At 65.9% G+C, this 56,682-nt stretch carries 48 protein-coding genes (2 of these 48 running past the window's edge); 33 read left to right on the top strand and 15 right to left on the bottom strand.

Going from position 1 to position 56,682, the window contains the following annotated elements; all coding sequences use genetic code 11:
* A protein-coding gene (gene polA, locus OH686_RS11945) for a DNA polymerase I (protein WP_289532812.1) crosses the window boundary here: on the top strand, window positions 1-1,330 show its end. 1,442 nt of this gene lie to the left of the window's left edge; only the last 1,330 of its 2,772 coding nucleotides appear in the window; its start codon lies beyond the left edge, outside the window; its stop codon occupies window positions 1,328-1,330.
* 313 nt (window positions 1,331-1,643) lie between these two features.
* Here the strand turns inward: polA and yihA are convergent, their stop codons facing one another.
* The gene (gene yihA, locus OH686_RS11940) at window positions 1,644-2,294 is read right to left on the bottom strand and encodes a ribosome biogenesis GTP-binding protein YihA/YsxC (RefSeq protein WP_289532810.1); all 651 of its coding nucleotides are present in this window, start codon (window positions 2,292-2,294) and stop codon (window positions 1,644-1,646) included.
* Between the two features lie 202 nt (window positions 2,295-2,496).
* Between yihA and OH686_RS11935 the strand changes: the two genes are divergently transcribed.
* The 5 genes from OH686_RS11935 (at window position 2,497) to OH686_RS11915 (ending at window position 7,213) form a co-directional block, all read left to right on the top strand.
* A complete protein-coding gene (locus OH686_RS11935; protein ID WP_289532808.1) occupies window positions 2,497-2,790 on the top strand; it encodes a c-type cytochrome in 294 nt (97 codons plus the stop codon).
* Between the two features lie 44 nt (window positions 2,791-2,834).
* The gene (locus OH686_RS11930) at window positions 2,835-3,485 is read left to right on the top strand and encodes a c-type cytochrome (protein ID WP_289532806.1); all 651 of its coding nucleotides are present in this window, start codon (window positions 2,835-2,837) and stop codon (window positions 3,483-3,485) included.
* Between the two features lie 289 nt (window positions 3,486-3,774).
* The gene (locus tag OH686_RS11925) at window positions 3,775-4,404 is read left to right on the top strand and encodes a thiol:disulfide interchange protein DsbA/DsbL (RefSeq protein ID WP_137973840.1); all 630 of its coding nucleotides are present in this window, start codon (window positions 3,775-3,777) and stop codon (window positions 4,402-4,404) included.
* 10 nt (window positions 4,405-4,414) lie between these two features.
* Window positions 4,415-5,260 carry an endonuclease/exonuclease/phosphatase family protein gene (locus OH686_RS11920; RefSeq protein ID WP_289532803.1) on the top strand — a complete coding sequence of 282 codons (846 nt, stop codon included), beginning with the start codon at window positions 4,415-4,417 and terminating at the stop codon, window positions 5,258-5,260.
* 24 nt (window positions 5,261-5,284) lie between these two features.
* Entirely contained in the window at window positions 5,285-7,213 is a 1,929-nt protein-coding gene (locus OH686_RS11915) for a GGDEF domain-containing protein (RefSeq protein ID WP_289532801.1), read from the top strand.
* A 23-nt stretch (window positions 7,214-7,236) separates the two neighbouring features.
* On the opposite strand, the gene OH686_RS11910 is transcribed toward OH686_RS11915, so the two are convergent.
* Window positions 7,237-8,658 carry a DASH family cryptochrome gene (locus tag OH686_RS11910; RefSeq protein WP_289532799.1) on the bottom strand — a complete coding sequence of 474 codons (1,422 nt, stop codon included), beginning with the start codon at window positions 8,656-8,658 and terminating at the stop codon, window positions 7,237-7,239.
* 188 nt (window positions 8,659-8,846) lie between these two features.
* Here OH686_RS11910 and OH686_RS11905 point away from each other — a divergent pair, with 188 nt between their 5' ends.
* The 3 genes from OH686_RS11905 to OH686_RS11895 all read left to right on the top strand — a co-directional run bounded on the left by OH686_RS11905 (window position 8,847) and on the right by OH686_RS11895 (window position 11,930).
* A complete protein-coding gene (locus tag OH686_RS11905) occupies window positions 8,847-9,440 on the top strand; it encodes a MarC family protein (protein ID WP_289532797.1) in 594 nt (197 codons plus the stop codon).
* Window positions 9,441-9,476: 36 nt separating this feature from the next.
* The gene (locus tag OH686_RS11900; RefSeq protein WP_289532796.1) at window positions 9,477-10,250 is read left to right on the top strand and encodes an N-acetylmuramoyl-L-alanine amidase; all 774 of its coding nucleotides are present in this window, start codon (window positions 9,477-9,479) and stop codon (window positions 10,248-10,250) included.
* 105 nt (window positions 10,251-10,355) lie between these two features.
* Window positions 10,356-11,930, top strand: coding sequence for an EAL domain-containing protein (locus tag OH686_RS11895; protein WP_289532795.1), 1,575 nt, complete (start codon window positions 10,356-10,358; stop codon window positions 11,928-11,930).
* Here OH686_RS11895 and OH686_RS11890 read toward each other — a convergent pair.
* From OH686_RS11890 to algB, 4 genes are all read right to left on the bottom strand, one after another.
* Window positions 11,927-12,337, bottom strand: a complete 411-nt coding sequence (locus tag OH686_RS11890; RefSeq protein WP_289532794.1) for a DUF1330 domain-containing protein — start codon at window positions 12,335-12,337, stop codon at window positions 11,927-11,929. The two genes, OH686_RS11895 and OH686_RS11890, sit on opposite strands and share 4 nt — an antisense overlap.
* 86 nt (window positions 12,338-12,423) lie before the next feature.
* Window positions 12,424-13,080, bottom strand: a complete 657-nt coding sequence (locus OH686_RS11885; protein WP_289532793.1) for a DUF3313 domain-containing protein — start codon at window positions 13,078-13,080, stop codon at window positions 12,424-12,426.
* 122 nt (window positions 13,081-13,202) lie between these two features.
* On the bottom strand, window positions 13,203-14,966 hold the full coding sequence (locus OH686_RS11880; RefSeq protein WP_137973831.1) for an ATP-binding protein: 1,764 nt from the start codon (window positions 14,964-14,966) through the stop codon (window positions 13,203-13,205).
* Window positions 14,963-16,309 (bottom strand): sigma-54-dependent response regulator transcription factor AlgB, encoded by a 1,347-nt coding sequence (algB, locus tag OH686_RS11875; RefSeq protein ID WP_289532791.1) that lies wholly within the window; start codon window positions 16,307-16,309, stop codon window positions 14,963-14,965. The genes OH686_RS11880 and algB overlap by 4 nt, the downstream gene beginning before the upstream one ends.
* Window positions 16,310-16,546: 237 nt before the next feature.
* Here algB and OH686_RS11870 point away from each other — a divergent pair, with 237 nt between their 5' ends.
* From OH686_RS11870 to OH686_RS11855, 4 genes are all read left to right on the top strand, one after another.
* On the top strand, window positions 16,547-16,978 hold the full coding sequence (locus OH686_RS11870) for a PA2169 family four-helix-bundle protein (protein WP_289532790.1): 432 nt from the start codon (window positions 16,547-16,549) through the stop codon (window positions 16,976-16,978).
* Window positions 16,979-16,998: 20 nt separating this feature from the next.
* Complete coding sequence (locus OH686_RS11865) at window positions 16,999-17,208, top strand: hypothetical protein (protein WP_137973828.1); 210 nt, start codon at window positions 16,999-17,001, stop codon at window positions 17,206-17,208.
* Window positions 17,209-17,299: 91 nt separating this feature from the next.
* Window positions 17,300-17,464 (top strand): DUF1328 domain-containing protein, encoded by a 165-nt coding sequence (locus OH686_RS11860; RefSeq protein ID WP_137973827.1) that lies wholly within the window; start codon window positions 17,300-17,302, stop codon window positions 17,462-17,464.
* A 127-nt stretch (window positions 17,465-17,591) separates the two neighbouring features.
* Window positions 17,592-18,818 carry a spore maturation protein gene (locus OH686_RS11855; protein WP_137973826.1) on the top strand — a complete coding sequence of 409 codons (1,227 nt, stop codon included), beginning with the start codon at window positions 17,592-17,594 and terminating at the stop codon, window positions 18,816-18,818.
* Window positions 18,819-18,952: 134 nt separating this feature from the next.
* Here the strand turns inward: OH686_RS11855 and norR are convergent, their stop codons facing one another.
* A complete protein-coding gene (gene norR / locus OH686_RS11850) occupies window positions 18,953-20,518 on the bottom strand; it encodes a nitric oxide reductase transcriptional regulator NorR (protein WP_289532789.1) in 1,566 nt (521 codons plus the stop codon).
* Between the two features lie 142 nt (window positions 20,519-20,660).
* Between norR and hmpA the strand changes: the two genes are divergently transcribed.
* Window positions 20,661-21,842, top strand: coding sequence for an NO-inducible flavohemoprotein (gene hmpA / locus OH686_RS11845; RefSeq protein WP_289532788.1), 1,182 nt, complete (start codon window positions 20,661-20,663; stop codon window positions 21,840-21,842).
* A gap of 107 nt (window positions 21,843-21,949) precedes the next feature.
* Window positions 21,950-23,566 (top strand): methyl-accepting chemotaxis protein, encoded by a 1,617-nt coding sequence (locus OH686_RS11840; protein WP_289532787.1) that lies wholly within the window; start codon window positions 21,950-21,952, stop codon window positions 23,564-23,566.
* A 4-nt stretch (window positions 23,567-23,570) separates the two neighbouring features.
* On the opposite strand, the gene OH686_RS11835 is transcribed toward OH686_RS11840, so the two are convergent.
* Window positions 23,571-24,176 (bottom strand): hypothetical protein, encoded by a 606-nt coding sequence (locus tag OH686_RS11835; RefSeq protein WP_289532786.1) that lies wholly within the window; start codon window positions 24,174-24,176, stop codon window positions 23,571-23,573.
* A gap of 62 nt (window positions 24,177-24,238) precedes the next feature.
* The gene (locus OH686_RS11830; protein ID WP_289532785.1) at window positions 24,239-25,243 is read right to left on the bottom strand and encodes a DUF5924 family protein; all 1,005 of its coding nucleotides are present in this window, start codon (window positions 25,241-25,243) and stop codon (window positions 24,239-24,241) included.
* 127 nt (window positions 25,244-25,370) lie between these two features.
* On the opposite strand from OH686_RS11830, the gene OH686_RS11825 reads away from it, so the two are divergent.
* Window positions 25,371-26,093, top strand: a complete 723-nt coding sequence (locus OH686_RS11825; protein WP_289532784.1) for a substrate-binding periplasmic protein — start codon at window positions 25,371-25,373, stop codon at window positions 26,091-26,093.
* Window positions 26,094-26,104: 11 nt separating this feature from the next.
* Here the strand turns inward: OH686_RS11825 and OH686_RS11820 are convergent, their stop codons facing one another.
* Both OH686_RS11820 and OH686_RS11815 read right to left on the bottom strand, forming a co-directional pair.
* On the bottom strand, window positions 26,105-27,787 hold the full coding sequence (locus OH686_RS11820) for a Na/Pi cotransporter family protein (protein WP_289532783.1): 1,683 nt from the start codon (window positions 27,785-27,787) through the stop codon (window positions 26,105-26,107).
* Between the two features lie 175 nt (window positions 27,788-27,962).
* Window positions 27,963-28,700, bottom strand: coding sequence for a Bax inhibitor-1/YccA family protein (locus tag OH686_RS11815; protein WP_137973818.1), 738 nt, complete (start codon window positions 28,698-28,700; stop codon window positions 27,963-27,965).
* 108 nt (window positions 28,701-28,808) lie between these two features.
* Between OH686_RS11815 and recC the strand changes: the two genes are divergently transcribed.
* From recC to OH686_RS11795, 4 genes are all read left to right on the top strand, one after another.
* Window positions 28,809-32,069 (top strand): exodeoxyribonuclease V subunit gamma, encoded by a 3,261-nt coding sequence (gene recC / locus OH686_RS11810; RefSeq protein WP_289532782.1) that lies wholly within the window; start codon window positions 28,809-28,811, stop codon window positions 32,067-32,069.
* Window positions 32,066-35,734 (top strand): UvrD-helicase domain-containing protein, encoded by a 3,669-nt coding sequence (locus OH686_RS11805; RefSeq protein ID WP_289532781.1) that lies wholly within the window; start codon window positions 32,066-32,068, stop codon window positions 35,732-35,734. The genes recC and OH686_RS11805 overlap by 4 nt, the downstream gene beginning before the upstream one ends.
* A 136-nt stretch (window positions 35,735-35,870) precedes the next feature.
* A complete protein-coding gene (recD, locus tag OH686_RS11800; protein ID WP_289532779.1) occupies window positions 35,871-37,703 on the top strand; it encodes an exodeoxyribonuclease V subunit alpha in 1,833 nt (610 codons plus the stop codon).
* Window positions 37,704-37,711: 8 nt separating this feature from the next.
* The gene (locus tag OH686_RS11795) at window positions 37,712-38,161 is read left to right on the top strand and encodes a hypothetical protein (RefSeq protein WP_289532778.1); all 450 of its coding nucleotides are present in this window, start codon (window positions 37,712-37,714) and stop codon (window positions 38,159-38,161) included.
* 54 nt (window positions 38,162-38,215) lie between these two features.
* Here the strand turns inward: OH686_RS11795 and OH686_RS11790 are convergent, their stop codons facing one another.
* Together OH686_RS11790 and OH686_RS11785 are read right to left on the bottom strand one after the other, a co-directional pair.
* Window positions 38,216-38,974 carry a TerC family protein gene (locus OH686_RS11790; RefSeq protein WP_289532776.1) on the bottom strand — a complete coding sequence of 253 codons (759 nt, stop codon included), beginning with the start codon at window positions 38,972-38,974 and terminating at the stop codon, window positions 38,216-38,218.
* Between the two features lie 82 nt (window positions 38,975-39,056).
* A complete protein-coding gene (locus OH686_RS11785) occupies window positions 39,057-40,361 on the bottom strand; it encodes a CitMHS family transporter (RefSeq protein WP_289532774.1) in 1,305 nt (434 codons plus the stop codon).
* A gap of 195 nt (window positions 40,362-40,556) precedes the next feature.
* Between OH686_RS11785 and OH686_RS11780 the strand changes: the two genes are divergently transcribed.
* Window positions 40,557-40,958, top strand: coding sequence for a GFA family protein (locus OH686_RS11780; RefSeq protein WP_289532772.1), 402 nt, complete (start codon window positions 40,557-40,559; stop codon window positions 40,956-40,958).
* An 8-nt stretch (window positions 40,959-40,966) separates the two neighbouring features.
* Here OH686_RS11780 and OH686_RS11775 read toward each other — a convergent pair whose 3' ends face one another.
* Both OH686_RS11775 and OH686_RS11770 read right to left on the bottom strand, forming a co-directional pair.
* Window positions 40,967-42,928: a DUF7844 domain-containing protein gene (locus OH686_RS11775; RefSeq protein ID WP_289538938.1), complete on the bottom strand. Its 1,962-nt coding sequence runs from the start codon at window positions 42,926-42,928 to the stop codon at window positions 40,967-40,969.
* Complete coding sequence (locus OH686_RS11770) at window positions 42,928-43,248, bottom strand: DUF2388 domain-containing protein (protein ID WP_289532771.1); 321 nt, start codon at window positions 43,246-43,248, stop codon at window positions 42,928-42,930. The genes OH686_RS11775 and OH686_RS11770 overlap by 1 nt, the downstream gene beginning before the upstream one ends.
* A gap of 327 nt (window positions 43,249-43,575) precedes the next feature.
* Between OH686_RS11770 and OH686_RS11765 the strand changes: the two genes are divergently transcribed.
* The 12 genes in view from OH686_RS11765 to OH686_RS11710 are tightly spaced (at most 26 nt apart) and all read left to right on the top strand, a layout consistent with a single transcriptional unit that may run on beyond the window.
* Window positions 43,576-44,967 carry a glycosyltransferase gene (locus OH686_RS11765; RefSeq protein ID WP_289532770.1) on the top strand — a complete coding sequence of 464 codons (1,392 nt, stop codon included), beginning with the start codon at window positions 43,576-43,578 and terminating at the stop codon, window positions 44,965-44,967.
* A complete protein-coding gene (locus OH686_RS11760; protein WP_289532768.1) occupies window positions 44,964-46,445 on the top strand; it encodes a glycosyltransferase in 1,482 nt (493 codons plus the stop codon). The genes OH686_RS11765 and OH686_RS11760 overlap by 4 nt, the downstream gene beginning before the upstream one ends.
* A 5-nt stretch (window positions 46,446-46,450) precedes the next feature.
* Window positions 46,451-47,620, top strand: a complete 1,170-nt coding sequence (locus tag OH686_RS11755; RefSeq protein ID WP_502942809.1) for an acyltransferase family protein — start codon at window positions 46,451-46,453, stop codon at window positions 47,618-47,620.
* Between the two features lie 2 nt (window positions 47,621-47,622).
* Complete coding sequence (locus OH686_RS11750; RefSeq protein ID WP_289532764.1) at window positions 47,623-48,432, top strand: class I SAM-dependent methyltransferase; 810 nt, start codon at window positions 47,623-47,625, stop codon at window positions 48,430-48,432.
* A gap of 10 nt (window positions 48,433-48,442) precedes the next feature.
* A complete protein-coding gene (locus OH686_RS11745; RefSeq protein ID WP_289532763.1) occupies window positions 48,443-49,624 on the top strand; it encodes an acyltransferase family protein in 1,182 nt (393 codons plus the stop codon).
* Window positions 49,625-49,650: 26 nt separating this feature from the next.
* The gene (locus tag OH686_RS11740; RefSeq protein WP_289532761.1) at window positions 49,651-52,005 is read left to right on the top strand and encodes a YfhO family protein; all 2,355 of its coding nucleotides are present in this window, start codon (window positions 49,651-49,653) and stop codon (window positions 52,003-52,005) included.
* Window positions 51,998-52,363: an EamA family transporter gene (locus tag OH686_RS11735; RefSeq protein WP_289532760.1), complete on the top strand. Its 366-nt coding sequence runs from the start codon at window positions 51,998-52,000 to the stop codon at window positions 52,361-52,363. The genes OH686_RS11740 and OH686_RS11735 overlap by 8 nt, the downstream gene beginning before the upstream one ends.
* Window positions 52,363-53,637: a hypothetical protein gene (locus OH686_RS11730; RefSeq protein ID WP_289532758.1), complete on the top strand. Its 1,275-nt coding sequence runs from the start codon at window positions 52,363-52,365 to the stop codon at window positions 53,635-53,637. Before OH686_RS11735 ends, OH686_RS11730 begins: the two co-directional genes overlap by 1 nt.
* Before the next feature lie 10 nt (window positions 53,638-53,647).
* Window positions 53,648-54,619: a glycosyltransferase family 2 protein gene (locus OH686_RS11725; RefSeq protein WP_289532757.1), complete on the top strand. Its 972-nt coding sequence runs from the start codon at window positions 53,648-53,650 to the stop codon at window positions 54,617-54,619.
* Window positions 54,616-55,548 (top strand): GDP-mannose 4,6-dehydratase, encoded by a 933-nt coding sequence (locus tag OH686_RS11720; RefSeq protein WP_289532756.1) that lies wholly within the window; start codon window positions 54,616-54,618, stop codon window positions 55,546-55,548. Before OH686_RS11725 ends, OH686_RS11720 begins: the two co-directional genes overlap by 4 nt.
* Entirely contained in the window at window positions 55,545-56,516 is a 972-nt protein-coding gene (gmd, locus tag OH686_RS11715; protein WP_289532754.1) for a GDP-mannose 4,6-dehydratase, read from the top strand. The genes OH686_RS11720 and gmd overlap by 4 nt, the downstream gene beginning before the upstream one ends.
* Window positions 56,517-56,521: 5 nt before the next feature.
* Window positions 56,522-56,682 carry the start of a mannose-1-phosphate guanylyltransferase/mannose-6-phosphate isomerase gene (locus OH686_RS11710; RefSeq protein WP_289532752.1) on the top strand. It continues 1,282 nt past the right edge of the window, so the window shows 161 of its 1,443 coding nt (coding positions 1-161); it begins with the start codon at window positions 56,522-56,524; its stop codon lies off the right edge, out of view.

Here is a 56,682-nt window from a genome sequence, read left to right as displayed (position 1 = left end):
CCAGATCGCCATCGAGCAGGCCGGCCCCTACGCGGCCGAGGATGCTGATGTGACCCTGCGTCTGCATCAGACCCTGTGGGCCAAGCTGTCGGCGACGCCGGCGCTGGTCAAGGTGCTCAAGGAGATCGAGATGCCGCTGGTGCCGGTGCTGGCGCGCATCGAGCGCAACGGCGCGCTGGTCGACGCCAAGCTGCTCGGTCAGCAGAGCCTGGAGCTGGGCGAGAAGATGATCGGCCTGGAGCGCGAGGCCTATGCCATCGCCGAGCAGGAGTTCAACCTCGGTTCGCCCAAGCAGCTCGGCGCCATCCTCTATGAAAAGCTCGGCCTGCCGGTGCTGAGCAAGACCGCTACCGGCCAGCCGTCCACCGCCGAGAATGTGCTGGCCGAGCTGGCCGAGCAGGACTACGAGCTGCCCAAGGTGATCATGCAGTACCGCTCGCTGAGCAAGCTGAAGAGCACCTACACCGACCGCCTGCCGGAGCAGATCAACCCGCGCACCGGGCGCATCCACACCAGCTACCACCAGGCGGTGGCGGCCACCGGGCGGCTGTCGTCGACCGACCCGAACCTGCAGAACATCCCGATCCGCACCGCTGAGGGCCGGCGCATCCGCCAGGCCTTCGTGGCGCCCAAGGGCTACAAGCTGATGTCGGCGGACTACTCGCAGATCGAGCTGCGCATCATGGCCCACCTGGCCAAGGACGAGGGCCTGCTGGATGCCTTCCGCCACGACCGCGACGTGCACCGCGCCACCGCCGCCGAAGTGTTCGGGGTCGAGCTGGAGCAGGTGACCAACGACCAGCGGCGCAGCGCCAAGGCGATCAACTTCGGCCTGATCTACGGCATGAGCGCCTTCGGCCTGGCCAAGCAGATCGGCGTCGACCGCAAGCAGTCCCAGGCCTATATCGACCGCTACTTCGCCCGCTATCCCGGGGTGCTGGCCTACATGGAGCGCACCCGTGAGCAGGCCACCCAGCAGGGCTATGTCGAGACCCTGTTCGGCCGCCGTCTGTACCTGCCGGATATCCACGCGAAGAACCCGGCGCTGCGCAAGGGCGCTGAACGCACCGCGATCAACGCGCCGATGCAGGGCACGGCGGCGGACATCATGAAGCGCGCGATGGTCGCCGTGGACCAGTGGCTGCCGCAGTCCGGGCTGGATGCGAAAGTCATCCTGCAGGTTCACGACGAACTGGTGCTGGAGGTGCGCGAGGATCAGGTGGAGGCGCTCAGGGCGGGTCTGCTGCCGCTGATGAGCGGTGCCGCGGCGCTGGATGTGCCGCTGGTGGTCGAGGCCGGGGTGGGCGACAACTGGGACGAGGCGCATTGATCGGCTGCGGCATAAGGTCGCACGTCTTATGCCGCTTTTCGAATTTATCACCGCATGCTTATGGCAATGCGATTTAAGAAAAACTGAACTAACCGCCAGATTGGCCAGTCAGAGATCACGAATGGCATGCGTGCCTTTCGATGCTCCTAGCTGTGTTTTAGTGTTGGCAGATCTCTGAACCCCGCCCTAGCGGTTCAGAATTGAACCCCGGTCTTCTCCCTCCCCATACGAAGCCCGGGGTTTTTTTTGCCCGCGATTTTCTGCGTGTCGGCCACGTCAGTCGACGCAAGCGGCGGCAAAGGTTGCCTGCGACTCAAGCCTGTTCGCCGGCCTCTTCCTCGTCCTCGATCAGCCCCAGCCACTGGGCCAGCACCAGCTGTGCCTCCTCCACGCCCATGCGCTTGGGAGCCGAGAACAGCTGGATGCTGGCGACGTCGTCGCCCCACTCCTTGCGGATCTCCTGACGCACCTTGAGCAGGGCATTCTTGGCGGCGCCGAAGGTCAGCTTGTCGGCCTTGGTCAGCAGGATATGCAGCGGCATGCCGCTGGCCTTGGACCAGTCCAGCATCATGCAGTCGAACTCGGTCAGCGGGTGGCGGATGTCCATCATCAGCACCAGCCCGCACAGGCTCTCGCGGCTGCCCAGGTAGGCTTCCAGGTGCTTCTGCCAGTGCTGCTTGAGCGGGATCGGCACCTTGGCGTAGCCGTAGCCGGGCAGGTCGACCAGGCGGCGCTCATCGTCCAGGCGGAAGAAGTTGAGCAACTGGGTGCGCCCCGGTGTCTTCGAGGTGCGCGCCAGGCTGGCGTGGGTCAGGGTGTTCAGCGCGCTCGACTTGCCGGCATTGGAGCGGCCGGCGAAGGCCACTTCCAGGCCCTGGTCGTCCGGGCACTGGTCGACCTTGGCGGCGCTGATGAGGAAGGTTGCCTGCTGGCACAGGCCGAGAATGGGATTCTTGGATGACATGGGGAGTCCGTATGGGCGGGGAGCCGGAGCGCTCGGCGACGGCCCGGGAGGCCCCGGGGCGCGGCATGCTGTCGCTTCCGTTTCAGCGACGCCAGTATATAATGCCGCAGATTTTGTGTGCGCTTTGTCCTTCCGCCGGGAACGAGACAGAACACGCTGCGCGACTAGACGCAGGCCGTTCCCTCCCTGATGAGGTTAGGCTATGAATAAAGTGCTGATCGTCGGCGCGGCGTTGCTGTGGTTGTCGGGTGCCGCGAATGCGGCGCAGGATCCCGAAGCGGTTTATGCCAAGGCCTGTGCGGCCTGCCACAATGGTCAACTGCCGATGGCGCCCAAACGAGGCGACAAGGCAGCTTGGGAACCACGCGTGGCCAAGGGTATGGACGCGCTGGTGCTGAGCGTCACCAACGGTTTGAATGCCATGCCACCCCGTGGCCTGTGCATGGATTGCAGTGCCGAGGACTACCAGGCCGTCATCAAGTTGATGAGCGAGTAGTCCCGTAAGAACCTAATTACCTCTAGCCGTTATTGGATTAGCTGATGAACAAAGTACTCGTGAGTCTCCTGTTGAGCCTGGGTGTCTCCGTGGCCGCGCAAGCCGCCGACGCTGGCAAGATCGTCGGCGATGCCGAAGCCGGCAAGGCCAAGACGGCTGTCTGTGGCGCCTGCCACGGTGCCGACGGCAACAGCGCCGCGCCGAACTTCCCCAAGCTGGCCGGTCAGGGCGAGCGTTACCTGCTGAAGCAGCTGCACGACATCAAGGCCGGCTCCTCGCCGACTGCCGAGCCGGGCGTTGGCCGTAAGGTGCTGGAGATGACCGGTCTGCTGGACAACCTCAGCGAGCAGGATCTGGCCGACATCGCAGCCTATTTCGCTTCCCAGCAGATGAGCGTCGGCGCCGCCGATCCCAAGCTGGTCGAACGTGGCGAGGCTCTGTTCCGCGGCGGCAAGATCGCCGAGGGCATGCCGGCCTGCACCGGTTGCCACTCGCCGAACGGCGCCGGCCTGGCGGCTGCCAGCTTCCCCAAACTGGGCGGCCAGCATGCGACTTACGTGGCCAAGCAGCTGACCGACTTCCGCGAAGGCAACCGCACCAACGACGGCGACGCGATGATCATGCGCGCCATCGCCGCCAAGCTGAGCAACAAGGACATCGAAGCGGTATCCAGCTACATCCAGGGCCTGCACTAAGAACCCGATTACGATCTGCTGCGCGTCGGAAAGACTGCGTTGAAAGCGGCTTCGGAATGCTCATTTACGACATGTAAACTCCGCTTCCTCAGCCGCTTCCGCCTTGTCTTTCTCTAGCCCGCGAGATCGTAAACGAGTTCTGTGCAGCGCTGACAAGCGGAAACAAAAGGGTGGCCACGGCCACCCTTTTTCGTTGGTGCTGCCGCTACAATGCCGGAACCCGCCGCTGCGCCGCCGGTCGAACCGAGCCGCGTCCGCCTGCGCGGTTCCCATCGTCAAGGAGTTCTGCATGCGTAACCTGATTCTCAGCGCCGCCTTCGCCAGCCTCAGCCTGCTGGGCCTGGGCGCCCAGGCCGAGAGCATCGAAGCCGGCCGCCAGTACGCCGAGCTGAGCAGCCCGGTACCGGTTTCCCAGCCGGGCAAGATCGAGGTGGTCGAGCTGTTCTGGTACGGCTGCCCGCACTGCTACCAGTTCGAGCCGACCCTCAACCCCTGGGTCGAGAAGCTGCCGGAAGACGTCAACTTCGTGCGCATCCCCGCCCTGTTCGGTGGCCTGTGGGACGCACACGGCCAGATGTTCATCACCCTCCAGTCCATGGGTGTGGAACAGAAGGTTCACCATGCGATCTTCGAGAAACTGCATGGCAATCCCAAGCAGCTGCAAACTCCGGAAGAGATGGCCGAGTTTCTCGCCAGCCAGGGCGTGGACAAAGACAAGTTCATCAGCACCTTCAACTCATTCGCCGTCAAAGGCTTGATGGGCAAGGCCAAGCAGCTGGCGAAGTCCTACCAGATCACCGGCGTGCCGGTGCTGATCGTCAACGGCAAGTACCGTTTCGACGTGGGCTCCTCCGGTGGTCCGAAAGAGACCCTGGGCGTCGCCGACTTCCTGATCCAGAAAGAGCGTTCCGCCAACTGAGTACCTAACCATGCTGCGCCGCTGGAGTTCCGGGCGTTCCGCGGGCCTGCGCCAGACGCAGGTCAACGGTCTTTGCGCGGACTCCGGCAGCCACTGTGGCGATGGCCGCCTGCGCCTGCTCAGCTTCAACATCCAGGTCGGCATCAGCACCGAGCGTTACCATCACTACCTGACCCGTGGCTGGCAGCATCTGCTGCCGCACCCTGGCAGGGCCGGCAATCTGCAACGGATCGGCGCGCTGCTCGGCGACTATGACCTGGTCGCCCTGCAGGAAGTGGATGGCGGCAGCCTGCGCTCGGGCTACGTCAACCAGGTCGAGCGCCTGGCCGAGCTAGGCGCCTTCCCCTACTGGTACCAACAGCTCAATCGCAACCTCGGCCGCCTGGCCCAGCACAGCAATGGCGTGCTCAGCCGGCTGCGTCCCGACCAGCTGGAGGATCACCCGCTACCCGGCCCGCCGGGGCGCGGCGCCGTGCTGCTGAAGTTCGGCGAGGGCGCGGATGCGCTGGTGGTGATCAACATGCACCTGGCCCTGGGGCCGCGTACCCGCACCCGCCAGCTGGCCTACGTGCGCGAGCTGATCGACGGCGCTCGCCACGTGGTGCTGATGGGCGACATGAACACCCACGCCATCGATCTGCTGCAGCACTCGCCGCTGCGCGACCTGGGCCTGGTCGCCCCGCAGATCGACGCGACCTTTCCCAGCTGGCGTCCGCAGCGCTGTCTGGATCATATTCTGCTGAGTCCGGAGCTGGTGCTGGAGCGGGTCGCCGTGCTCAGTCAGCCGATCTCCGATCATTTGCCGGTGGCGGTGGATATCCGCCTGCCGACCGGCCTCAACCTGCCTATGCTGTAGTGGCTTTGCCACTGGATCGCCACCATGACCGATGATGCCCAGCGCTGGAAAGCCAAGTACCTGGAGAGCCTGGAGCAGCAGGAGCTGCAGGAGCAGCGCTGGAACGAGCGTCTCGACCTGCTGCGCCGCGGCCTGGTGCGCAGCTCCCTGGCGGCCGAGGGCAGCGACAAGGCGGTGGACCAGTGCATGCAGGAGCTGCGTGACCTGATCCGCAGCGAGCAGATGGACAACGGCCTCTCGGCCCTGATCCCGCGCCTGGAGAAGGCGGTACTGGACTCCGAGCACCGCCGCCAGCAACGGGTCGAGCAGAACGTCGCCGGCATCACCGGGCTGACCCAGCAGCTGCTGGCGCTCGATCCGCCGCGCGAGGTGCGCAAGGCACTCAAGCAGTTCTCCAAGCGCATCGAGGAGCGCGCCAGCCAGTCTCGCGAACTGCCGGCGTTGCTGGCCGAACTGAGCAGCCTGCAGGGCAAGACCCTGAGCGTGCTGGGCAGCGATCAGGTGGCGCGCCCCGGCCTGCTGCAACGCCTGTTCGGCGGCCGCGACGAGGCGCGCGGTGATGCGCCGACCGAGCAGCCCAAGACACAACCCGCCAGCGAGCAGGACTTCGAACTCGAGGACGATGAGCCACCCGCGCAAGCCACCCCGGCGCCGGCTCAGGCGGCGCCCGTTGTCGAACCGGCTCCGATGGCCCCCGCAGCGCCACAGCCGGCAGCCTCTGCCAACCCCGTTGTCGTTGAGCAGACCATCGAGCGGGCCGAGCCCGGCCAGCCGCAGCCAGCCGCCGCTCCATCGGCAACCCGCGCCGCGCCTTCGGCTGCCAGCCTGGACAGCCTGCCGCTGGACGCACGCATCATCACCGGCGACGGCGACCCCGCCTTCGCCCTGCCCGAGCGTCCGGAGCCGGGCTACAGCGCCGTGGCGCCACATATCGCCGACAGCCTGCTGGGCCTGCTCGACGAGCTGGAGCTGCCGGAGCACCACCAGCCCCAGGGCGAGGCCCTGCGCGAGCGCATGCGTGGCGGCTTGAACTGGTACGAGCTGGTGCCGCTGCTGGACGACCTGGCGGTGCTGGTGCTGGCCGTCACCGACAGTGGTCAGCGCGAGTTCGCCGGCTATCTCAAGCAGCTCAACGAGCGCCTGGCCGCCTTCCTCGGCACCCTCACCGAGGCCCACGAGGGCTACAGCGAGTCGGTGGAGAGCGCGCGCAACTTCAACCAGGAACTGCGCGACCAGGTCAGCGGCTTGCAGGCCAGCGTGCAGGAGGCGGTCGACCTGCCCAGCCTCAAGCGCGCCCTGGAACAGCGCCTGGACGGCCTGCTCAGCACGGTGGGCGATCACCAGCGCCAGCGCGAGGGGCGCGAGGAAGAAGTAGCGCAGCGCCTGCGCGCATTGTCCCAGCGGGTCGCCGAGATGGAGCAGGAGGCCCAGGGTTTCCGCGATCACCTCGAGGAGCAGCGACAGAAGGCCCTGACCGATCCGCTCACCGGCCTGGCCAACCGCGCCGGCTGGGCCGAGCGCCTGGAGCTGGAGGTGGCGCGCTGGCGCCGCTACGGCGGCGAGCTGCTACTGGCGGTGCTCGACATCGACCACTTCAAGCGCATCAACGATGGCTATGGTCACCTGGCCGGCGACAAGGTGCTGAAGATCATCGCCGGCGAGCTGCTCAAGCGCCTGCGCAAGACCGATTTCCTCGCCCGCTTCGGCGGCGAGGAGTTCGTCCTGCTGGTGCCGAGCACGCCGCTGGAGGGCGGCCAGCAGCTGCTGGAAACCCTACGCGGTGCCATCGAGTCCTGCCCGTTCCACTTCCGTGGCGAGCCGGTGACCATCACCTTATCGGGCGGTCTGACCGCCTTCCTGCCCGGCGAGAGCAGCGAGACCGCCTTCGGCCGCGCCGACCAGGCGCTGTACAAGGCCAAGCGCCAGGGACGCAACCGCGTCGAGCTGGGCTAGCCCAGGCCCTCGGTGATCGGGCGCTAGGCCGCGCTCGGCAGATAAGGTTTCCAGTCCTCCGGAATACGCTCCAGGCGCGGATAGCCCATGGCATCCAGCTGCAGATGCGGCAGCAGGAACGGCGTGTGCCGCAGGTGCTGCGGCACGTCGCGCAGCTCCGGCAGCCACAGGCTGACGTAAGCGGCGCTGGGGTCGTACTGGCGGGCCTGGCGCAGGGCGTTGGCCAGGTGCTGGCGATGCGGGTCGCTGGCGACGCCGGCCAGGTAGGCCCAGTTGCCCCAGTTGCTGGCCGGGTCGTAGTCGAGCAGATGTTCCTCGAACCAGGCGGCGCCGTGCCGCCAGTCCTGCTGCAAGTTGCCGACCAGGTAGCTGGCGACTATCTGCCGGCCGCGGTTGGACATGAAGCCGGTGGCGGCCAGCTCGCGCATGTTGGCGTCCACCAGGGGCATGCCGGTGCGCCCCTGGCACCACTGTTCGAAGCGCTCATCCAGCTGCTGTGGCGCGCGTGCCGTGGCCTTCAGCCCGTCGGCGCGGAACAGCGCCTCGCCGTGGCGCACCAGGGTCCAGCGGAAGAACTCGCGCCAGAGCATTTCCTGCCACAGGGCGCGGGTCGAGTCGTTCTGCCCGTACTGCGACTCGTGACGGCGCAGCTCGGCCACAACCCGCCGCGGCGAGAGTGCGCCGTTGGCCAGCCAGGGCGAGAGTTTGGACGAGTACTCGCTGCCGATCATGCCGTTGCGTGTCTCGCGATAGCTGCGCACGCCCTGGGTCAGCCACAGGTAGTCGCGCAGGCGTGCCTGGGCCGCCGGCTCGCCGCCGGAGAAGGGGAAGGCGCTGTTGGGTACGCTGAGCGGCTCGCCGAGGCCGAGCTGAGACAGGCTGGGCAAGGCGGCGAAATAGGCGCTGGCGTTGTCCGGCAGGGGCGGCAGGCGCATTGCCGCCGGGCGCGGCTGGAAGACCGGCAGGCGCTGCTCGATGCGCTCGCGGAACTGGCTGAACACCTGCGGCAGTTCGCTGGGCGCACAGGGCAGGTCGGCGGCGTGCAGCAAATTATTGCCCGGCAGTTCGCGCAGCTGTGCCGGGCCGAGTGCCTGGCACAGGGCTTCGAGCTGGGCGCGCGACTGCGGCGCGATCTCCTCCAGGGTCAGTACCTCGTCGAGGTCGAGCTGCTCGGCCAGGCGCGGGATCAGCTGCTCGGCCTGGCCCTGCAGCACCAGCAGGCCAGAGCCACGCTGGCGCAGCTCGCCGTCCAGGGCGGCCAGGCTCTCCATCAGGAAGCGCGCGCGGTGCACGCCGAGGCGGCGGCAGCCGAGCGGGCCGGGTTGCAGCAGGTCGGGGTCGAACACGTACAGCGGCAGTACCCGGTCGGCGTCCATGGCGGCCTGCAGGGCCGGGTGGTCGTCGAGGCGCAGATCCTGCTTGAACCAGAGCAGCACGCGGTGCATGGCGTCATCCTCGAGGAGGCATGAATTGACGATACGACTGCTATGACCGCCGCGCATGGCCGTTTGTCCCCGCACCGCTTCCTCGTGTCCGAAGTGTCGAGCGATTGTGACGGACTTCGCATTTGCCGGCCGCGCAGACGAGCGTGACGGCGGCGGATAAACTGTGAGCATTCCACGAGGAGCGCTACATGGACATTTTCGGCATCGCCGTGCTGATCTTTCTGGTCACCGATCCGTTCGGCAATATCGCCATCTACCTGGCCGCCCTGAAGAACGTCGCGCCCGAGCGGCGCATGCGCGTGGCCCTGCGCGAGCTGCTGCTGGCCCTGGCGCTGCTGATGGTGTTCCTCACCTTCGGCGACAAGATCCTCAGCGGCCTGGGCCTGTCGCGCGAGGCCACCGCCATCGCCGGCGGCATCATCCTGTTCGTCATCGCCATGCGCCTGATCTTCCCGCGTCCCGAGGGCGTGCTGGGCGACCTGCCGGACGGCGAACCGCTGCTGGTGCCGCTGGCCACGCCGGCGGTGGCCGGGCCCTCGGCCCTGGCCGTGCTGATGACCCTGCGCAGCACCTACGAGGGGCCGCTGTGGGAGCTGTATCTGGCCGTCGGCCTGGCCTGGCTGGCTACCGCCAGCATCCTGCTGCAGGCCTCCTGGCTGCAGAAGTTCCTCGGCCCTCGCGGCCTCACTGCGGTGGAGCGCCTGACCGGCATGCTGCTGATCATGCTGAGTGTCGACATGTTGCTGGACAACCTGCAGAGCGTTCTGCACATCGCCCCCTGAGGTACACTGCCGCCCCGACCTGCCGTGCCGATCCCGATGAGACTCGCCGCCCTCGCCCTGTTCGCCCTGCTCCTCGCCGGCTGCGCCAGCGGCCCGCAGATTGACGACAGCCTGCGCGCCCAGGGCCAGAGCAGCCGCGTGCAGTACATCGTGCTGCACTACACCTCCACCGACCTGGTGCGCTCGCTGGCGCTGCTGACCCGGGGCGAAGTCAGTGCCCACTACCTGATCGACGATGGCGCCGCCAAGGTCTATCGCCTGGTCGACGAGGACCGCCGCGCCTGGCACGCCGGCGACAGCGAATGGCAGGGTCGCACCTGGCTCAACGCCAGCACCATCGGTATCGAGCTGGTCAACCAGGGCTACTACGAGGGGCCGGCCGGGCGCTACTGGCAGCCCTATGGCGAGGCGCAGATCCAGGCGCTGATCGCCCTGATCAAGGACCTGGTCAAGCGCCACGACCTGCCGATCGACAGCATCATCGGCCACAGCGACATCGCCCCCCAGCGCAAGGTCGACCCCGGCCCGCTGTTCCCCTGGAAGCGCCTGGCCGATGCCGGTCTGATCCGTTGGCCGGAGGCCCCCGCCGTGGCCCGCGAACAGGCGCGCTTCGCCGCCGCGCCGCCGGACATCCTCTGGTTCCAGCAGCAGTTGCACCAGCTCGGCTACCCGGTGCCGCGCACCGGCCTGCTCGATACGGCCACGCGCAACGTGCTGATCGCCTTCCAGATGAAGTACCGCCCGGCCCGTTATGACGGCGAGGCGGACGCCGAGAGCGCGGCGATCCTGCAGGTGCTCAACCAGCGCTGAGGTTTGCGCACACCGTCTGTCGCGTGCGCTGCGTGCACGCCAGCGAAGCCGCATCAGGCGCAGCCGCTGCGCTATACCTGAAGGGTTCCCTACGGAGCCCAACCCATGTCCCTCAGCCTGCGCCGCCTGCTCTTCCGCCCCTGGCCGGCGGCGCTATTGGCTACCTGCCTCGGCGTCCTGCTGTTCGGCCTGGCCGGCCTGTGGCTGGCCAACAACCAGGCCCAGCGCGCCGAGGCCGAGCGCCTGCAGGTGCAGGGCCAGCGCTTTCTGCAGCGCATCGAGCAGATCTTCGGCCAGCTCGGCGCGGCCCTCGACGAACTGGAGCAGCAACCCCTGCGCGGCTGCGACCTGGCCATGGTGGAGACCCTGCGCCGCGTGGTGTTCCAGCACCGCTTCGTCTACGAGGCGGCCTTTATCGGCGGCGACCAGCGCTGCTCCTCCTCGCCGCGGCGCAGCTCGCTGGGGCCGGAGCGGGCGCCGGACCTGGAGGGCGAGCGCCAGCGCTACTGGCTGAACACCACCACCCAGCCGGATGACGACCTGGCCGCGCTGGTGGTCGGGCGCGGCTACTTCCGCCTGTCCACCTCGCGCGGGCACCTGGCCGACATGGTCGAGCTGCCGGCCGGTGGCAGCCTGATGATAGTGCCGCGCGATGGCGCCAAGGCCCTGCCGATCCTCGGCCCGGCGCAGCCCTGGCCACCGGCCGCGCAATGGCCGCAGGACCAGGACCTGCAGCTGACCCCGGGCCAACTGATTTACCGCATGCCGACCAACAGCCCGGACTTCGACCTGGTGCTGTTCGCCGACCGCAGCCTCCTTCAGCAGCGTCTGCGTGAGGGGCTGTTCGGCTGGTTGCCGGTGGCCCTGCTGCTGGCCCTGCTCGCGGGCCTGAGTACCTATCACCTGGTCAGCTACCGGCAGTCCCTCGGTGGTTCGCTGACCTCTGCCCTGCGCCGCCGTGCCCTGCGCGTGCGCTACCAGCCGATCTTCGATCTGGAGAGCCGCCGCTGCGTCGGTGCCGAGGCCTTGGTGCGCTGGCGCCGGGCCGACGGCAAGCTGCTCGGCCCCGACCACTTCATCCCTATGGCCGAGAGCAGCGGGCAGATCCGCGAGATCACCGACTACATGCTGGAGCAGGTGCTGGTGCAACTCGGCGACCTGCTGCGCCAGCAGCCGGGGCTGTATATCTCGATCAACCTGGCCGCCTGCGACATCGCCGAGCCGCGCATCAGCGTGCTGGCCGCCCGCCTGCTGCTGCAGCACCGGGTCGCGGCGGGGCAGATCGCCTTCGAGGTCACCGAGTCGGGCCTGGCCGATATCCAGGCGGCCAAGGGCGTGCTGGCGCAATTGCGCGAGAGCGGCCACCGGGTGCTGATCGACGACTTCGGCACCGGCTATTCCAGCCTGGCCTACCTGCAGGAGCTGCCGGCCGACGTGCTGAAGATCGACAAGTCGTTCGTCGACGCTCTCGGCCATGACGCGGCCAGCAGTGGGGTGGCGCCGCACATCATTCAGATGGCCGCTGCGCTGCAGTTGAAGGTGGTGGCCGAAGGCATCGAGCACGAGGCTCAGGCGGTGTTCCTCGCCGCCCAGGGCGCCCAGTGCGGGCAGGGCTGGCTGTTCGCCAAGCCGCTGACCGCGCGCCAGTTCCGCCGCTTGCTGGAACGTCAGGCCGGCTAGGTCGGCGGCGCCAGGCAGCCGATCAGCCGCGAGTCAGCCAGGGCCGCCGTGCGGTGCACGGTGGCGGCCTGGTACTCGGCATCGGCGAGCATGCCGAGAAAGGCCTGGGGTGAGGGATAGCGCACCAGCAACACCTCGTCCCACTGCTCGCCGGCCGGCGCGATCAGCGCCGCCTTGGCCTGGGCCAGCAGCTGCACGTTGCCGCCCACGCTGCGCACTTTGGCCAGCGCCGTGCGGCTGTAGCGCGCATAGGCCTCGCGGCCGCTGCAGGGGGTGTGAAGGCTATCCGCCGGGTAGGTGGCCTCGGCGTGGTAACGCAGCAGGTTGAGCATCAGGATCGGCTGGTCCGCGGGCATGTCGGCGGCGAAGGCGGCCAGTTGCTCGCGGCTGGGGTTGATGCTGGACATGGCGATCTCCGCAAATGACTGCGGCCAGCCTGGAGGGGCTGGCCGCAGTGGTCAATCGTCATCCACGGGCCGCATGGCCCGCCATATCAGGGACGGAAGGCGCGGGCGTCGCGAGCCCAGACGTCCAGGGCCGGCTTGAGGTCGTCCAGGGTCAGCTGGGTGCTTCTGTTTTCCAGCTGCAGGCCGTGGCCCTTGCGCACTACCCGGACCATCGGCTGGCTGGTGCGGGCGTCGAGCGCCTCCAGCTCGACATAGATATCGGTGTTGCGGTCGCGGGTGCCGGCGGCGGTGCTGGCGGCCGCGGCGACCAGGGCGATCGGGATCACCTCGTAGAACTTCAGGCCTTCGGCCGAGGTGCTCACCCCGGTGATGGCGCTGCGCAGCACCAGGGTGTCGGTGTTGGGCGCGTCGACCACGGTCATGCGGCTGGACAGCTCGCGGCGCATGGACTGCTGCAGATAGCCGGTGATCTGGTCGAGCGTGGCCTGGCTGACTTCGTCGCTGGGCTTGGGCTCGGGATGGAACACCGGCTTCTCGATGTACACCGAGCGGTAGTTGCCGGCGTTGTAATCCGGCGACACCCAGCGCAGCACCGGCGCGCCGCTGGCCGAGGTGGCCGGTTGCAGCTGCGAATAGTCGGAAAGGAAACCGGAATACTGGGAAGGCTGGGTGGTATTGCTGGCGCAACCGGCAAGCAGCAGACCGGCGACCAGGCCGAGGGACAGCAGGCTGGAACGATGCATCCTTGGCACTCCTAAGCGGGACGGTTTGGCAAAAATCCTAGTAGGGATTTGTGACCTTCGCCTGACGGCTTAGAACATATTTGTAGGCTGGCGCGCCGCCTCCCTGGGCGCGCGACGGGCCGCTAGTACGGCAACGCCATGTAGAAGCGCGCACCCTGCCCAGGCTGCGACTTCACCCCGATGCGCCCGCCGTGCAGCTGCACGATTTCCTGGCACAGGGCCAGGCCCAGCCCGGCACCGCCCTTGCGCCGGCCGACCTGGACGAAGGGCTCGAAGATGCGCGCCTGCTGGCTCTGCGGAATCCCCTCGCCGTCATCCTCGACACTGATGAACAGGCGATCGCCCTGGCAGCGCGCCTGCAGCACGATCAGCCCGCCCGGATGGCAATGGCGCAGGGCGTTGCCGATCAGGTTGTCCAGCACCCGGTCCAGCTGCATGCAGTCCAGCTGCAGCTGCGGCAGGTCCTCGGCCGGCTCCACGCGCAGCTCCACCTGCTGTTCCTCGGCCTTGTGGGCGAAGCGTCGCGCGGCCTTCTCCAGCAGCTCGGCGGGATTGCAGGGCTGCAGTTCGAGCTTCTGCAGGCCGCTCTGGTAGCGGGAGAAATTCAGCAGGTCGTCGATCAGCCGCAGCAGGCGGTGCATCTCCTCGCCCACCGTGTGCAGCAGGTCTTCCTCGCGACTGTCGGGCTGGAAATGCAGGCGCTCGCGCAGCAGTTCGAAGGCCATGTGCATGCCGGTGACCGGGGTGCGCAGCTCGTGGGAGGCACGCAGGACGAACTCGCTGCGCACCCGTTCGAACGCGCGCAGACGGGTCACGTCGTGCAGCACCATCACCGCGGCGATGATCGCCCCGCTGTCGTCGCTGACCGGCGTCAGGCTGTAGCTGAACAGGCGCTCGCCGATCTGCAGGTCCTCGCCGTGGCGCGACGGGTGGTGGCCTTCCAGGGCCTGCTCCAGCTGCGCCTGCAATGCCGGTTGCGGTAGCAGCTGGCTGAGGTGCTGGCCCAGGGGCAGTTCCTCCCAGCCGAGCTGGTTCTGCGCCACCGGGTTGCCGTGTTCCAGATGGCCCTCGCGGTCGAGGATCAGCAGGCCGTCATCGATGCCGTCGAGCACCGCCTGTAGGCGCCGTTGCCCGGCCAGTAGGGCGGCCACGTTGCTGGCGCGGAACTGGCTCAGCGCCTCGGCCATGAAGCCGAAGCGGCGGGTCAGCGAGGCCAGCTCGACCTCGCGGGTGATCGGCAGGGTGACCTGGAAGTTGCCCAGGCCGATCTGGTCGGCCGCCTCGGTCAGGGCCTCGATCGGCCGGCCGAAGCGTCGGGCGATGCTGTGGGCGGTGATGAAACCGATCAGCAGCAGGGCCACGCCGATCAGGCCGAGCAGCGCGGTGATCATCCAGGCGTGCTGGCGCGACTCTTCCTGGGTCAGCTCCACCGCCTCCACATAGCGGGCCTGGGTCGCCATCAGGCGGCTGCGCACGGCCTCCAGCACCAAGAGGAAACTATCGTCGGCGAACAGGCGGTTGCGCACTTCCTGGGGGTCGTGCAGGCGCTTCTCGAAGTTCGCGTAGGTGCGCTCGATCTCCTGCAGGGCCTGCCGGTCGGCGTCGTCCAGGGCGCTTTCCCCGGCGTTGGTCAGGGCCTGGCGGAAGCGTCTGGAGGAGTCCTCCAGCGCCTGCCGATCGAGCTTGTCGCGCAGGATCAGGACCAACTGGGCTCCCAGTTCCTGGCGCAGGACCAGACCGGCTTCGAGCATCTGCAGGTTGCGGTCCATCGACTCGCTCTGCGCGCGCGCCAGCATCAGCACGCTGAGCATGCCCAGCAGCAGCCCGAGCAGGGCCAGGGTGATCAGCGCGCTGATGCTGAGGAACAGCTGGTTGCGCAGCTTCATAGGCCGTATTGCTTGCGCTTGCGGTACAGGGTGGAGACGTCGATGCCGAGGGTGGTGGCGGCCTGTTCCAGGGTCGGGCTATTGCCCAGCACGGCGGCGATATGGGCCTTCTCCAGGGCCTCCAGGGTCATATCCGAGCCGACCCGCGCCACGCCGCCATCGTCGCGGGTATCCAGACCCAGGTGGCTGGGCTCCACCCACTCGCCGGGACAGATGATGCTGGCGCGCTCGATCACGTTGCGCAGCTCGCGTACGTTGCCTGGCCAGTTGTAGCGGCGCAGGGCGTTCAGCGAGGCCTCGCTGAAGCCGCGGGCCGGGCGCGCGTAATCCTTGACGAAGCGGGCGAGGAAGCCCTCGGCCAGGGCCAGGGTGTCCTCGGCACGCTCGCGCAGGGGCGGCAGGGTCAGGGTGATGACGTTGAGGCGGTACAGCAGGTCCTCGCGGAAGGTGCCGGCGCGGACCATCTCGGCCAGGTCCAGGTTGGTGGCGGCGAGAATGCGCACATCGGCCTGGCGCGTCACCGGGTCGCCGACCCGCTCGTATTCCTTGTCCTGGATGAAGCGCAGCAGCTTGGATTGCAGCGGCAGCGGGAAGTCGCCGATCTCGTCGAGGAACAGGGTGCCGCCATCGGCCTGGTTGACCCGCCCCAGGGTGCTCTCGCTGGCGCCGGTGAAGGCGCCGCGGCTGTGGCCGAACAGCTCGCTCTCCATCAGCTCGGCGGTCAGCGACGGGCAGTTGATGGTGACGAAGGGTTTCTTCGCGCGGCGGCTGTGGCTGTGGATCAGGCGCGCCACTTCGCCCTTGCCGGTGCCGGATTCGCCGAGGATTAGTACGTTGGCGTCGGTGTCGGCCACCTGCCGAGCGGTCTCCAGCACGGCCTTCAGCGCCGGGCTGTGCGAGTCCAGCTGGCCCTGGTTGCGCCGCGCCTCGCCTTCCAGCGCCTCCAGGCGTGCCGCCAGCTGGCGCACCTCCAGCTGCTGGCTGGCGGCCAGGCGCAGCTGGTCGGGGCTGCAGGGCTTGACCAGGTAATCGGCGGCGCCGGCCTGCATGGCGTCTACCGCCACGTCCACCTCGGAATGGGCGGTGACCACCACCACGCGCATCCACGGCACCTGGATGCGCATGCGCTCCAGCACTTCCAGGCCGTTGTCCTCGCCCAGGCGCAGGTCGAGGAAGCACAGGTCGAAGACCTGGCGCTGCAACAGGGCGTCTGCCTGAGTCGCACTGCCGGCGGTGGCGACCTGGTAGCCCTCGTCCTCCAGGCAGTAGCGAAACGTGCGCAGGATGGCCGCTTCGTCATCCACCAGCAGGATGCGGCCGCTGTTCTGTCCAGTTGTTTGCATGAGGTTCTCCAAGGCGGTAGCTCAGCTTAGGCCAGGAAAAGTCGTGCAAGTTGCACGGCCGTGACAAGGCTTAGTTGCAGATTGCAAGGTGAAGGCTCTCTCGTTTCATATGTAAGTTATTGAAATTCAAGGAAAATACACCTGAAAAAAGACTGGCACGGGGCTTGCGATATCAGCCGCAGGAGCGCTCGGCGAATCCCGGTTTCGTGAGCCGACGCGCAGAAGGGAGAGAGTTCCATGTCCAGCGAGACGGCCCACCTCAACGAGCTGATTGAGATCACTCGGGATGGCGAACAGTTCTACCGGCATGCGGCGCACGAGGTTCATGAGCCTAGCCTGCGCAGCCTGTTCGGCGAACTGGCCAGGGCCAAGCAGCAGCTGGTCGAGGCGTTGGCCCTGGCCACCGCCGCGCAGGACGAGGAACCGGCTCGTGGTGGAACCCTGCTCGGTGCGCTGCAACGTGTGTACGTCGACACCCGCGCCAGGTTCTCCCGCAACGAAGACGCCATTTACGTGGCCCAGTTGGCCGACGCCGAGGACCGCCTTCTGCGGGCCTTTGCCGAGGCCCGCGCAGAAGCCACGCCGCCATTGCAACAGCTGTTGGATCGTGAACTGCCCCAGATACGCGCCTGTCATGCGCGGATGCAGGAATTGAAGAGCTCTCTGTGAGCTCATCAGGAGGAACCAGGATGAATGTTCTCCGCTCGCCATCGCTTCGCAACAAGTTCGATCTGCTCGCCCGCGCCGCCATCTTGTTCGCCCTCGGCGTCGCCACCGGCCAGGCCGGCCAGGCACAGACCCCGGCCGCCGTGCCGCAAATACGCCAGGTGGCCGCGGACCTGCCCACCGTACGGCACTCCGAATTGCAGCTGAACCAGCGACAGCGCTGGGTGTTCTGAAGATTAACGGCCATGCCGCGGACCATTGTGGTCGCAGCACCGCCGCTTACGATCCGTGCCTTGCGGCGGGGTCCCACCAAGGAGAAACATTATGCTTAGTTGGTCCATCACCTTCCTGATCGTCGCCATCATCGCGGGCGTACTGGGCTTTGGCGGAATCGCTGGTACCGCAGCGGGAATCGCCAAGATTCTGTTCCTGGTCTTCCTGGTGATGTTCATCCTGTCCTTCATCCTCGGCCGCCGACCGCGTCCTTGACCTGACCGCGAGCGCCGGGCGGCCGTACCGCCCGGCGCAGGCGTGTGTCTGTAACAAAGCCCGGCAGGCGCTGGCCTGACGGGGGGGCGGGCGCGCTATCATCCCTGCACCTGTGGGGAGATGAAGCATGCTCAACGGCCTGTGGCTGGGTTTTTTCGTGGTGGCCGCGTTGGCCGCCCTGGTGCGCTGGATCGGCGGGGACGCCACGGTGTGGGCCTCCATGGTGGAAAGCCTGTTCACCATGGCCAAGACCTCTGTCGATGTGATGATCCTGCTGTTCGGCACGCTCACGCTGTGGCTGGGCTTCCTGCGCATCGCCGAGAAGGCCGGGCTGGTCGAGGTGTTGGCCCGCCTGCTCGGCCCGCTGTTCGCCCGGCTGATGCCGGATGTGCCGCGCGGCCACCACTCGCTCGGTCTGGTCACCCTCAGCTTCACCGCCAATGGCCTGGGCCTGGATAACGCCGCCACGCCCATCGGCCTGCGCGCGATGAAGGCGCTGCAGGAGCTCAACCCCAATCCCACCTCGGCGACCAATGCCCAGGTGCTGTTCATGGTGATGAACGCCTCGTCGTTCGTCCTGCTGCCGGTGTCGATCTTCATGTACCGCGCGCAACAGGGCGCCGAAGACCCGGCCCTGGTGTTCCTGCCGATCCTCCTGGCCAACGCCGTGTCCACCCTCAGCGCCCTGCTGGCGGTGGGCGTGATGCAGCGCCTGCGCCTGTGGGACCCGGTGCTGCTGGCCTGGTTCGGTGGCGCTGCGCTGCTGATCGGCGGCTTTATGGCCGTGCTGGCCGGGCTCTCCGCCACGGCGCTGACCGCGCTGTCCTCGTTGCTCGGCAACCTCACCCTGTTCGGCCTGATCCTGTGCTTCCTGCTGCTCGGCGCGCTGAAGCGGGTGCCGGTGTACGAGAGTTTCGTCGAGGGTGCCAAGGAAGGCTTCGAGGTGGCCAAGAACCTGCTGCCGTACCTGGTCGCCATGCTCTGCGCGGTGGGTGTGCTGCGCGCCTCGGGCGCGCTGGACGTGCTGCTCGACGGCATCCGCTGGTGCGTCGAGGGCCTGGGCTGGGACAGCCGCTTCGTCGAGGCGCTGCCCACCGGCCTGGTCAAGCCGTTCTCCGGCAGCGCGGCGCGGGCCATGCTGATCGAGACCATGCAGACCCAGGGCGTCGACAGCTTCCCGGCGCTGATCGCGGCGACCATGCAGGGCAGCACCGAGACCACCTTCTATGTGCTGGCCGTGTACTTCGGCTCGGTGGGCATCCAGCGCGCCCGCCACGCGGTGGGCTGCGCCCTGTTCGCCGACCTGGTCGGAGTGATCGCCTCGATCCTGATCTGCTACTGGTTCTTCGGCTGAGCGGACCTCGTTTGGGGTGCTGCCCGCGGCGAGCGCTACGCCGCCCGGCCCGCCTTATTCGAGCACCGAGTGGCCAACCGGCGTAGGGTGGCCTCGCCCGCGCAGCGGGCAGCCCACCTTCACACTCCGAACTCCTATTTGAGCCCCAGCCGCGTCGCCAGCCGATGCAGATTGGCGCGATCCACGCCCAGCTCGCGGGCGGCGGCGGCCCAGTTATCCTGCTGCCGCCGCAGGGCCGCCTGGATCAGCTGGCGCTGGTAGGCGTCCACCGCCAGGCGCAGATCGCCCACCGGCTCCTGCCCCGCCCCCTCGCCTGTCTGAACGGCCACCGCCGCCACGGCCGGCGCCTGCGCCAGCGGCGCCAGATCCAGGTCGCAGGCCTCCAGCGTGAGGATGCGCGGGCGTTCCACCTGGCGCGCCAGGGCCTTGAGCGCGGCGCGGCCGAGCAGGTGCTCCAGCTCGCGCACGTTGCCCGGCCAGGCATGTCCGAGCAGCGCCGCCTGGGCCTCGGCGGCCAGGCGCAGGCCGCGCAGGCGCAGGCGGGCGCGGTTCTGTTCGAGGAAGTGGCCGGCCAGCAGCAGCACGTCGCGGCCGCGCTCGCGCAGCGGCGGCACCTGCAGCGGGTAGACGCTGAGGCGGTGATAGAGGTCGGCGCGGAAGCGCCCGGCGCGCACTTCCTCGGCCAGGTCGCGGTTGGTGGCGGCGAGGATGCGCACGTCCACCCGGTGCTCGCGGTCCGAGCCCAGGCGCTGCAGCTGGCCGCTCTGCAGCACGCGCAGCAGCTTGGCCTGCACCGGCAGCGGCAGCTCGCCGACCTCGTCGAGGAACAGGGTGCCGCCATCGGCCAGCTCGAACTTGCCGCTACGCTCGCCGCTGGCGCCGGTGAAGGCGCCGCGCACGTGGCCGAACAGTTCGCTCTCCACCAGCTGCTCGGGCAGCGCCGCGCAGTTGATGCTGATTAGCGGCTTGCCGGCGCGCGGCGAGCGACCGTGGATGGCCTGGGCCACCAGCTCCTTGCCGACACCGGTCTCGCCCTCGATCAGCACCGTCAGGTCGCTGCTGGCCACCGTGTCGATCTCCGCCTGCAGGCGCTTGTGCGCGGCGCTCTGGCCGATCAGCTCGGCATGCACGGCCTGGCCGGCCACCTCGCGGAAACGCGCGGCCAGCTGGCGCTCGGCCTCGGCACGCTGGGTCAGGCTGAGCAGGCGGTCGTTGGCCTTCACCGAGGCGGCGGCCAGGCGGGCGAAGGCCTCCAGATTGTCCAGATCGCTCTGGGCGAAGCTGCCGGGCTCCATGCTGTCCAGGGTGATCAGGCCCCAGGGGCGGTCGTCGATGAACAGCGGGCAGCCCAGGCAGTCGTGCACTTCCAGATGGCCGACGTGTTCCTCGACCAGGCCGTCGTAGGGATCGGGCAGGTCGCTGTCGGCGGCGAAGCGGGTCGGCCGGCGATCGCCCAGCAGCACCTCGAAGCGCGGGTGCTCGGCCAAGGTGAAGCGACGGCCCAGGGTGTCGGCGCTGAGGCCGTCCACCGCCAGCGGAATCAGCTGCTCGCCATCCAGGCGCAGCAGCGCGGTGGCGTCGCAGGGGATCAGCGCGCGCAGGGCGCTGAGCAGGCGCCGGTAGCGCTCGTCCTCGGCCAGTTCGCGGCTGAGGTCGTCGATCAGCGGTAGCAGCGCCTGCAGCAACGGATGCGTGGTCATCATGACTCCATGATGTCGATATGACACGTTGTCCTATCGACTATGAATAACATAAATATATGATTTATAAGAGTAAATAATCTGGCATAAATCCTGATATTCCTCTGGCAGAAAAACCCTGCGTGCAAGAGGAATACCCCTTATGTTGTCCAACGAACACATCACCCTCGTCAAGGCCACCGTGCCCCTGCTGGAAAGTGGCGGCGAGGCACTGACCACCCATTTCTACCGCATGATGCTCGGCGAGTACCCGCAGGTGCGCCCCCTGTTCAACCAGGCGCACCAGGCCAGCGGCGACCAGCCGCGGGCCCTGGCCAACGGCGTGCTGATGTACGCCAAGCACATCGACCGCCTGCAGGCCCTCGGCCCGCTGGTGGGGCAGATCGTGCAGAAGCACGTGTCGCTGCAGATCCTCCCCGAGCACTATCCGATCGTCGGCAGCTGCCTGCTGCGCGCCATTCGCGAAGTGCTCGGCGCCGAAATCGCTACGGATGAAGTGATCGCCGCCTGGGCCGCCGCCTACGGCCAGCTGGCCGACCTGCTGATCGGCGCCGAGGAGGAGGTTTACTCCGCCAGCGAGCGCGCCCCGGGCGGCTGGCGTGGTGGCCGCGCCTTCCGCGTGGCGCGCAAGGTGCGCGAGAGCGAGGAGATCACTTCCTTCCACCTGCAGCCGGTCGACGGCGGCGCCATCCTCGACTTCATTCCCGGCCAGTACATCGGCCTGCGCCTGACGCTGGAGGGCGAGGAGGTGCGCCGCAATTACTCGCTGTCCGCCGTGCCGAACGGCCGCGAGTACCGCATCAGCGTTAAGCGCGAGCCGGGCGGCCGGGTGTCCAACCACCTGCACGACCGGGTCGGCGAAGGCGACGAGCTGGAGCTGTTCATCCCGGCCGGCGAGTTCACCCTCACCCCTTCGAGCAAGCCGCTGGTGCTGATCAGCGCCGGGGTCGGTATCACCCCGCTGATGACCATGCTGGAGGCGGCGGTGCACAGCGGCCGGCCGATCCGCTTCATCCACTGCGCGCGGCATGCCGGCGTGCAGGCCTTCGCCGCGCGGGTGGACGAGCTGGCGGCGGCGCATCCGCAGCTGCAGCGCTTCTACTGCTTCGAGGAGGCGCGCCCGGACGACGGCGCCGATGCCCATGGCCGCCTTTCCTTGGAGCGCCTGCAGGCCTGGTTGCCGGCGGAGCGCGACCTGGATGTCTATTTCCTCGGGCCCAAGCCGTTCATGGCCGCGCTCAAGCGCAACCTGCGCGAGCTGGGGGTGCCGGAGGCGCAGACCCGCTACGAGTTCTTCGGTCCGGCGTCCGCGCTGGAGGCGTGAGACCAGCGGCCGGCGCCATGCATCGCTGATGCATGCGCCGGCCTGCAATGCTGGCAAAACGCAGCTATGGTTCTGGTAGGCATTGCGCCTGTAGTAGGTGACCTACCATGAAGAACTGGACCATACGGACAAGGTTGTTCGTCCTCATCGTCCTGATGATGGCGGGCAGCTTGGCTATCGGCACCGCCGGCCTCACCGGCCTGCGTGGCGTGCTCGACGGCCTCAACAGCGTTTACCTGGATCGTGTGGTGCCGTTGCGCGACCTCAAGGTGATCGCCGATCTCTACGCGGTGAACATAGTCGACGCCAGTCACAAGGCGCGCAACGGCGGCATCCCCGCCGCCGAGGCGGCCAGCCAGGTGGAGCTGGCGGAAGGCAAGATCCAGCAGATCTGGAAAACCTACCTGGCGACTCACCTGATCGACGACGAGAAGCGTCTGATCGAGCAGATCCAACCCCTGATGCAGCAAGCCCATGAGCCGATACAACGGCTCAAGGCGATCCTGCGGGCCAACGACGGCGAGGCCCTGGCGGCCTTCACCGCCCAGGAGCTGTATCCGCACATCGACCCGCTGTCGGAACAGTTCGGCAAGCTGATCGAGGTGCAGCTGCAGGAGTCTGAGCGTCAGTACGAGCGGGGCCTGGCGCTGTACCAGCGCAACTTCAACCTGGTCGCCGGGCTGCTGGCGCTGCTGCTGATCGGCGGCGGCATTCAGGCCTGGACGATGAGCCGCGGCATCAACCTACGTCTCACCGAGCTGCGCGAAGTGGTGGCGCGCAACGCCGCCGGTGATCTCAGCCAGCCGGTGCAGTGCAGCGGCGGCGACGAGATCACCGAGGTGCAGACCTCGTTCAAGCTGATGCAGGAGAACCTGCGCGACACCCTGCAGGGCATCCAGGGCGCCGCCACCCAGCTGGCCTCGGCGGCCGAGCAGCTGCACGCGGTCACCGAGCAGTCGGCCCAGGGCATCAACCGGCAGAACGACGAGATCCAGATGGCCGCCACCGCTGTCACCGAGATGTCGGCGGCGGTGGACGAGGTGGCGCGCAACGCCAACCACACCTCGGATTCCTCCCGCGAGGCGCAGGAGACCGCCGAGGCCGGGCGGCGCCAGGTCAGTACCACGCGCAGCACCATCGAGCAGCTCAGTGATCGCTTGCAGATCACCTCGGGCACCATCGCCCGCCTGGCCGACGAGGCCATCGCCATCGGCCGGGTGCTGGAGGTGATCCGCACCATCGCCGAGCAGACCAACCTGCTGGCCCTCAACGCCGCCATCGAGGCGGCGCGGGCCGGTGACCAGGGCCGCGGCTTCGCCGTGGTAGCCGACGAGGTGCGTGCGCTGGCCCAGCGCACGCAGAGCTCGACCCAGGAGATCGAGCGGATGATCAGCGCGATCCAGAGCGCCAGCCAGGAGTCGGTGGACGCCATGGGTGCCAGCAGCGAGTACGCCAGCCGCAGCAGCGAGATGGCCAGCCAGGCCGACGGTGCCCTGGCGCTGATCGCCGAGCGGGTCGGGCAGATCAACGAGATGAACCTGGTGATCGCCAGCGCCGCCGAGGAACAGGCTCAGGTGGCGCGCGAGGTGGATCGCAACCTGGTGGCGATCCGCGACATCGCCGAGCAGAACTCCACCGGCGCCCAGGAAACCTCGGTGGCCAGCGACCAGCTGGCGCGCCTGGCCAGCGAGCTGAACGGCATGGTGCAGCGCTTCCGCCTGTAGCGGCTCAGCGGGTTGCCTGTTCGTCGTCGTCCTCGTCGGCGAACAGGCCCTTGCCCCACTCCAGCAGCGGGTCGTCGTACTGGTGCGCCTCCAGCGCGGCCAGCTTGGGTTCGATAAAGGCCTCGAAGGCCGCTCCCGAGTCGAAGTGGTGCTGGCCGGTGAACACGGCGAACAGCAGCTTCTTGCCGATGCTGACGGAGAACATGTTGCCGATCGGCTCGCCGTTCTTGCGCAGTAGGATCAGCTTGGCGTGGCTGCCGAGCTTGCGGGTCAGCTCGATCTCTTCCTCGGTCACCCCCTCACCCAGCAGGCCCAGGGCGATGCCGGCGCCCTGCAGCGAGCTGTAGCTGGCCATCAGCGCTTCGCCGGCGCTAGGGGTGAGCGACACGGTGCTGTGCAGGTAGAGGCCGCTGAGTGGCTCGGAGTCGTAGCTCAGGTCCGTGGTGCGGGTCCAGTAGGTGGTGGTCTTGCCGAAGTAGCCGGCCTCCTCGCCATAGCCGAAGTCGGCGCCGGTGAGCAGCAGCTGGCGCTCCGCCGCGCTGGGTTGCGAGTCGTCGCTGCAGCCGCCCAGCAGCAGGACGAGCAGCAGGCAGGTGATGGTTCTGAGCATGGTGCGTTCCTTGCGATGTGCCTGGACGCAGCTTGCCCCAGCGCCCCTGTCCTGACTAGCGACTAGTCGACGCGGAAGCGCAGCACGCCGATCTGCTGGCCGGCCTCGGTCACCACCTGCACCTGCCAGTCGCCCGCCGGCTGGCCGGGGAAGTTGCGCTTGTGGGTCCAGGCCCGGTAGCCGGCCTTGCGTCCGCCGTGGATATCCAGGGCGATGCGGTCCATCTCCACGCCGTCGCGTTTCCACACGTGATAGATGCGTTCGTTCAACCCGCGCGGTGCGCTGATCGCGGTGTAGGCGTAGAGCCCGGCCTGTTGCAGCTGAGCGGCGGAGACCTGCTTCAGGCTGCGCCCGGGCTTGCGTTCCTGCAGCTGTTCGGTGACCGCCACCTGGGTCAGCCACAGGGTCGCCGGCGGCACCCAGGGCCGCGCCAGCCAGGCACCGACGCCGAGGGCGGCGACCAACCCGGCCAGGGTCGCCCAGCGCCAGCCGCGCTGGATGCGCAGGCTGCTGCCGAGGCTGGGCAGGGTCACCACCAGGGCGATGCCCAGGGCCAGGCGGTAGCTCTCGGCGGTGGTCAGGTGGACGATCAGCGGCAGCGCCACCAGCAGCACGGCGAACAGCGCCAGGCTGTGGAAGCTCAGGTACAGCCAGCGCCGCGCGGCCAGCCACTTGTAGTAGAGCGGATCGATGATCGCCAGCAGCGCCGCGGCGCCGAGCAGGCCGGTGAACAGCGCCTGGCCGCTGTTCCAGGCGGTTGTGATGAAGAAGAACGGCAGGGCGAAGAACAGGCTTTCCTGGTGGATCAGCTGGGTCAGGTAGCGCAGCAGCAGCGGCGGCACCTCGATCCCCAGCCAGCGCGCCGCGCTGCGGGTCAGCAGGCCCTCCAGCAGCAGCCAGACCCAGCTCAGCAGCATCAGCACGGCGATCACCTTGCCCACGCCGGCCTGGCGGTCGACCAGGATGAAGCTGGCCACACCCGAGCAGAAACCGAACGCGGCGATCAGGCCGGGGTAGCGTTGCAGCAGGGCGAGCAGGCGAAGCAGGTGGGGTTTCCAGTGCGGCATCGGAGAGGTGGCGGCGGGCGTGATCGGGGGCGGCAGGATACCAGCAGCATCGCCGTCGTGGCGCGGCGTACTGGCGCGACGCGATGACCGGGTCAACACTTCAAGGCATGCGGAAAGAGGGCAGTCGATGACGCGGTGGCGATGGATGGCGGGCTGGCGAGCGGCCCTGGGCGCTCTGGCGTCGCTGCCGGCGGTCGTCGGCCAGGCGGCCGAGGAGCTGCCGCTGTACCTGATGGAGGTGCCGCCGATCACCATCAACCAGGCCGAGCGCAAGGGCATAGTCGGCGACATCACCCTCGAGGCCCTGCGCCGCGCCGGCTACGCCCACCAGCTGGTGGTGGTGCCCAGCCCGCGGGCCCTGGCGCTGGTGCCGGGGCTGCAGGACACCCTGATCATTCCCCTGGCGCGGCTGCCCGAGCGCGAACCGCAGTTCACCTGGATCGCCGAGATCATGCGGGTGGAGCGCGCCTTCTACACCCGCTCGCGGCGGCTCGGCTCCTTCGCCGAGGCCAGTGCGCTGCGCAGCATCGCCGTGTCGCGCGGCTCCGCCGGGCACAGCATCCTGCTCGACCGTGGCTTCGCGCCGGCGCAGATAGTCGAGGTCAATCAGGGACCCTCGGCGCTGCACATGGTGCGCGCCGGGCGGGTCGATGCCTGGTACAACCCGGTGCTGGAGGCCGAGCTGCTGCAGCGCCAGGAGGGCGGTCTGCACCTGATGCAGAGCGAACTGCTCGGCTCCACCGCCCAGTACCTGGCGTGCTCGCGGCGCTGCGATCTGCGCCTGGTGAAGCGCCTGGGCGCGGCGGTGCAGAGCATGCGCGACGACGGCAGTCTGGAGCTGGCTACCTGAAGCACTGAGCCTCAGGCGGCCGGCGGCGCCTCGCCATTGTCCGGGGGCAGCGCCGCACCGTTCTCCTCTTCCTGCGCTCCTTCATTGCCGACGTCTTCCAGCACCACATAGGCGCTGCCGCAGAACAGCGAGTTGAGGCGCTTCATGTCGGCGATCAGCTCCAGGTGCAGGGCGCTGGTCTCGATGCTCTGCACCACCTGGCGGCTGAGGCGGCCGACATGGGCGTGGGCCAGCTTGCGTTCCTCGCGGCGGAAGCGGCGTTTCTCCTGCAGCAGGCGCTGGGCATTGTCGCGGTTGCCGTTAAGGAACACGTTGAGGCCCAGGCGCAGGTTGTTGGCCAGCAGCTCGTGCAGGCCGCTGAGTTCCTCCAGGCCGCTGTCGGAGAAGCTGTAGTGGCGGGCGCGCTTGTGGTTGTCGAGCTTGCCGGCCATCTGCTCGATCAGGTCGCCGGCATGCTCCAGGTTCACCGCCAGCTCGATGATCTCCGCCCAGCGCCGGCTGTCATGGGCCGGCAGGTCGTCGCGCGGCATCTGCGCCAGGTACAGCTTGACCGCGCCGTACAGGGCATCGACGTCGTCGTCCAGGCGCCGCAACTGTTGGCTGGCCTCGCCGGAGCCGCCGTGCAGCACCTCGCGCAGGTGCACCAGCATCTGCTCCACCAGGTCGCCGATGCGCAGGGTCTCGCGCACCGCGTTGGCCAGCGCCAGGCTGGGCGTCTCCAGCGCCGTGCGGTCGAGGTGGCGCGGGCGGGCCACGCCTTCGTCGCGCGCCCGCTCCGGCAGCAGCAGGCTGCACAGGCGTGCCATCCAGCCTACGGTCGGTAGCAGCAGCAGACAGCGCAGGCTGTTGTAGACCAGGTGGAAGCCGATCACCAGGGTCGCGGCGGACCAGTCCAGCTGTTCCATCCAGTGCACCAGCGGCTCCACCAGCGGCAGTACCAGGAGCAGGCCGAGCAGCTTGTACAGCAGGCTGCCCACGGCCACCCGGCGCCCGGCCGCCGACTGCATGCTGCTGTTGATCAGCGCCAGCACGCCGCTGCCGATATTGGCGCCGATGACCAGGCCGATGGCCACCGGCAGGCTGATCATGCCGCTGCCGGCCAGGGTGGCGGTGAGCAGCACGGCGGCCAGGCTGGAATAGGTGATCAGGGCGAACAGCGCACCGACCAGGGCATCCAGCAGCAGGTCGCCGGTCAGCGAGGCGAACAGCGCCTCGATGCTGTGGGATTCGGCGATCGGCCGCGCGGCCTGGACGATCAGCTGCAAGGCCAGGATCAGCAGGCCGAGGCCGATCGCCACCCGGCCGATCTGGCCCAGGCGGCTCTGCTTGCGTGAGAGGAACAGCACCACGCCGACGAAGATCAGCAGCGGCGACAGCCACGACAGGTCGAGGGTCAGCACCCGTGCCATCAGCGCCGTACCGACGTCGGCACCGAGCATGATCGCCAGGGCCGGGGCCAGCGCCATCAGTTCCTGGGCGACGAAGGAGGTGACCAGCAGGGCGGTGGCGTTGCTGCTCTGCACCAGGGCGGTGACGCCGATGCCGGCGGCGAACGCCTGCGGCCGCCGCGCCACGCTGTGGCTGAGGATGCGCCGCAGCTGCGAGCCATACACCCGCAGGATGCCGGTGCGCACGATATGGGTGCCCCACACCAGCAGGGCGATGGCGGACAACAGATTGAGCAGGGTCAGCATGGCGCAGCCTCGGGGCTCGCTCTTCTTCGATGGGTGCGGTTTCCGGCGCCCTCCTGTTTAGCTTTAGTTGTAGATCGATGACAGCGCCAGCCGTTCAGCTTCGCTGCGGAAGATCGACCTTGCCCTGCGTTGCGGCGGCACGGAGCCGCCGAGCGGCGCTCCGTGCGTGGGTGTGTCAGCGGCGCAGCTTGGCCAGCAGGCGGAGGATTTCCAGGTACAGCCAGACTAGGGTCAGCATCAGGCCGAAGGCGGCATACCACTCCATGTACTTCGGGCACTGCTGCTCGACGCCCTGCTCGATGAAGTCGAAATCCAGCACCAGGTTGAGCGCGGCGATCACCACCACGAACAGGCTGAAGCAGATGCCGAGCACGCCGCTCTCATGGATGAAGGGGATCGACAGGTCGGTGAACAGGCGCAGGCCCAGGTTGACCAGGTACAGCAGGCAGATGGCGCCGGTGGCGGCGACCACGCCCAGCTTGAAGTTCTCGGTGGCGCGGATCAGCCCGCTGCGGTACGCGGCCAGCAGGCAGAACAGGGTGCCGAAGGTCAGCGCCACCGCCTGCACGACGATGCCCGGGTACTTGGCCTCGTAGAACGCCGAGATGGCGCCGACGAACACACCCTCGACCAGCGCATGCAGCGGCGCCAGGTAGGGTGCGGTGCGCTTGGCGAAGATGATGATCAGCGACAGCAGGAAGCCGCCGATGGCGCTGCCCAGCACCCAGGGCATCAGGCCGGCGGCCGCCTCGGGGTTGCTGAAGTAGCTGTTCCACACCCAGACCGCCGAGATCAGCGTCAGGGCCAGCAGCATGGCCGTCTTGTTGACGGTGCCGCCGAGGGTCATCGGGTCTGCGGATACATCCAGGTTGCTGAAGGCTTTTTCGGAAAGCGAGGGATTGCCAGATGCCATGTTGCGCTCCTTGCGTCGTTGTTATGTCGGCGCCGGCACGGTAGCAAAAAATCCGCGCCGGCGGCGCTTCTTGTTAACCTTGCGGCAATCCAATCGCCAGCGCCGCCCATGCTCAGCCTGTACCACGCCCCCGACCTGGAAACCCTCGGCCTGTTGGCCTGCCGGCTGCTCGCCCAGCCGCAGGCGGACGTGCTGGCGCCGGCGCGGGTGGTGGTACCGAGCCAGGGCATCGGTCGCTGGCTGACCCTGCAGCTGGCGCGCGAGCAGGGCATCGCCATGCACCTGGAGGTGCAGCTGCCGTCCAGCTTCGTCTGGGGCCTGGCGCGCCAGGTGCTCGGCGCCCTGCCGGAGCAGTCCGCGTTCAACCCGCAGGCGATGACCTGGCGCCTGTACGACTGGCTGTGCGAGCCGACCAACCTGGCCCGTGCCGAACGCCTGCAGCGTTACCTGGAAGGTGGCGACGAGCGCCGCCGCCTGGCCCTGGCGGCGAAGATCGCCGACGTGTTCGACCAGTACCTGCTCTATCGCGACGACTGGCTGGCCGCCTGGGAACGCGGCGAGCTGTGCGACCTGGGTGCGGACGAAAGCTGGCAGGCGCTGCTGTGGCAGGAGCTGACCCGCGATGGCCACCCGCACCGCGCGCGCCTGCTCGGCGAGCTGCTGGCGCGCCTGCATGCCGCCACGCCCATCGACGGAATGCCCGAGCGCCTGCTGGTGTTCGGCATCAGCTCGCTGCCGCCGCACCACCTGCGGGTGTTGGAGGGGCTGGCGCGGCACACCGACGTGGTGATCTTCGCCCTCAACCCCTGCCGCGAGGCCTGGGGCGAGATTCGCGACGTGCGCGAGCTGGCCCAGTCCGAGGTCAGCCCGGACGACTGGTATCTCGACGTCGGCCACCCGCTGCTGGCCAGCCTGGGCAAGCAGGGCCGCGACTTCTTCGACAGCTTGCTCGGGCAGATCGCCGAGGAGAACGGCATCTACCCGCAGGACGCGGAGCTTACCGACGACAGCCTGCTGCACGCCCTGCAGCAGGACATCCTGCGCCTGCGCACCCGCACCCCGGATGAGCGCCTGGCCCTGCGCGACGACGACCGCTCGCTGGAGCTGCACATCGCCCACTCGCCGCTGCGAGAGGTGGAGATCCTGCATGACCAGCTGCTGGCGCGCTTCGCCGCCGACCCGCGGCTGAGCCCCGATCAGGTGGTGGTGCTGACTCCGGATATCGAGCGCTACGCGCCCTACATAGAAGCCGTGTTCGCCCGTCGCGAAGGCGCGCCGCATATTCCCTTCAGCCTGGCCGACCGCAGCCTGCGCGCCGAGACCCCGCTGATCGAGGCCTTCCTCGGCCTGCTCAGCCTGCCCGAGAGCCGCTTCGCCGCCGAGGAGATCCTCGCCTGGCTGGAACAGCCGGCCATCGCCCGCCGCGCCGGCATCGAACCTGAAGACCTGCCGCTGCTGCGCGACTGGCTGCACCAGGCCGGCGTGCGCTGGGGCCGCGACGCTGGTCATCGTGCCGCCCTCGATTTGCCCGCCGATGACGCCTTCACCTGGCGCCAGGGCCTGGACCGCCTGCTGCTGGGCTTCGCCGCACCGCCGCAACTGGCCGGCGACGGCGTGCCGCTGCTCGGCGACAGCCTGCCGCTGGATGCCCTGGAAGGTGCGCGTGGTCAGCTGCTCGGTCGCCTGTGTGCCTTCGTCGAACTGCTCGCCGGCCTGGCCGAACGCCTGCAGCGTGACCGTCCGCTGGCCGACTGGGCGCTGGACCTGCAGGGCCTGATCGACGTGCTGTTCGACGAACGCGAATCCGGCGACACCCTGCTCCTGCTCAGCCAGGCCTGTGCTGCACTGGGCCGGCAGGCTCTGGATGCCGGCATCGAGCGCCCGCTGCAACTGGCGCTGGTGCGCCAGCAGCTCGGCGCGGCGCTGGAGAGCGGCAGCGGCGCCTCGGGCTTCCTCACCGGCGCGGTGACCTTCTGCACCATGGTGCCGATGCGCAGCCTGCCGTTCCGCCTGGTCTGCCTGCTCGGCCTGGACGACGGCGCCCTGCCCCGGCGCACGCCGGTGGCCGGCTTCGACCTGATCGCCAGGCGCCCGCGCCGCGGCGACCGGGCGCGGCGCCTGGACGACCGCTACCTGTTCCTCGAAACCCTGCTCAGCGCCCGCGATGGCCTGTACCTGAGCTACGTCGGCCGCGACCCGCGCGACAACGCCGAGCTGCCACCCTCGGTGCTGGTCAGCGAGCTGCTGGAGACGGTGGATCTCACCGCGACCCGGGGCGAGAGCAAGGCCAGTGCGCGCATCACCATCGACCATCCGCTGCAGCCGTTCGCTCCCGGCAACTTCGCGGCCGCCAGCGCGCGCCAGGGCTTCGCCCCCGCCTGGTTCCGCGCCGCTCGGCGTCTGGCTGAGGCGCCGCTGCTGACGCCGCCAGCCTTTATCGAGCGGCTGCCCGAACCGGGGGAGGACTGGCTCACGATAGAGCCGAGCCAGCTGCTGCAGTGCTTCCGCCATCCGGCGCGCTTCCTCCTGGAGCAGCGCCTGGGTCTGCGCCTGGCCGATGCCGACGAGGCCATCGCCGCCGACGAACCCTTCGCCCTCGAAGGTCCGGCCCGTCGTGGCCTGCGCCAGCTGGCCCTGCAGGCGGTGGAGCGTGGCTGGTCCGAGGAGCAGGAGCGGCGCATCGCCCGCGCCGCCGGCTGGTTGCCGCCCGGCGAGCTGGGCCACGCCCTGTGGGGCAAGCAGCGCGGCCCGGTGCGCGCCTTCGCCCCGCGCCTGTTCGAGGCACGCCCGGAGGAGACGCCGCAGCCGCTGCTGGTGGATATCGAACTGGCCGGCGTGCGCGTGCACGGCTGGCTGGACGGCGTGACCAGCCACGGCCTGTTCGACTGGCGCCTGGCCGCCCCCGGTGCCTGGGACCTGCCCGGCTTCTGGCTGCGCCACCTGCTGCTCAACGTGTCCGCCACCACGGGCATCGCCCGCGAGAGCCTGCTGGTCTCGCCGGCCGGCGACTGGCAGCTCGGCCCGCTGGACAACCCCGAAGCACTGCTCGAACCTTGGCTGGTTGCCTACCGCAAGGCCCTGAGTGCGCCGCTGCCCTTTATCACCCGCAGCAGCTACGAGTTCGCCAAGGCCCTGTGTACGCCCAGCGCAAAGAGCCGCAAGGAGCCGCGTGACGCTGCCCGCGACAAGGCCGAGGCGGCCTGGCTCGGCGCCGAGTTCAGCCCCGTGCCCGGCGAGGCCCTCGACCCCTGGTACGCCCTGGCCTTCCGCGAGCGCGACCCGCTCGGCGAGCGCTTCGAGCAGCTCGCCGAGCGGCTGCTGGGCCCGGCGCTCAAGGCCCTGGCCAGTGGCGAGGAGGAGGCCGAATGAACGACCTGAACCTGCAGGATTCGTCCTTCGCCGGCCGCTCGCTGATAGAGGCCAGCGCCGGTACCGGCAAGACCTGGACCCTGACCGCGCTGTATGCCCGCCTACTGCTGGAGCAGCAGCTGAGCGTCGGGCAGATCCTGGTGGTCACCTACACCACCGCGGCCACCGCCGAGCTGCGCGAACGCATCCGCGCGCGCCTGGCCGAGCTGCTGGCGCTGTATGAAGGCGGCGAGAGCGGCGATGACTTCCTCAATGAGCTGCACCGCCGCCATCCCGGCGAGGCGGCGCGCCGCCGCCTGCTGCTGGCCGTGCACGGCTTCGACGAGGCGGCGATCTTCACTATCCACGGCTTCTGCCAGCGCGCCCTGCAGGACTCGGCCTTCGAGGCCGGTGGCGACTTCGATGCCGAGCTGACCCAGGACGACCGCGAGGTGCTCGACGGCCTGCTCGGCGATGCCTGGCGCCACGTGCTTGCCGAGGCCGACCCGGCCTGGGCGCGCTTCCTGGCCAGGGCCAGGATCACCCCCTCCACCCTGCGTCAGGCCCTGCGCAGCCACTTGGGCAAACCCTACCTGCGGGTGGAGCCGCGCGAGGCGGCCAGCGGCGCCGAGCTGAGCGCCGCCAGCGCCGCCTGGCAACGCGCCGCCGCACTGTGGCACGCCGCCGGCTACGGCTGGATCGAGACCCTGCGCGGGCACGGCGGCCTCAGCCAGACCACCCACAAGGTCGCCAAGCTGCCGCTGTGGTCGGCCGAGCTGGATGCCTACTTCGCCGACCCGGCGGCGCTGTTCGAGGCCCCGGACGGGCTGCTCAAGCTGGGCGCCATCGCCCTGGGCAAGGCCTGCAAGAAGGGCTTCGACGCGCCGCAGTGCGAGCTGGCCGAGGCGCTGGATGCGCTATCCGAGGCCCTGGCCTCCGCCGAGCCGGCGGGCCGGCAGAAACTGATCGCCCTGCAGGTCGAGCTGCTCGACCGGCTCAATGTCGAGCTGCCGCAACGCAAGGCGACCCAGCGCCTGCTGGCCTTCGACGACCTGCTCAACCGCCTGCACGAGGCGCTGCACGGGTCGGCCGGCGAGGACCTGGGCGCGCGCCTACGCGAGCAGTACCCGCTGGCGCTGATCGACGAATTCCAGGACACCGATCCGATCCAGTACGCCATCTTCGACCGCATCTATCCAAAAGCGGCGGGTGTAGCGAGCGGCTTGCCGGCTAGGAGGCTTTCGAGCGAAGGCCGAGACAGTACAGCGAGTACGGCGAGGTCTGAGAGAGAATCCGACAACGCTGGCGAGTCGCGCAGTAGCCCGCGTGGCGACCTCTGTTTTGTCGGTGACCCCAAGCAAGCCATCTATGCCTTCCGTGGCGCCGACCTGGCCACCTACCTCAAGGCGCGGGATGCGGCCGAGCGGCAGTACGACCTGCCCTTCAACTACCGTTCCACCCCCGAGCTGATCGCCGCGCTCAACCGCCTGTTCGCCCGTCCGCAGCCGTTCGCCGAAGAGGGGCTGAACTACCCGCCGGTCAGCGCCGGCAAGAAGGCGCGGGCGCAGCTGGTGCTGCCCGAGCAGGACGGCGGTGCGCCGCTGGGCCTGGTCTGGCTCGGCGACGAGGGGCTGAACAAGGCGCGCGCCGGCGAGCTGGCCGCCACCGATACGGCGCGCAGGATTGCCGCGCTGCTCGCCGCCAGTGCGCAAGGTGATGCCTATTTCGCCGAGGACGGCGACAGGCAGCCGCTGAAGGGTGGCCATATCGCCGTGCTGGTCAGCAACCACCGCGAGGCCGCCAGCGTCGCCGCCGAGCTGGCGGCCCGTGGCGTGCCCAGCGTGCGCCGTGGCCGCGACAGCGTCTGGCACAGCGAGGAGGCCGGCGAGCTGGCGGCGGTGCTGGCCGCCTATGCCGAGCCGGGGCGCGAAGGCGTGCTGCGCTACGCCCTGGCCACCCGCCTGCTGGGCCGCGACGCCGCGCAGATCGCCCGCTGTCAGGACGACGAACGCGCCTGGGACGAGGAGCGCGCCGCCGCCGAGCAGTATCACCAGCTGTGGCAGCAGCACGGCTTCATGCGCGTCTTTAGAGCGTGGTTGGATCAGGAGCGGGTGGCCGAGCGCCTGCTGGCCGGTATCGACGGCGAGCGGCGGCTGACCAATCTGCTGCACCTGGCCGAGCTGCTGCAGGCCGAGAGCCTGCAGCGTCCCGGGCTGGAGGCGTTGCTCGCCTGGTTCGACGGCCAGCGCGGCAGCGAGGGCGCCGGCGAGGATGCGCTGCTGCGCCTGGAGAGCGATGCCGAGCGGGTGCAGATCGTCACCATCCACACCTCCAAGGGCCTGGAATATCCATTGGTGTTCTGTCCCTTCCTGTGGGACGGCCGCCTGCTCGGCCAGCACACCGACAGCGCGCGCTGCCACGACGAACACGGCCAGCCGCTGCTCGACCTGGGCAGCGCGCGCCTGGACGAACGCCTGCAGGCGGCGCGCCGCGAGAGCTTCGCCGAGAAGCTGCGCCTGACCTATGTGGCCCTGACCCGCGCCCGCGATCGCCTGTGGCTGCACTGGGGGCCGGCCGCCATGCCCAAGCCGAAGAAGGATGGCTCGCTGCCCGACGAGGGCCTGCACAGCAGCGCCCTGGCCTGGCTGCTGCACGGCCGCAAGCTGCCCGGCGCCGATGCGCTGGGCGAACTGGCGGCGCACCTTGCCGGCCGTGATGGGCTGGCACTGGCCGCCGAGCTGGATGCGCTGGCGCAGGGCAGCGACGGTCTGATCGCCCGCCTGCCGCTGCTGCTGGAAGAAACCAGCGCCGCCGGCGAGAGCCGCGCCGAGCCGCCGCAGGCCCTGCAGGGCTTCGCTCGCAGCCTGCACAGCGCCTGGCGCATCGGTAGCTTCTCGGGATTGGCGGCGGGCATGCACATGGAGGCACCGGATCGCGACCACCTGGCCATGCCCGCCGCCAGCGAACCCGGCGCCGGCTTCTTCGCCTTCCCCCGTGGCGCCCGCGCCGGTACCTGCCTGCACGCCATCCTCGAAGACTGGATGCGCGGCAAGGGCAGCCTTGAGCAGCTGGTGCCGGCCGCCCTGCAGGATCACGGCATCGATGCCGCGACCTGGGCCGAGACCGCCACCGCGCAGCTGCAGCGCGTGCTGGACTGCGACCTGGACGGCCAAGGTCTGCGCCTGGCCGCCCTCGACCCGACCCGCCGCCTGCCCGAGCTGGGCTTCACCTTCCCGGTCGAACGCCTGGACGTGGAGCGTTTGCGCGCGCTGCTCGCCGACCCGGCGTACGGCCTGCCGTCAGCCATGCGCCAGGCCGCCGAGCGCCTGCAGTTCGACGAGCTGCAGGGCTTCCTCAAGGGTTTCATCGATCTGACCTTCGAGCACGACGGGCGCTGGTACATCCTCGACTACAAGTCCAACTGGCTCGGCCCGACCGCCGAGCACTACGGCACCGAGCGCCTGGAGCAGGCCATCGCCGGCGAGCACTACCACCTGCAATACCTGATCTACCTGGTGGCGCTGCGCCGCTTCCTGCGCACGCGCCTGGCCGGCTTCACCCATGCGCAGCTGGGTGGCGCCTTCTACCTGTTCCTGCGCGGCATGCCGGAGGCCGGGGTGTACTTCTCCCGGCCGGACGATGCTCTGCTGGATGCGCTGGATACATTGTTCGCGGAGGTGCAGTGATGCGCTCAGGCAGTAGCCCGGATGCAGCCCAGGTACCGGCCTTCCCGGATTGCACCCGGGCTACGTCCGCCATGGAAGCGTCGAGCAACCACCCCCTCTCCCCCTGGGAGAGGGTTGGGGTGAGGGAGCTCCCCCGATGAGCCTCGCCGACCTGCCCCTCGGCCCGCTGGAGCGCGCACTGCTGGCCAGCCTGCAGCGCCTGGAGCCGCAGGCCGATGACGCCGTGCTCGCCTGCGCCGCCCTGTGCAGCGAGGCCCTGGCCGGCGGCGACGTGTGCCTGCCGCTGGCGCGGGTCGCCGGTCAGCGTCCCTGGCCAGAATTCGATTTCGTCCTGCCGCCGCTGGTCGAGCTGCGCACCCGCCTGCAGGGCTCCGCGCTGGTCGCCGGGCCTGGTGCATTCGCCCCGCTGATCCTGGAGGGCGAGCGCCTGTACCTGGCACGCTACCAGGCCTACGAGCAGCAACTCGCCGCACAGCTGCTGGCCCGTGCCGCCGACCGTCCCGAGGTGGATGAGGCGCGGCTGGCCGAGAGCCTGGCGCGGCTGTTCGCCTTCAACCAGCAACAACCGGACTGGCAGCGCCTGGCCGCCGCCCAGGCGGTACGTCGGCGCCTGGCGGTGATATCCGGCGGCCCAGGCACCGGCAAGACCACCACCGTGGTGCGCCTGCTGGCGGCTCTGCTTGAGCAGCCCGGCGGCGACAGGCTGGCCATAGGGCTGGCCGCGCCGACCGGCAAGGCCGCGGCGCGCATGGCCGAGGCGATCCGCAATGCCAAGGCCGACCTGCCCCTGGCCGACGAACTCAAGACGCTGCTGCCGGAAGAGGCGCGCACCCTGCATCGCCTGCTCGGCAGCCGCGGCGACAGCCCGGCGGTGCGCCATGATGCGGCGCGGCCTTTGGCGCTGGATGTGCTGGTGGTAGACGAGGCGTCCATGGTCGATCTGGCGCTGATGGCCAAGCTGGTCGCCGCGCTGCCGCCGCAGGCGCGCTTGATCCTGCTCGGTGACAAGGACCAGCTGGCGGCGGTGGAGGCCGGCGCGGTGTTCGCCGAGCTGTGCGAGGGCCGTGGCTTTGACGCCGCGGCCGCCGCCGAACTGCAACGCATCACCGGCCAGGCCGTGCCGGTCGAGACGCCGCGCTCTGCGCTGGGCGACGCCGTGGTGCTGCTCACCCACAGCCACCGCTTCGCCGGTGACAGCGGCATCGGCGAGCTGGCGCGGCGAATCAATGGCGGCGATGCCGCCGGCACCCTCAACCTGCTTCGCGAAGGCCGCGCCGACCTGGCCTGGCAGGCCGAGCCGAGCCAACCGGCGTTGCTGGAGCGCCTGGAACAGGGCTATCGCCCCTACCTGCAGGCCGCGCGCAAGGGCGATCCGGCCGAGGCCTTCGCCGCCTTCAACGCCTTCCGTGCCCTCACCGCCCAGCGCGAAGGCCCCTGGGGCGTCAGCGGCATCAACGAGGCACTGGAGGCGCGGATCAAGCGCCGCTACTCGCTGGCCGAGCGCGAGCGCTGGTACCCCGGCCGCGCGGTGATGGTGCGGCAGAACGACTACGCGCTAGGCCTGTTCAACGGCGATATCGGCATCTGCCTGGCCAGCGAGTACGGCCTGCGCGTCTATTTCGAAGGTGAAGACGGCTTCCGCGCCTTCGCCCCGGCGCGCCTGCCCAGCCACGACAGCGCCTTCGCCATGACCGTGCACAAGAGCCAGGGTTCGGAGTTCAGCGAAGTGCTGCTGGCCCTGCCGGAAAGCCCCAGCTCCCTGCTGACCCGCGCACTGTTCTACACCGGCATCACCCGTGCCAAGCACAAGGTCGAAATCTGGGGCCTGCCGGCGCGCCTGAGCGAGGCGGTGAACGGCAAGGCGGAGCGGGCGGCGGGGTTGGCGCAGCGGTTGGGCTACGACAACTCCCAGGAGTTACCTGGCGAGGCTACGCCGGTCGTAGCCCTTGGTCAGATGGATTTGTTCTAGGTACGAGCATGAAGAAGTTCTTTCTGGCCCTCTGGTGGTGGTTCGTCCTGATCATGGGCTCGCTCGCTGCGTACATGCTTTATCGAAAGCCGTTCAGCCTGACTCCGTACCTGGTGTTGGCCGGCACGGCCTTCTTCGCGCTCTGTACCTTCAAGTTGATCCAGGAGGGTTATCGCCCATGGGGCCTTCTGGGAGAGAGCAGGACAGGATTCTGGCTATCCCTGCTGCTGTTGCCGCTGACACTGCTTCCGCTGCTCAGCGCCTATGAAGTGTGGCAACAGGGTATCTACATCGCGGATGAGTCACGCAGCCATCGCCTGTTTAACGTGTTGCTGACGTGGGGGCTGGAGCTCCTGCAGAAGCTGTTCGGTCACTGGGGCCCGATCGTCGCCATGGTGCTGACGACGCTTTGCATGAGCTCGATTCTGCTGTCCGTGATGGGCACCTATCGACGTTGAGGCGGAAACGAAAACGGGGCCGTTCGGCCCCGTTCTTTTGTTCACACTGCCGGCTTATTCGCCCGGCATGTCCTTGCGCAGCTTGACCGGGTCTTCCTTGCGTCCGCGCAGCACGCGCATGCGGATGTTCAGCGCTTCCACGGCCAGGGAGAAGGCCATGGCGAAGTAGACGTAGCCCTTCGGCACGTGGACTTCGAAGCTCTCGGCGATCAGTACGGTACCGACCACGACCAGGAAGGCCAGGGCCAGCATCTTCAGCGACGGGTGCTTGTCGATGAAGTCGCTGATGGTGCCGGCGGCCAGCATCATCACCAGCACGGCGACGATGATCGCGGCGACCATCACCGGCACGTGGGAGACCATGCCGACGGCGGTGATCACCGAGTCCAGGCTGAACACGATGTCGATGATGGCGATCTGGATGATGGTGCCGATGAAGTTGCGCGCGGCGCCGCTGGACTGCTGCTCGGCTTCGTCCTCGCCTTCCAGGCTGTGGTACATCTCGGTGGTGCTCTTCCACAGCAGGAACAGGCCGCCGAAGAACAGGATCAGGTCACGCCCGGAGATGCCCTGGCCGAACAGCTCGAACAGGTCGCTGGTCAGGCGCATGATCCAGGTGATCGACAGCAGCAGGCCGATACGGGTGACCATCGCCAGCGCCAGGCCGAAGAAGCGCGTGCGCGCCTGCATGTGCGGGGGCATGCGACCGACCAGGATGGCGATCATGATGATGTTGTCGATGCCGAGGACGATTTCCAGGGCCGTCAGGGTGAGAAAGGCAACCCAGATCTCCGGGTTGGTCAGCCATTCCATTATCGATTCCTTTGTACGGGGTAAGCGAAGGCCACGCGGGGCGGCGTGATTCTATCCGGCTTTGCGTGAAAATGCCGTCGGCTCAGCCGCCGAACAGCGGGAACACGCCGAGCAGCAACGCCGCCACCAGTATGGCCAGGCAGATCAGCACTGCCCACTTGAGGGTGAAGCGCTGGTGGTCGCCGAACTCGATCTTGGCCAGGCCCACCAGCAGGTAGGTCGAGGGTACCAGCGGGCTGAGCAGGTGCACCGGCTGGCCGACGATCGACGCGCGGGCCATCTCCACCGGGCTGATGCCGTAATGGCCGGCGGCCTCGGCCAGCACCGGCAGCACGCCGTAGTAGAAGGCGTCGTTGGACATGAAGAAGGTGAAGGGCATGCTCACCAGGGCGGTGATCACCGCCAAATACGGGCCGAGCGCCTCGGGAATCACCGCCAGCAGGCTCTTGGACATGGCCTCGACCATGCCGGTGCCGGACAGGATGCCGGTGAAGATGCCGGCGGCGAAGATCAGCCCGACCACCGCCAGCACGTTGCCGGCATGGGCGGCGACGCGCTCCTTCTGCTGCTGCAGGCAGGGGTAGTTGATGATCATGGCGATGCTGAAGGCGATCATGAACAGCACCGGCAGCGGCAGCAGGCCGGCGATCAGGGTCGCCATCAACACGGCGGTCAGCGCGCCGTTGATCCACAGCAGCTTGGGCCGACGCGCCTCCGGGTACTGCGAGACGCTGATCTCGGCGTGGTTGTCTTGCTCGTCCGGCAGGTGCAGCACGCCGAGGCGCGCGCGCTCGCGCTTGCCATAGACCCAGGCGACGCCGAACAGGGCGATGCAGCCGGCGATCATGGCCGGGATCATCGGCACGAAGATGTCCGACGGGTCGACGTGCAGGGCGCTGGCGGCGCGGGCGGTGGGGCCGCCCCAGGGGGTCATGTTCATGATCCCGCCGGCGAGGATGATCAGCCCGGCCATGATCAGCGGGCTCATGCCCAGCCGGCTGTACAGCGGCAGCATGGCGGCGACGCAGATCATGTAGGTGGTGGCGCCGTCGCCGTCGAGGGAGACGATCAGCGCCAGCGCGGCGGTGCCCATCGATACCTTCAGCGGGTCGCCCTTGACCAGGCGCAGGATGGCGCGCACGGCCGGGTCGAACAGGCCGGAGTCGATCATCAGGGCGAAGTAGAGGATGGCGAACATCAGCATCACCCCGGTCGGGGCGAGCTTGCCGATGCCCTCGAGCATCATCGGGCCGATGCCGGCGGCGAAACCGCCGATCAGGGCGAAGCTGATGGGCACGATGATCAGCGCGATCAGGGCGGACAGGCGTTTGCTCATGATCAGGTACATGAAGGTCATGACCATGGCGAAGCCGAGGAAAGTCAGCATGGCTATCTCCGGGCGGGCGCACGGCGGCGTCGCGGCGAGGCCACGGGCAGGCGGTGGCGAGGCATGGCGGGCACCCATCTTGTTGTTGTCGGGCCATCGGTCCGGGGACGACGGTGGGCGGATGCTAGGCGGCGAAGCTTTCAGGCAGCTTTCGGCGTGCTAGCGTGGCGATGAAGGGGCTTTGCGGAGGGTGTCATGAGCGAACTGCACCACGGTGGCTGCCATTGCGGGCAGCTGCGCTACAGCATCCGCGCGCCGCTGCGCGACATCGCCCACTGCCACTGCTCGGTGTGCCGGCGCACCAGCGGCGGCATAGTGGTCACCTGGCTGACGGTGCCGCGCGACAGCTTCCAGTGGACCCGCGGCAGCCCGGCGGCCTATGCCTCATCAGCCAGCTGCACGCGCTACTTCTGCGGGCGCTGCGGCTGCCAGCTGAGCCTGTTCACCGATCGCAGCCCGGACAGCCTGGACCTGACGGTCGCCAGCCTCGACCAGCCCGAGCTGGCGCCGGCCGATCGGCATATCTGGGTGACCAGCCGCCTGCCCTGGCTGCATCTGGACGAGCAGTTGCCCGAGGAAGATGAAGAACAGCTCTAGGCGGTTTGCTACGGCAGGACCAGGCCGCCGCTGGCCTTGTGCAGCGTGCGCAGGTGTTGGCCGAGCTGCTCCAGGTTGGCCTCGCCGGCCTCGATCTCGGCTAGCAGCTCGGGCTCCAGCAGGAGGCGGACTTCGCGGTCGAGATCGTCGCTGAGCTGGCGCAGCTTGAGCTGGCGCGCGCTGCTGGCGGCTTCCAGCTGCTGCCATTCGCCGGGCTGCGGCAGGCCGTAGCCGGCATCCAGCAGCTCCGCCGGACGGCTGAGGAAGCCGCTGTTGTCGAGGATCTGCCGCAGGGTGGCATCGGCCTCGGCGAAACGCCGTTCGCCGGGGTTGTCGCGGGCGCCCAGGTAGCGCTGCTTGAGCTGTTCCTGGGCCAGCAGCAACTGGCGACGCAGGGCGGCCTGTTCCAGCAGCAATAGCGCGGCGCTGGCGCGCAGGTCGGCCTTGGCGAACCAGCTGCGGCGCTGCTCGGGCGGCAGCGCCAGCCAGTCCTCCACCTCCTGCTGCGGCACCGCCAGGCGCTCGCGCAGGATCACGAACATGGCCTGGTAGCGGTCGCGGAACGAGTCGAAGCGATAGCCCAGGCGCAGCGCCTCGCGCGGGTCGGCCAGCACGCTGCGGTCGACCAGGCCACGGCTCTCCAGCAGATCGAGCAGGCCGTTGGGCATGATGCTGTCCAGCCCCTGCAGCTCGTTGCGCCCGGTACCGCCGCGCAGCAGCTTGAGGGTCTCCACCGCGCAGTTGTTGGAGAGGAACCAGTAGTCGCCGTCGTAGCTCCAGTGCTGTTCGGCGGCGCGCGCCACCAGTTGCTCGGTCTCCTCGCGCGACAGGCGCAGGGGGATCGAGGACAGACCGCGCAGCTCGACCTTGGTGTATTCCTCGATCACCTGGGCCAGCGGCAGGATGAACAGGCGCGAGGGGTAGGCGCCGGTCAGGCCGTCCCAGCTGGACAGCTGCACGTCGCCGACGAAGGCGCGGTAGGACAACACCAGGTGCTGGTCGAGGTCCAGGCGGCAGGCCGGGCCGCGCGGACGGCCAGGGGCGCACACCACCAGGCGCAGCATGCTGTGGCCCCAGCGGCTGGCCCACTGCTGGTTGGGTTCGGCGAGTAGGTAGTCCACCTCGTAGACCCGCTCCGGATCGAGCCGGCCCAGGGGCTGTCGGGCGAAGTCGCGGCCGGCGTTGAGGTAGGCATAGTCGGCGGCGCACTCGGCCTGTTGCGCCGGCTGCCAGGCGAAGTGCTGGCGCAGGTAGCGCTGCAGAGTGGGGCGGCGGCAGGCGTAGGTCGGGTCGAGCAGGAAGTACTCCATGTTCACCGCGACGAACTCGCGCGGATTACTCAGCTCGTAGGGATCGGGGCTGCGCGCCACCTGGCCGTTGTCCTGCTCGCGGGTGCCACGCTTGCCGACCTGTTGCTGCCAGCCCGCCAGGTCGAGCAACTGCGGATCGTCGCTGAGGCTAAAGCGCCGCTCGGTCTGCCCACGGCACAGGTCGCGCTGGCCTACCAGGCCGCTGCTGTCGAATTCGTTGCGGCAGCGCCACTGCTGCAGGCGCTCGCTGGCCGGCCAGAGGCGGGCGCGGTCGTACAGGTGTGTCAGTTCGTGCAGCACCGTGGCCAGCGCCTCGCGGCGCAGGCTGCCGTGGGCACGTCCGCTGCTGGCGTCGGCCAGCGTGGGGTCGAGCAGGCGCGGCAACAGTCGAGCGTTGAGGCTGAGGGCATCGAGGCGAGTGATGCGGCCGTAGACGTCGAACGGCAGATCAGCGGACCACTGCACTCGCACGTTGCGGTCCAGTCGCTGAACAAAGCTCGGTGGCAGCGCTGCCACGGCCTGGTCCAGCAGGGCCTGGCTGGCCTGGATCTCGGCGGAAGACAGGCCCTCCCGGTCCAGGTCCAGGCGCAGCTCGGCCTGAAGGCCGGCGCTGGCGCCGGCGAGCAGCAGCGCGACCAGCCAGCGCGCGGCGCGGGGAATCACAGGGCGAGAATGGCTTCGGCGAGCACCTGGTCATCGGCCTGGCGAGCTTCCGGCAGGCGCTCGCGCAGGGTGGCGAAGGCCGCTTCCAGTTGCGCGCCACGGATCTCGCCCTGACTGGCGACGAAGCTGGCGGCGTCATCACGGGCGGCGCGAACGACTTTCATGTCACGCACCGAGGTGGTGGTGTCGGAGGTGAAGTCGAAGCTGCGATCCAGCGCTCGCACGATGATGTTGCTGGTGGCGACCAGCGTCTGCGCCTGCGCGCTGGCTCCGAGGCAGAGGGTGGTGGCGAGAAGGACAGGGAATAGGCGGCGCATGGTGGCTCCAGGCAAGCGAAACGGATGGGATTGCCTATTGGACGAAATTCGGCAGCGCCAGTTCAAGCCTGCAGGCCTCGTGGCGCGAGGCGGATCACGCCGGCGCGCCCGAATCCGGGGTGCGGTAGTGCTGGCATGAAAACAGACCGCATAGTCAGATTCACTGCATGTGGGGCGCCAATGGTCTACATCTGCCATGAAAATGACCGGATTGTCCGGGAGCGCTTGCTTTGGCTCTAATTTGCTGATTGAGTGCGCGTTTATTTTTTATAAGAACAAGTTGTACCCGCATCCAGCAGGGATTGGGTGTGGCGTGGCGGACTCAAGATGATCATTCTCGTTGGATCAAAAATCGATCAATCCACAATCCAGGCGTCGTTGGGTAAGCCCGAGTACAGCTACTTCTTTTTGCTTAAAGAGTTTCTGCCGGCCCTGGAGCGAATCGGGCAGATCATTAGCGTAAGGCATGTTGATGAGGTGGATGCGCTTTACCGGGAACACAGCGCCAAGGGCGAGCGCGTGGTTTTTCTCAGCTTCAGTCCGCCCAACCAGACCCCGCTGGGGCTCGAGTGCCCAACCATCAGTGTGTTCGCCTGGGAGTTCGACTCCCTACCGACCCTGGAGGGTTGCGAGGGAACCGCTGACGAGTGGGGGCATGATCCTCGCAACGACTGGGGGTACGTGTTCGAGCGTATCTCGGGAGCCATCGCCACGAGTCTGGAGGCCGCCGAGCTGGTTCGCAACAGTTGCCCGGATGGAGCTCCGGTCATCGGGCTGCCTGCGCCGGTATGGGCTCGATATGCGGCTGTCGCTCCCGAGCAGGGCTGGCTGCCAGACAGGCAGCGGCGGCAGCTGAGCTTCGCGGGCGAGGTAATCGACAGCCGTCAGCTCAAGCTTGATCCCGAGAGCATCATCTATCGCAAGACGTCCGAGGCGGTTCGCCTCAGCAAGGCACTGCTGCGGGGCTGGTGGCATGAGGTGCGCTTGCCTAGGATTGGGCACGATTCATCTCGCGCTGGAGAAGCTCCTGCCAGTACCGGAGTCGTAGACCTGGATGGCGTCGTCTATGTCTCCGTTCTCAATCCCAACGACGGCCGCAAGAACTGGATCGACATGGTGTCGGCGTTCTGCTGGGCATTCCGAGAGGTGGAGGACGCCACCCTGGTGCTCAAGATGACGCACCACGATATCGAGCTGTACCGTGGCACTCTGCTCGTGCTGCTGACTCGGCTCCTGCCCTTCCGCTGCCGCGTTTTGGTGCTGCACGGGTTCCTCGAGGACGAGCAGTACCTGCAGCTGATTCGGGCAAGCACCTATTACGTGAATGCTTCTTCCGGCGAAGGCCTTTGCCTGCCGCTCATGGAGTTCCTGTGCAGCGGCAAGCCGTCGGTTGCACCGACCCATACCGCCATGGCCGATTATCTGAGCCCCGATTTCTCTTTCCCTGTCGCCACGAGTCTCGAGCCATGGTGCTGGCCGCATGATCCCAAGGGCATGCTGCTGACCCACAGCCACCGCCTGAACTGGCACTCGCTGATGCAGGCCTATCGCGCCAGCTACGCGGTGGCTGGGGATGCCGAGCGATATCGGGGGATGTCGTGTGCAGCGCTTGAGCGCATGAGCCGCTTCTGTTCCCTGGAGAGAGTGAGCGCTGAGCTGGCGGGCTTCTTCGACCGTGTTGCCGGCACGCATGGTGTCGAGCGGGAGGCGCGGGGATGAGGTTCCTGGTCTATTCCGAGGTGAACTCTGAAAACATTGCTCAGAGCCTCGGGCTGTCCGAGTACAGCTACTACTTCGTGCTCAAGGAGTTCCTGCCGGTACTGCGTGAGCTGGGTGAGGTCAGCGTGGTAAAGGACCCGCGGGAAGTGGACCCTCTCTACGCCAAGGCGCGCCGCGAGGGCGCCCCTTGCGTGTTTCTTTCCTTCACTCCGCCGCACAAGACGCCCTTGGGGCTCAAGTGTCCGACCGTGCCGGTACTCGCCTGGGAGTTCGACACCATCCCGAGCGAGCACTGGTCGGGAGATCCTCGTCAGGACTGGCGATATGCCTTGCGCCAATGCGGTCGGGCCATCACTCATTCGGGGATGACGTTGGCGGCCATACGAGCCGAAATGGGTAGCGACTATTCGGTGGTTTCGGCGCCAGCGCCGGTCTGGGACAAGTACTCTCCCTTGCGCCAGAGGCTCGCTGCCGAAGGGCGCCGCGATCGCTCGGTGATCACCGTCAGATCTGGTGTGCTGCTGGATACCGCAGCTATGTCCCTGGCTGCGCATATTCCGATTGCAGCGGCAGCCGTAGCCAAGGCGCGTGAGCAGGAGGCGCTGAATCGAAAAGCGGATGTTCTTCCGGTTTCGCGGGAGCAGTCGCTGCTACGCATCACCTATCGCTACGGCGTGGAGTGGTATCGGCTGGTTGGCAGCGACCTGTTGGCAGGGTGGCTGACCAGGACGAGGTGCAGGTTGCTTGGACGACCGCTGCCTGAGGCGGAAGCTCCACCGGTGGAGCCGTTGCCCGAGCAATGGCGGCCGCGCGAGCAACGCCTGGAGCTCTCCGGGGTGGTCTTCACGGCCCTGTTCAACCCCTACGACGGCCGCAAGAACTGGGAAGACATGCTCACTGCCTTCTGCGAGGCGTTCCGCGATAGTCCCGACGCGACCCTGGTGTTCAAGTTCGGCAGCAGCGAATACCGCTCCGCGATGGAGGAGATGCTGGTCTACATGGCGCGCCTGCCAAGGTTCTCCTGCCGCGTGGTGCTGTTGCACGGATTCCTCGATGGCGCGGATTTCGATGCCCTGATCGAGGCTACGCACTTTGTGGTCAATGCCTCGTACGGAGAGGGGCAGTGCCTACCGCTGATGGAATTCCTGTCCTGCGGCCGGCCTGCTGTCGCCCCTCGCAACTCGGCGATGCTCGACTACATCGATTCCGAGGTTGCCTTCGTAGTCGAGGGTTGGCCGGATGCGACGGCGTGGGCCCATGATCCGCGCAAGTCCTATCGGACCTGCCGGCAGAAGATCAACTGGGAGTCACTGGTGCGGGCCTATCGGGATGCCTACCGTTGCTGCAAACTCGAGCCTGAGCGCTACGCAGCCATGTCGGAGGCAGCGGTGGGGAGGATGCAGCGGCATTGCTCGCGGGATACTGCAGCGCGGCAATTGCGTGAGCTCTTCAGTATGGGCGAGGTTGCCAAGGCATGAGCGATATGTCTGCTGGCCGTCGTATCGGTGATATCGAGGTTCTGCGTGCGATAGCCGTGCTGTTCGTGGTTTTCCAGCACTTGCCAGACCTGTTCCCTTGGACCTTGCCGAGCTTGAGCCACCTGCAGGCGTTCATCGGCGGCTCCTTCGGTGTCGACCTCTTCTTCGCCGTTTCCGGCTTCGTCATCGCTCGCGATCTGGTGCCGAGACTGCTCGGCGCTGCCGATGGCCATGCGGCCCGGCGCATCATGCTGAGCTTTTGGGTACGGCGCATGTGGCGGCTCTGGCCGGCTGCCTGGCTATGGCTCGGCCTTATCCTGCTGGCATCCGTGGCATTCAACGCGAGCGGGGCATTCGGCAGCTTCTCCGCGAATCTGTGGGGAACCCTGGCTGGGGTCTTCCAGTACGCCAACGTGCGGTTCGCGGAAAACTTCATGGTACGCGAGATGGGTGCCAGCTACGTCTATTGGAGTCTGTCGTTGGAAGAGCAGTTCTACCTGCTCTTTCCGTTCCTAATCCTGCTGTTCAAGCGCCAGCTATGGTGTTTCCTGCTGGCCGTCGCGGTGGTGCAGTTGTGTCTGCCGAGGAACCTTTACTTGATGATGTTCCGCACCGATGCCCTTGCTCTCGGCATTCTCATCGCGCTCTGGTCCAGCCGGCAATCCTGGCAGGGCTGGAGCCGGCCGTTCGCAGCGCTGCGAGAGCCGGGGCGACTGCTACTGATGGTAGCGGCTGTCGGTGCCATGGCTGTCGCTAGCGGGCATGATTTCTTCAACAGCTACAGCTTTCTGGTGATTGCTCCCATCTCTGCCCTGCTGGTCTGGATGGCGGCATACGACGCCGATTTCGTTTTGCGTAGCGGCCCTCTGAAGAGTCTCCTGATGTGGGTGGGCAGTCGCTCCTATGCCATCTACCTGATCCACGTGCCGGCCTACTTTGCCGTTCGAGAACTGTTCTTCCGCCTGGGCTTGGCCACCTCGCCCAGTCTGCCCCTGCTATTCGCCTACCTGCTAAGCGGAATGTTCCTGTTGTTCCTACTGGCGGAGCTCAATTATCGATTTGTAGAAGTGCCGCTACGCCGCTACGGCGTAGCATTCAGTGCTCGCTTCATTGCCGCGCCTGCGCAGGATGCCGGCAAGCAGTCAGGGCCCGTAGAAATCATTTCCAGAGCTTAATCATGCTGAAGACTATCAAGCGTCTGCTGTCCCCATCGCCTACACCTGCCGAGCCGGAGGTGCCCGTCGAGCACTCGACGCTGGTCGATGCTCAGTTGAGCGGCTGGTTTCGCAACGAGAGTGGAGAGCTGTTCGAGGGCTTTCCGATTCGCGCTGAAGACTCGGTGCTCGACATCGGCTGTGGCGATGGTGCTTTCACCCAGTTCTGCGCGAACCAGGGCGCCGAGATAATCTGTGCGGATATCGATGGAGCCAAGATCGCTGCCCTCGAAGCCAGGCTCAAGTCGTCGGCTGCCCGCGCCGTCATTCCGCTTGTGACCGATGCCGATCCCATTCCGCTGGAGGATGGGCGAGTTAACAAAATTGTTGCAATGGAAGTACTAGAGCACGTCGCCGACCCGGCCAAGTTCATGAGTGAGCTGGTACGGGTGGCCAAGCCGGGCTGCCAGTTTCTGCTGACGGTTCCTGATCCGTTGGCCGAGAGCGTGCAGAAGCCGCTTGCGCCCGCGTCTTACTTCGAGCACCCCAACCATATCCGAATCTTTGAGCGTGACGATTTCGAACAGCTGGTTCTTGATGCCGGTCTCGTGATCGAGCGGAAGACAAGCTATGGCTTCTTCTGGTCGATGTGGTGGTTCTTCTTCTGGAGCTGCAAGCAGGACCTGTCGGAGCCTTGGCATCCGCTGCTGCGTAGCTGGGGGAACACTTGGAGCACGCTGCTTTCCATGCCCGACGGCCTGCGCGTCAAGAAGGCGCTGGATGAGGCCATGCCGAAGAGCCAGGCGATCATCGCCCGCAAGCCCAGCGAATAGGCGGTAGACAATGAGCAGCAAGAAGAATCTTGAAATAGAGTATTTAAGAGCGGTTGCCATCGGCATGACGATGCTGTGCCATCTGCCAAGTTTGCTGCCTCAATATGACTCGCTGTTTTCCTCCGTTTTTAACGTATTTATGCCGTGGACAGGCGTCGATCTGTTCTTCTGTATTTCGGGTTATGTGGTGTGCCGGGCATATCTCAATGTCTTTGATGAGCAGCGGGAGCGAGGGCGCTTCTGGATTGCCGCTAAGGCCTTCTGGATTCGTCGAATTTATCGGCTCTTGCCAACGGCATGGCTATGGGTCCTCATTCCCCTGGTGCTCTCCATCTCTTTCAACAGCACCGGGGTGTTCGGTAGTTGGTATGAGAATCTACGCAGCATAACGGCGGTTGTTACTTTCAGCGGGAACCTTGCCAATCAGTTTGGGGCGATTCTCGGCCCCAACTCCGTTTATTGGAGCCTGGCTCTGGAAGAGCAGTTCTACTTCATATTCCCGCTTTTCCTGCTGTTCGTGCCCTCCACCAAGTGGCGTGTTGCCGCGCTGTTTGCATTGATTGCCCTGCAGTTCGGCTTTGACCGGAACATGCTGGGGGATGCCAGTGCCGCATTTGCCTCATCAATCCGTCTGGACGCCATGATGTGGGGTGTGCTGATCTGCATCTTTTCCCGATCGGAAATGTATCGCCAGTTCGAGCCGACTCTCCTCAAGGACAACCCGTTGCTGGCACTAGCCGTCACCTTACTGCTGATATACCTGCTGGGCGCCATTGTGGGGCAGATGGCTGCGCTGCCGGCAGCTGTTGGATTGATCGCCATTGTTTCGGCCATTCTGGTTTTCTTGGCTAGTTTCAACGCCGGCTATATCTACTGCCCTTCCTGGCTCTCCGGGGTATTGCAGTGGCTGGGTGCGAGGTCCTACGGGATATATGTCATCCATTTCCCCGCCTATCGCCTCAGCCACGAAATATGGTCGCGCCACGCGGTGGCAAATGGTGTCGGTGTGGATACCGGCTACACGCTGCAGTTGGTGGTCACGGCATTTGTCTTGATTGCTGTGTTGAGCGAGGCCAACTACAGATTTGTAGAGGTTCCTCTGCGTCGTAAGGGCGCACATATCGCCGCTGGAATAATGAATGGGCAGGGGCGGAATCATCAGGCTTCCAACCTTGAGGCCAAGCAGGCCTGACAGGGTCCTATTGTCTAAAATTACGTATGAGTAAGGCATTAATGTCGATTGATTCTTTGGTCAGCGATTTGCCAGGCCACCGTGGGAGCCGATCGCTATCGCTGGCGCACAGCTTCCTAGATAGCAACTGGTTGCCTATAGCTGTCTACGTAGCACTTGTAACTTCGTTCTGGTGGCCGTCGCTGGCTCATGGATTTTTGATCCTCCATGGCGATGCCGCTCATCACGGCCTATCGCTTCTTACTCTGCTCAGTCGCTGGTTGCATGGGGGAGACAGCCTTCTATGGTCTACGGGGATCTACGGGGGACATCCGTTGTTCGCAGAAAGCCAAGGTGGCTTTCTTAATCCAGTAAATATTGCGGGCGCTCTATTCGAGCCGAATTACGGCTTTGGTATTGTGCACTGGCTGGATATGTTGCTGAGTGGCCTTGGAGTATATTTTCTCTGTCGCTCTCTAGGGATTAATGGCTGGGCGGCTTTATTTGCAGCGATAACCGTAAGTTACTCAAGTGTTTGGTTAGGATTTCAGTACAACATTAGTGTTGCTGGAGCTCTGGCATGGATGCCGTGGCTCTTTCTGGCGGTACAGTATTGGTTGAAGAGCCCAAGCATACTGCGTTCTTTGTGGATGCCGTTGTCCGCATCATTATTGATTTTCGCAGGCTATCCTCATATTGCTCATGGGGCGGCAATATATTTGATGGCCTACGGCGTGGCGCTGGTCCTCCAAAAGGAAGGAAGAGAATTTATATTTTCGAATTGGCGGGGTTTGCTGCTAGGTGGAGGGGTGGCGCTAGTTATTGCGCTGTTGTTGTCTGCAGTGCAGCTTGTTTCTCTTTTTGAGTTAGTTAGAGAATCGCATCGAAGTGGCGGCACTCCTCTCCCGCTGGCGGGTATTGTTTCATTCAGCTCTTATATGGCTGGATTTTTCTTTTTCGATTGGCAAGTGAAGCCGGAAGTCATAACGATCGGTAGTCTTTCGTCATGGGCAGTTTGCGCGCTGGCACTGCTTGCATTGTTTTTGAGGGCCCCATTTAGAGTGAAGGCTCATGCGCTGCCTGCCTTTGTTCTTTTCAATTTGGGCATCGAGTTTGCGTCGCCAATATTCAAACTTGTTTATGAGTACAATCTTGTTCCAGGCTTACACAATTATAGGATTATGCATCCATTTCTGCCGCTAGCTGTAATGGGTCTTAGTATTTTGGCGGCTTACACGTTGTCGACGCTTTCTGAAGGGGCGGTGGCGTGGCGTGGCGTGGCTCAGCGGATTGGCGTACGAGGAATCGCCACTCTGGTTTGCGTTCTTGTTGCGCTGCTGTCGGCTCTTTGTTTTGATTCATCCTTTGGCGTTGAGAATTACATATATCCGATTCTCGTCTGCATTGCTGTATGTGTATTGGCCGGCTCGCGTTTTTCTAAATTTATCCCCGTTGCGGTTTCGGCCGTGGTTCTGGTAGATGCAGTACTTGTAAGGGGTCATGTATTTAATTTCTACTCGCCGTCCTCTATTCCTCAGCCTGAGGCGATAGCTCATATAAAGGGCGACGATAATTACGCCGAATTTCGTGGCGTTGTTGATCCTGATGCGCTTCTTTTTGTATTTTATCCGCCCAACTCCCCAAACTTAGATGCTAAGTATGGTGCTTTTCTGGATGCTCTTAGTCCTTTCCCCGCTATGGTGTCCGGTGTGCCGTCAATGGATGGAGCTCTTGGACTCTCATTGCGCCGTCGTGAAATAGTTGAGTCAACGATTTTGGAGGAGATTAAAGGCTCGGCTGCCAATGTTTCTCCACTGCGTTTGATAGACCTGTTCAGTATAAAGTATATTGCTCGCTCTGTGCCTTTAGACTTGCCGGGTTTGGACGTGATGTACCGTGGTGAAAACGGACTTGTCCTATATAGAAACACGCATGCATTACCTATGCTTCGGGCATATGCGCATGCCGAGTCGGTCGGTACTGCCGAGCAAGCGTTGGAGAAACTGAAGAGTTCTACAGTCGATACGCTATACGTGGAAGTCTCGGGGCGTAAAGGATTACAAGGTGGCTCTTGTGCGGTCGAGGCACCTAAGCCTGCTGAGTACGAGTGGGTTAAACGCTCACAAGCAGCGCACGTGGTTACTGTGGAAAGTGATTGCTCAGGCTGGCTGTATTTGGGCGATGCCTATTTCCCAGGCTGGAAAGCTATAGTTAACGGACGCGATACCGAAGTTTATCCTGCGAATGTGGTTGGCAAGGCAGTGCACTTTCCGGCGGGCAAGAGCAGAATAGAAATCATCTACGCTCCCCGCTCATTTCTGGTTGGCCTGATGCTTTCGAGTATTGGTGTAATGCTTTGGTGTTTTGTAGCGTGGGTTAGTTGGGGTAGGCGCCATGAATAATGCTGCGATTCTAGTGGCCATTACCACCGCATTTTCCATGGCGGGCGGGCAGCTTTTGTTCAAGCTGGGCGCGGCTAAATGGGGTGGTGAAAAACTGTCAGATTGGATCGTCTCTTTCGCTACTAATCCTTATCTTATGATGGCAGTTTTCCTGTATGCGATAACCATCCTGGCGTGGATATATGTCTTGAAAGTGCTTCCTCTTTCTATAGCGTATCCACTGACAGCCCTTGCATACATTATTGTGCCGGTGATGAGCTACTTCTTCGTTGGGGAAAAAGTCACGGTTGCGACCATAGTGGGCAGCTTGGTAATCATGCTGGGCATCGCCATTTGTCAATATCAGGGGGCGAGCTGATGTTTCTCCTGGAGATTAACGAGTTTGATCCTGAACTCATGCAGTTGGCCGCAACTTCGCTGGGATGCAAGAATCTGCAACGATTGCTCAGCTTTCAGCATAGCCAGACCATAACTCTGGATCAGCACGAGCGCTTCGGCCTGGATCCCTGGGTCCAATGGGTTTCGATCCATACGGGGAAAACTTCCGCAGAACATGGTGTCGGTCACCTCGGTGACGTGCCGGCACTTCGTTATCCCCAGGTGTGGGAGCGACTCGACGCTGCAGGCTATACCTGTGGTGTCTGGGGGGCGATGAACGCGAGTAAAGGAAGTGCAGAGAAGGCCGCTTTCTTTTTCCCCGATCCCTGGACCTTCAGCGAGGCTGCTTTCCCTGCGGAGCTGAACGACTTACTCGCCTTTCCCCGTTATTACTCCAAGAACTATTGTGATCTCGACAAGGCCCAGCTGGCCAAGGAGTTTGGACGTCTGGTTCGCTTCTGCTTACGGCCGAAGATCGCCTGTAGTCTGATCCCCCAGGCGCCGAGGATCATCTGGAATATCCTGAAGGGCGGCCTTTCCGAGTATTTGCTGTTTGTTCTGTTCGACGTGGTCAATGCAGTGTTGTTTGCGCGCTACTACCGCTCGCACAAGCCGCAGTTCTCGTTGTTGTTCTTGAACTCCATCGCTCACCTTCAACATCACAAATGGACGATTGACGGTGGATTGTCGGCCGAAATGAAAGTCGCGTTTCGTCTCTTCGATCATGCGATAGGAATCCTGTTCTCGGCCTTGAAAGACGAGCCCAACTGGGTAGTGACAAATGCCTTTTCGCAGTTCTGCTCGGTGTCTCAGGATGAGTATCTATACCGGCAGAAGAATCCAGAGAGTTTTCTGGCCTCGGTGGGGCTAGCATTTTCTCGTGTGGAGCAGGCCATGACCAATGATGGCCATGTATTCTTCGCATCACCGGAAGAGGCGGAGCACGCGGAGCGAGTACTCAAGGAGGCACATATCGCGGGGCAGGCAGCCTTCCATGTCGAGCGCGCACCGCTGGCATCCAGGCTATTTTTCCAGTTTCAGATATGGGAAAGAATTGAGCAGGGTGCCGTTCTGATGATCAACGGTCAGGGGTATCCGTTCTATTCGCTGTTCGAGGAAGTTACTCTGCGCACTGGCAGTCACAAGCCGCAGGGAGATATCTATTCGCAGCAGCTGAAGTTCCCCGCGACTATTCAGAATCACGAAATATATAATTATATTCTGGCTAACTTCGGGCTGGAACGAGCGCACTAGAGGGGGCGAGATGAGCAAGTGCGTTGCGGTGGTTCTGCCTTGCTATAAAGTGCGAGAGCATATTCTGGATGTGATATCTCGGATCGGTAGCGAGGTGGCACACATCTATGTGATTGATGACTGTTGTCCCGATCAAAGTGGGGCTTATGTAAAGGAGAACTGCACAGACCCGCGTGTGCGGCTGGTATTTAACCAAGTGAACCTCGGGGTAGGCGGGGCAGTGATGGCTGGCTATCGTGAGGCCATCAAGGATGGTGCTGACATCATCGTGAAGATCGACGGCGATGGTCAGATGGATCCGGCGCTGCTTCCCAAGATCATCTTCCCGTTACTCAAAGGTAAGGCGGACTATGCCAAAGGCAACCGCTTCTATGATCTGGCCCATATCAGGCGCATGCCCACTGTTCGGCTCATTGGCAATGCCGGGCTGTCGCTGATTTCAAAGCTGTCCACTGGTTACTGGCAAACGTTCGACCCAACCAATGGATACACTGCGATTGATGCGCGCGTGGCGGACCATCTGCCGTTTGAGCGCATCAGCCAGCGCTATTTCTTCGAGACCGATATGCTGTTTCGGCTCAATACCTTGCGCGCAGTAGTCGCCGATGTCCCCATGGATGCTTGTTATGGCGAAGAGGTCAGCAATCTCAAGATCAAGGACATCATTGGCGAGTTCTTTTCAAAGAACATGCGTAACTTCTTCAAACGTATTTTCTACAACTATTTTCTGCGGGACATGTCGCTAGCCTCACTGGAGCTGCTAGCGGGCACGGCGCTCCTGTCATTCGGCCTGGTATTTGGTGTGGTTCATTGGTACAGCGGCTTCCTGTCAGGTCAGGTGACCCCTACCGGGACTATCATGATCGCGAGTCTTTCACTGCTCTCGGGATTGCAGTTCATGCTGGCATTCTTTTCCTACGATATCGCGGCCACGCCTACCCAGCCCATTGGTGATCTGCTGCTGAAGCGGGTGCATAGATGAGCGAGTCCAGGCGCACGCTTTTGGTTACGGGCCTCTCGGGATTCGTGGGGCAGCGATTGAGGGCCTACCTCGAGACTTCCGAGTGGGGACGGGAGTGGGAGTTGCTGGAGCAGGCTGCCAGCTACGACCTTTGTTGTCCTGACGATATCTCCGCCATGCTCAAGGGGCGGGTGCCCGACGCAGTTATCCACCTCGCGGGACAGACATTCGTTCCTGAAGCCTTCCGGAATCCAGCGCATACCCTGCAAGTGAACCTGCTCGGCACCCTCAATCTGTTGCAGGCGCTCAAGGGCAATGGTTTCCAAGGGGCATTCCTGTTTGTCAGCTCCGGTGACGTCTATGGCGCTGTCGCCGAACGCAACCTACCAATTGTCGAAACCCTCGCGCCCAGACCTCGCAATCCCTACGCGGTCAGCAAGGTTTCCGCCGAGCTGCTCTGCCAGCAGTGGAGTTACGTCGAGCCATGGCGCATCATGATCGCCCGTCCGTTCAACCATATCGGCCCAGGCCAGCGTGAGGATTTTGTCATCCCCAGCATGGCGCGGCAGATGGTGCGCATCCGCAAAGGGTGGCAGCAGCCCAGGCTGGAGGTTGGTGATATCGATGTCACGCGAGATTTCCTCGATGTGAACGATGTCATCGCCGCCTATCTGCATCTCCTGCGGGACGGCCGTAATGGCGAGGTTTACAACGTGTGCTCCGGTGCCGAGCTGTGCATCCGCGATGCGGCTATGCAGCTTGCCCAGTTGGCAGGCGTGCAGGTTGAGCTGGTGCAGGACCTGGCCCGGCTGAGACCGAGCGAGCAGCGCAGGGTTGTTGGCAGTTCGCAGAAGTTGCAAAACGAGACCGGTTGGAAACCCGGCATTTCGATCACTAAAACCCTGCAGAGCGTGCTCTCTGATTGGGAAGAACGAGAAGTACAAGAATGACCAAGTCTGCTTTGATCACTGGCGTTACCGGACAAGACGGCGCGTATCTGGCCAAACTGTTGCTCGAGAAGGGCTATGAGGTGCACGGCCTGGTCGCTCGCCGCAGCAGCGATACCCGCTGGCGTTTGCGTGAGCTGGGGGTCGAGCAGTCGATTCGCTTCATCGAAGGGGACCTGGCCGACGCCTGTTCGGTGCAGCGTGCGGTGATCAAGTCGAAGCCCGCAGAGCTCTACAACCTTGGCGCGCAGAGTTTCGTTGCGACCTCATGGGACCAGCCCGTTACCACAGCCATGGTCGACGGCCTCGGGGTGACTCACGCACTCGAGGCAATCCGCCAATTTAGCCCGGAAACCCGCTTCTACCAGGCCTCGACCAGCGAGATGTTCGGTCTGATCCAGGCCGAACGGCAAGACGAGAGCACGCCGTTCTATCCTCGCAGCCCGTACGGCGTTGCCAAGCTGTATGGACACTGGATCACGGTCAACTACCGCGAAAGCTTCGGCCTGCATGCCTCCAGCGGCATTCTGTTCAACCATGAGTCGCCGCTGCGCGGCATCGAGTTCGTCACCCGCAAGGTGACCGACGCCGTTGCCCGTATCAAGCTCGGCAAACAGAAAGAGTTGCGCCTGGGCAATATCGACGCTCAGCGTGACTGGGGCTTTGCTGGCGACTATGTCGAGGCGATGTGGCTGATGCTGCAGCAGGAGCGCGCCGACGACTATGTGGTCGCTACCGGCGTGACCACCACCGTGCGGGAAATGTGCAAGCTGGCCTTCGAGCATGTCGGCCTCAATTATGAGGATCACGTGATCATCGACCCGCAGTTCTTCCGCCCTGCGGAAGTCGATATCCTGCTGGGCAATCCGGCCAAGGCCGAGAAGGCTCTGGGTTGGGCTCCAAAGACTCCGCTGGTGGAGCTCATCCAGATGATGGTCGACGCCGATCTGCGTCGTGTCGGCCGCGAGTAGTCGCCATGCAGATCATCCCAGTGGTCATGTCCGGCGGAGCAGGCACCAGGCTCTGGCCGGTCTCGCGCGAGGCGCACCCGAAGCCCTTCATGCGCCTGCCGGATGGCGAGTCGCTGCTGGGCAAGACATATGCCCGGGCTGCGGCACTGCTCGCCGGAGGCGGCGA

The organism is Pseudomonas sp. SO81, from assembly GCF_030374125.1.
Lineage (GTDB): Bacteria > Pseudomonadota > Gammaproteobacteria > Pseudomonadales > Pseudomonadaceae > Aquipseudomonas.
The sequence above is the reverse complement of the archived record's forward strand: the minus strand, read 5'-3'. Positions and strand labels throughout refer to the sequence as shown.

Coding starts and splice junctions, on each gene's coding strand:
- OH686_RS11930 (WP_289532806.1), top strand. CDS start 2,835: ATGAACAAAGTACTCGTGAGTCTCCTGTTGAGCCTGGGTGTCTCCGTG.
- OH686_RS11745 (WP_289532763.1), top strand. CDS start 48,443: ATGAGCAGCAAGAAGAATCTTGAAATAGAGTATTTAAGAGCGGTTGCC.
- OH686_RS11760 (WP_289532768.1), top strand. CDS start 44,964: ATGAGGTTCCTGGTCTATTCCGAGGTGAACTCTGAAAACATTGCTCAG.
- OH686_RS11735 (WP_289532760.1), top strand. CDS start 51,998: ATGAATAATGCTGCGATTCTAGTGGCCATTACCACCGCATTTTCCATG.
- OH686_RS11925 (WP_137973840.1), top strand. CDS start 3,775: ATGCGTAACCTGATTCTCAGCGCCGCCTTCGCCAGCCTCAGCCTGCTG.
- OH686_RS11885 (WP_289532793.1), bottom strand. CDS start 13,080: ATGCATCGTTCCAGCCTGCTGTCCCTCGGCCTGGTCGCCGGTCTGCTG.
- OH686_RS11765 (WP_289532770.1), top strand. CDS start 43,576: ATGATCATTCTCGTTGGATCAAAAATCGATCAATCCACAATCCAGGCG.
- OH686_RS11805 (WP_289532781.1), top strand. CDS start 32,066: ATGAACGACCTGAACCTGCAGGATTCGTCCTTCGCCGGCCGCTCGCTG.
- OH686_RS11880 (WP_137973831.1), bottom strand. CDS start 14,966: ATGAAGCTGCGCAACCAGCTGTTCCTCAGCATCAGCGCGCTGATCACC.
- recD (WP_289532779.1), top strand. CDS start 35,871: ATGAGCCTCGCCGACCTGCCCCTCGGCCCGCTGGAGCGCGCACTGCTG.
- OH686_RS11825 (WP_289532784.1), top strand. CDS start 25,371: ATGACGCGGTGGCGATGGATGGCGGGCTGGCGAGCGGCCCTGGGCGCT.
- OH686_RS11720 (WP_289532756.1), top strand. CDS start 54,616: ATGAGCGAGTCCAGGCGCACGCTTTTGGTTACGGGCCTCTCGGGATTC.
- OH686_RS11740 (WP_289532761.1), top strand. CDS start 49,651: ATGAGTAAGGCATTAATGTCGATTGATTCTTTGGTCAGCGATTTGCCA.
- OH686_RS11870 (WP_289532790.1), top strand. CDS start 16,547: ATGTCCAGCGAGACGGCCCACCTCAACGAGCTGATTGAGATCACTCGG.
- OH686_RS11910 (WP_289532799.1), bottom strand. CDS start 8,658: ATGCACCGCGTGCTGCTCTGGTTCAAGCAGGATCTGCGCCTCGACGAC.
- OH686_RS11905 (WP_289532797.1), top strand. CDS start 8,847: ATGGACATTTTCGGCATCGCCGTGCTGATCTTTCTGGTCACCGATCCG.
- OH686_RS11830 (WP_289532785.1), bottom strand. CDS start 25,243: ATGCCGCACTGGAAACCCCACCTGCTTCGCCTGCTCGCCCTGCTGCAA.
- OH686_RS11795 (WP_289532778.1), top strand. CDS start 37,712: ATGAAGAAGTTCTTTCTGGCCCTCTGGTGGTGGTTCGTCCTGATCATG.
- hmpA (WP_289532788.1), top strand. CDS start 20,661: ATGTTGTCCAACGAACACATCACCCTCGTCAAGGCCACCGTGCCCCTG.
- OH686_RS11900 (WP_289532796.1), top strand. CDS start 9,477: ATGAGACTCGCCGCCCTCGCCCTGTTCGCCCTGCTCCTCGCCGGCTGC.
- OH686_RS11725 (WP_289532757.1), top strand. CDS start 53,648: ATGAGCAAGTGCGTTGCGGTGGTTCTGCCTTGCTATAAAGTGCGAGAG.
- norR (WP_289532789.1), bottom strand. CDS start 20,518: ATGACCACGCATCCGTTGCTGCAGGCGCTGCTACCGCTGATCGACGAC.
- OH686_RS11935 (WP_289532808.1), top strand. CDS start 2,497: ATGAATAAAGTGCTGATCGTCGGCGCGGCGTTGCTGTGGTTGTCGGGT.
- OH686_RS11915 (WP_289532801.1), top strand. CDS start 5,285: ATGACCGATGATGCCCAGCGCTGGAAAGCCAAGTACCTGGAGAGCCTG.
- OH686_RS11770 (WP_289532771.1), bottom strand. CDS start 43,248: ATGCGCCGCCTATTCCCTGTCCTTCTCGCCACCACCCTCTGCCTCGGA.
- OH686_RS11855 (WP_137973826.1), top strand. CDS start 17,592: ATGCTCAACGGCCTGTGGCTGGGTTTTTTCGTGGTGGCCGCGTTGGCC.
- OH686_RS11890 (WP_289532794.1), bottom strand. CDS start 12,337: ATGTCCAGCATCAACCCCAGCCGCGAGCAACTGGCCGCCTTCGCCGCC.
- OH686_RS11755 (WP_502942809.1), top strand. CDS start 46,451: ATGTCTGCTGGCCGTCGTATCGGTGATATCGAGGTTCTGCGTGCGATA.
- algB (WP_289532791.1), bottom strand. CDS start 16,309: ATGCAAACAACTGGACAGAACAGCGGCCGCATCCTGCTGGTGGATGAC.
- OH686_RS11730 (WP_289532758.1), top strand. CDS start 52,363: ATGTTTCTCCTGGAGATTAACGAGTTTGATCCTGAACTCATGCAGTTG.
- OH686_RS11785 (WP_289532774.1), bottom strand. CDS start 40,361: ATGCTGACTTTCCTCGGCTTCGCCATGGTCATGACCTTCATGTACCTG.
- OH686_RS11865 (WP_137973828.1), top strand. CDS start 16,999: ATGAATGTTCTCCGCTCGCCATCGCTTCGCAACAAGTTCGATCTGCTC.
- OH686_RS11920 (WP_289532803.1), top strand. CDS start 4,415: ATGCTGCGCCGCTGGAGTTCCGGGCGTTCCGCGGGCCTGCGCCAGACG.
- OH686_RS11815 (WP_137973818.1), bottom strand. CDS start 28,700: ATGGCATCTGGCAATCCCTCGCTTTCCGAAAAAGCCTTCAGCAACCTG.
- OH686_RS11835 (WP_289532786.1), bottom strand. CDS start 24,176: ATGCTCAGAACCATCACCTGCCTGCTGCTCGTCCTGCTGCTGGGCGGC.
- recC (WP_289532782.1), top strand. CDS start 28,809: ATGCTCAGCCTGTACCACGCCCCCGACCTGGAAACCCTCGGCCTGTTG.
- gmd (WP_289532754.1), top strand. CDS start 55,545: ATGACCAAGTCTGCTTTGATCACTGGCGTTACCGGACAAGACGGCGCG.
- OH686_RS11750 (WP_289532764.1), top strand. CDS start 47,623: ATGCTGAAGACTATCAAGCGTCTGCTGTCCCCATCGCCTACACCTGCC.
- OH686_RS11895 (WP_289532795.1), top strand. CDS start 10,356: ATGTCCCTCAGCCTGCGCCGCCTGCTCTTCCGCCCCTGGCCGGCGGCG.
- OH686_RS11790 (WP_289532776.1), bottom strand. CDS start 38,974: ATGGAATGGCTGACCAACCCGGAGATCTGGGTTGCCTTTCTCACCCTG.
- OH686_RS11860 (WP_137973827.1), top strand. CDS start 17,300: ATGCTTAGTTGGTCCATCACCTTCCTGATCGTCGCCATCATCGCGGGC.
- OH686_RS11780 (WP_289532772.1), top strand. CDS start 40,557: ATGAGCGAACTGCACCACGGTGGCTGCCATTGCGGGCAGCTGCGCTAC.
- OH686_RS11840 (WP_289532787.1), top strand. CDS start 21,950: ATGAAGAACTGGACCATACGGACAAGGTTGTTCGTCCTCATCGTCCTG.
- OH686_RS11820 (WP_289532783.1), bottom strand. CDS start 27,787: ATGCTGACCCTGCTCAATCTGTTGTCCGCCATCGCCCTGCTGGTGTGG.
- yihA (WP_289532810.1), bottom strand. CDS start 2,294: ATGTCATCCAAGAATCCCATTCTCGGCCTGTGCCAGCAGGCAACCTTC.